The organism is Streptomyces longispororuber (assembly GCF_024448165.1).
Lineage (GTDB): Bacteria > Actinomycetota > Actinomycetes > Streptomycetales > Streptomycetaceae > Streptomyces > Streptomyces longispororuber_A.
Genome location: NZ_JAMOLN010000022.1, coordinates 1 through 56,505 on the forward strand (window position 1 = coordinate 1; position 56,505 = coordinate 56,505).

The 56,505-nt window shown below is 70.5% G+C and carries 52 protein-coding genes and 2 pseudogenes; 29 read left to right on the forward strand and 25 right to left on the reverse strand.

Features of this window, described 5'->3' with window-relative positions; translation table 11 throughout:
• The 3 genes from M4J07_RS08895 to M4J07_RS08905 form a co-directional block, all read right to left on the reverse strand.
• Window positions 1–542: HAD family hydrolase (locus M4J07_RS08895; protein WP_255969264.1), on the reverse strand; the 542-nt coding region annotated here is incomplete at its 3' end.
• Entirely contained in the window at window positions 539–2,962 is a 2,424-nt protein-coding gene (locus M4J07_RS08900) for a phosphoribosyltransferase (RefSeq protein WP_255969267.1), read from the reverse strand. The genes M4J07_RS08900 and M4J07_RS08895, both read right to left, overlap by 4 nt.
• A gap of 85 nt (window positions 2,963–3,047) precedes the next feature.
• The gene (locus M4J07_RS08905) at window positions 3,048–4,223 is read right to left on the reverse strand and encodes an HpcH/HpaI aldolase/citrate lyase family protein (RefSeq protein WP_255969270.1); all 1,176 of its coding nucleotides are present in this window, start codon (window positions 4,221–4,223) and stop codon (window positions 3,048–3,050) included.
• A 220-nt stretch (window positions 4,224–4,443) separates the two neighbouring features.
• Here M4J07_RS08905 and M4J07_RS08910 point away from each other — a divergent pair, with 220 nt between their 5' ends.
• Window positions 4,444–5,244: a TerD family protein gene (locus M4J07_RS08910; RefSeq protein ID WP_255969273.1), complete on the forward strand. Its 801-nt coding sequence runs from the start codon at window positions 4,444–4,446 to the stop codon at window positions 5,242–5,244.
• Here M4J07_RS08910 and M4J07_RS08915 read toward each other — a convergent pair.
• From M4J07_RS08915 to M4J07_RS08940, 6 genes are all read right to left on the reverse strand, one after another.
• Window positions 5,231–5,977: a TerD family protein gene (locus tag M4J07_RS08915; protein WP_255969275.1), complete on the reverse strand. Its 747-nt coding sequence runs from the start codon at window positions 5,975–5,977 to the stop codon at window positions 5,231–5,233. The two genes, M4J07_RS08910 and M4J07_RS08915, sit on opposite strands and share 14 nt — an antisense overlap.
• Window positions 5,978–6,105: 128 nt before the next feature.
• Window positions 6,106–7,251 carry a DUF475 domain-containing protein gene (locus M4J07_RS08920; RefSeq protein ID WP_255969277.1) on the reverse strand — a complete coding sequence of 382 codons (1,146 nt, stop codon included), beginning with the start codon at window positions 7,249–7,251 and terminating at the stop codon, window positions 6,106–6,108.
• Between the two features lie 81 nt (window positions 7,252–7,332).
• The gene (locus tag M4J07_RS08925) at window positions 7,333–7,908 is read right to left on the reverse strand and encodes a TerD family protein (RefSeq protein WP_255969279.1); all 576 of its coding nucleotides are present in this window, start codon (window positions 7,906–7,908) and stop codon (window positions 7,333–7,335) included.
• A gap of 106 nt (window positions 7,909–8,014) precedes the next feature.
• Window positions 8,015–8,590, reverse strand: a complete 576-nt coding sequence (locus M4J07_RS08930) for a TerD family protein (protein WP_255969281.1) — start codon at window positions 8,588–8,590, stop codon at window positions 8,015–8,017.
• Between the two features lie 117 nt (window positions 8,591–8,707).
• Window positions 8,708–9,166, reverse strand: a complete 459-nt coding sequence (locus M4J07_RS08935) for a peroxiredoxin (protein WP_255969283.1) — start codon at window positions 9,164–9,166, stop codon at window positions 8,708–8,710.
• A gap of 176 nt (window positions 9,167–9,342) precedes the next feature.
• Entirely contained in the window at window positions 9,343–9,774 is a 432-nt protein-coding gene (locus M4J07_RS08940; RefSeq protein WP_255969285.1) for a DUF3052 domain-containing protein, read from the reverse strand.
• Between the two features lie 434 nt (window positions 9,775–10,208).
• Between M4J07_RS08940 and aceE the strand changes: the two genes are divergently transcribed.
• Together aceE and M4J07_RS08950 are read left to right on the forward strand one after the other, a co-directional pair.
• Entirely contained in the window at window positions 10,209–12,941 is a 2,733-nt protein-coding gene (gene aceE / locus M4J07_RS08945) for a pyruvate dehydrogenase (acetyl-transferring), homodimeric type (RefSeq protein WP_255969287.1), read from the forward strand.
• Between the two features lie 69 nt (window positions 12,942–13,010).
• Window positions 13,011–13,731 (forward strand): annotated as a pseudogene (locus M4J07_RS08950) (potassium channel family protein); the annotation flags it as partial.
• Between the two features lie 314 nt (window positions 13,732–14,045).
• Here M4J07_RS08950 and M4J07_RS08955 read toward each other — a convergent pair.
• From M4J07_RS08955 to M4J07_RS08965, 3 genes are all read right to left on the reverse strand, one after another.
• Window positions 14,046–14,357: a small hydrophobic protein gene (locus M4J07_RS08955; RefSeq protein WP_255969289.1), complete on the reverse strand. Its 312-nt coding sequence runs from the start codon at window positions 14,355–14,357 to the stop codon at window positions 14,046–14,048.
• A gap of 97 nt (window positions 14,358–14,454) precedes the next feature.
• The gene (locus M4J07_RS08960; protein ID WP_255969291.1) at window positions 14,455–14,817 is read right to left on the reverse strand and encodes a peptidase inhibitor family I36 protein; all 363 of its coding nucleotides are present in this window, start codon (window positions 14,815–14,817) and stop codon (window positions 14,455–14,457) included.
• A gap of 254 nt (window positions 14,818–15,071) precedes the next feature.
• A complete protein-coding gene (locus tag M4J07_RS08965) occupies window positions 15,072–16,682 on the reverse strand; it encodes an MFS transporter (protein ID WP_255969293.1) in 1,611 nt (536 codons plus the stop codon).
• A 110-nt stretch (window positions 16,683–16,792) separates the two neighbouring features.
• On the opposite strand from M4J07_RS08965, the gene M4J07_RS08970 reads away from it, so the two are divergent.
• From M4J07_RS08970 to M4J07_RS09000, 7 genes are all read left to right on the forward strand, one after another.
• Window positions 16,793–17,440: a TetR/AcrR family transcriptional regulator gene (locus M4J07_RS08970; protein WP_255969295.1), complete on the forward strand. Its 648-nt coding sequence runs from the start codon at window positions 16,793–16,795 to the stop codon at window positions 17,438–17,440.
• 178 nt (window positions 17,441–17,618) lie between these two features.
• On the forward strand, window positions 17,619–18,830 hold the full coding sequence (locus tag M4J07_RS08975) for an alpha/beta hydrolase (protein ID WP_255969297.1): 1,212 nt from the start codon (window positions 17,619–17,621) through the stop codon (window positions 18,828–18,830).
• A gap of 76 nt (window positions 18,831–18,906) precedes the next feature.
• A complete protein-coding gene (locus tag M4J07_RS08980) occupies window positions 18,907–19,779 on the forward strand; it encodes a DUF4429 domain-containing protein (protein WP_255969299.1) in 873 nt (290 codons plus the stop codon).
• A 101-nt stretch (window positions 19,780–19,880) separates the two neighbouring features.
• Window positions 19,881–21,254 (forward strand): sensor histidine kinase, encoded by a 1,374-nt coding sequence (locus M4J07_RS08985; RefSeq protein WP_255969301.1) that lies wholly within the window; start codon window positions 19,881–19,883, stop codon window positions 21,252–21,254.
• Window positions 21,255–21,269: 15 nt separating this feature from the next.
• Window positions 21,270–21,944, forward strand: coding sequence for a response regulator (locus M4J07_RS08990; RefSeq protein WP_255969303.1), 675 nt, complete (start codon window positions 21,270–21,272; stop codon window positions 21,942–21,944).
• Window positions 21,945–22,190: 246 nt separating this feature from the next.
• The gene (locus M4J07_RS08995; protein WP_255969306.1) at window positions 22,191–23,321 is read left to right on the forward strand and encodes an alpha/beta hydrolase; all 1,131 of its coding nucleotides are present in this window, start codon (window positions 22,191–22,193) and stop codon (window positions 23,319–23,321) included.
• Window positions 23,318–24,547, forward strand: a complete 1,230-nt coding sequence (locus M4J07_RS09000) for an acyltransferase family protein (RefSeq protein WP_255969309.1) — start codon at window positions 23,318–23,320, stop codon at window positions 24,545–24,547. The genes M4J07_RS08995 and M4J07_RS09000 overlap by 4 nt, the downstream gene beginning before the upstream one ends.
• 135 nt (window positions 24,548–24,682) lie before the next feature.
• Here M4J07_RS09000 and M4J07_RS09005 read toward each other — a convergent pair whose 3' ends face one another.
• Window positions 24,683–25,720: an aldo/keto reductase gene (locus tag M4J07_RS09005; protein WP_374215016.1), complete on the reverse strand. Its 1,038-nt coding sequence runs from the start codon at window positions 25,718–25,720 to the stop codon at window positions 24,683–24,685.
• A 4-nt stretch (window positions 25,721–25,724) separates the two neighbouring features.
• On the reverse strand, window positions 25,725–26,192 hold the full coding sequence (locus M4J07_RS09010) for a MerR family transcriptional regulator (protein ID WP_255969312.1): 468 nt from the start codon (window positions 26,190–26,192) through the stop codon (window positions 25,725–25,727).
• Window positions 26,193–26,287: 95 nt separating this feature from the next.
• On the opposite strand from M4J07_RS09010, the gene M4J07_RS09015 reads away from it, so the two are divergent.
• Window positions 26,288–26,755 carry a GNAT family N-acetyltransferase gene (locus tag M4J07_RS09015; RefSeq protein ID WP_255969315.1) on the forward strand — a complete coding sequence of 156 codons (468 nt, stop codon included), beginning with the start codon at window positions 26,288–26,290 and terminating at the stop codon, window positions 26,753–26,755.
• 10 nt (window positions 26,756–26,765) lie between these two features.
• The gene (locus tag M4J07_RS09020) at window positions 26,766–27,575 is read left to right on the forward strand and encodes a serine hydrolase domain-containing protein (RefSeq protein ID WP_255969318.1); all 810 of its coding nucleotides are present in this window, start codon (window positions 26,766–26,768) and stop codon (window positions 27,573–27,575) included.
• A 35-nt stretch (window positions 27,576–27,610) separates the two neighbouring features.
• Here M4J07_RS09020 and M4J07_RS09025 read toward each other — a convergent pair whose 3' ends face one another.
• Entirely contained in the window at window positions 27,611–28,264 is a 654-nt protein-coding gene (locus M4J07_RS09025) for a pirin family protein (protein WP_255969418.1), read from the reverse strand.
• Between the two features lie 108 nt (window positions 28,265–28,372).
• Here M4J07_RS09025 and fasR point away from each other — a divergent pair, with 108 nt between their 5' ends.
• The 5 genes from fasR to M4J07_RS09050 all read left to right on the forward strand — a co-directional run bounded on the left by fasR (window position 28,373) and on the right by M4J07_RS09050 (window position 33,377).
• Window positions 28,373–29,605: a fatty acid biosynthesis transcriptional regulator FasR gene (fasR, locus tag M4J07_RS09030; RefSeq protein ID WP_372349003.1), complete on the forward strand. Its 1,233-nt coding sequence runs from the start codon at window positions 28,373–28,375 to the stop codon at window positions 29,603–29,605.
• 89 nt (window positions 29,606–29,694) lie between these two features.
• Window positions 29,695–30,618 (forward strand): ACP S-malonyltransferase, encoded by a 924-nt coding sequence (locus M4J07_RS09035; RefSeq protein WP_255969321.1) that lies wholly within the window; start codon window positions 29,695–29,697, stop codon window positions 30,616–30,618.
• An 18-nt stretch (window positions 30,619–30,636) separates the two neighbouring features.
• Window positions 30,637–31,668, forward strand: coding sequence for a ketoacyl-ACP synthase III (locus M4J07_RS09040; protein ID WP_255969324.1), 1,032 nt, complete (start codon window positions 30,637–30,639; stop codon window positions 31,666–31,668).
• 99 nt (window positions 31,669–31,767) lie between these two features.
• Complete coding sequence (locus M4J07_RS09045; protein WP_018530896.1) at window positions 31,768–32,016, forward strand: acyl carrier protein; 249 nt, start codon at window positions 31,768–31,770, stop codon at window positions 32,014–32,016.
• 89 nt (window positions 32,017–32,105) lie between these two features.
• Window positions 32,106–33,377: a beta-ketoacyl-[acyl-carrier-protein] synthase family protein gene (locus M4J07_RS09050; protein ID WP_255969331.1), complete on the forward strand. Its 1,272-nt coding sequence runs from the start codon at window positions 32,106–32,108 to the stop codon at window positions 33,375–33,377.
• A gap of 91 nt (window positions 33,378–33,468) precedes the next feature.
• Here the strand turns inward: M4J07_RS09050 and M4J07_RS09055 are convergent, their stop codons facing one another.
• The gene (locus M4J07_RS09055; protein WP_255969334.1) at window positions 33,469–33,963 is read right to left on the reverse strand and encodes a DUF3145 domain-containing protein; all 495 of its coding nucleotides are present in this window, start codon (window positions 33,961–33,963) and stop codon (window positions 33,469–33,471) included.
• A gap of 343 nt (window positions 33,964–34,306) precedes the next feature.
• On the opposite strand from M4J07_RS09055, the gene M4J07_RS09060 reads away from it, so the two are divergent.
• Window positions 34,307–35,227, forward strand: coding sequence for an SGNH/GDSL hydrolase family protein (locus tag M4J07_RS09060; RefSeq protein ID WP_255969336.1), 921 nt, complete (start codon window positions 34,307–34,309; stop codon window positions 35,225–35,227).
• 20 nt (window positions 35,228–35,247) lie between these two features.
• Window positions 35,248–36,243 (forward strand): aldose epimerase family protein, encoded by a 996-nt coding sequence (locus tag M4J07_RS09065; RefSeq protein ID WP_255969338.1) that lies wholly within the window; start codon window positions 35,248–35,250, stop codon window positions 36,241–36,243.
• 54 nt (window positions 36,244–36,297) lie between these two features.
• Here the strand turns inward: M4J07_RS09065 and M4J07_RS09070 are convergent.
• Window positions 36,298–38,764 (reverse strand): annotated as a pseudogene (locus M4J07_RS09070) (beta-glucosidase).
• Between the two features lie 120 nt (window positions 38,765–38,884).
• Between M4J07_RS09070 and M4J07_RS09075 the strand changes: the two are divergent.
• A complete protein-coding gene (locus tag M4J07_RS09075; protein ID WP_255969422.1) occupies window positions 38,885–39,502 on the forward strand; it encodes a TetR/AcrR family transcriptional regulator in 618 nt (205 codons plus the stop codon).
• Between the two features lie 22 nt (window positions 39,503–39,524).
• Here the strand turns inward: M4J07_RS09075 and M4J07_RS09080 are convergent, their stop codons facing one another.
• The 4 genes from M4J07_RS09080 to M4J07_RS09095 all read right to left on the reverse strand — a co-directional run bounded on the left by M4J07_RS09080 (window position 39,525) and on the right by M4J07_RS09095 (window position 42,252).
• Window positions 39,525–39,854: a YrdB family protein gene (locus tag M4J07_RS09080; RefSeq protein ID WP_255969340.1), complete on the reverse strand. Its 330-nt coding sequence runs from the start codon at window positions 39,852–39,854 to the stop codon at window positions 39,525–39,527.
• Window positions 39,851–40,663, reverse strand: a complete 813-nt coding sequence (locus M4J07_RS09085; protein WP_255969342.1) for an EI24 domain-containing protein — start codon at window positions 40,661–40,663, stop codon at window positions 39,851–39,853. Before M4J07_RS09085 ends, M4J07_RS09080 begins: the two co-directional genes overlap by 4 nt.
• A gap of 40 nt (window positions 40,664–40,703) precedes the next feature.
• Window positions 40,704–41,126: an organic hydroperoxide resistance protein gene (locus M4J07_RS09090; protein ID WP_255969344.1), complete on the reverse strand. Its 423-nt coding sequence runs from the start codon at window positions 41,124–41,126 to the stop codon at window positions 40,704–40,706.
• A 100-nt stretch (window positions 41,127–41,226) separates the two neighbouring features.
• Entirely contained in the window at window positions 41,227–42,252 is a 1,026-nt protein-coding gene (locus M4J07_RS09095) for an NADP-dependent oxidoreductase (RefSeq protein ID WP_255969346.1), read from the reverse strand.
• 100 nt (window positions 42,253–42,352) lie between these two features.
• Between M4J07_RS09095 and M4J07_RS09100 the strand changes: the two genes are divergently transcribed.
• Window positions 42,353–42,790, forward strand: a complete 438-nt coding sequence (locus M4J07_RS09100) for a MarR family winged helix-turn-helix transcriptional regulator (RefSeq protein ID WP_255969349.1) — start codon at window positions 42,353–42,355, stop codon at window positions 42,788–42,790.
• Window positions 42,791–42,813: 23 nt separating this feature from the next.
• On the opposite strand, the gene M4J07_RS09105 is transcribed toward M4J07_RS09100, so the two are convergent.
• Window positions 42,814–43,464, reverse strand: a complete 651-nt coding sequence (locus M4J07_RS09105) for an SCO2400 family protein (RefSeq protein ID WP_255969352.1) — start codon at window positions 43,462–43,464, stop codon at window positions 42,814–42,816.
• 190 nt (window positions 43,465–43,654) lie between these two features.
• On the opposite strand from M4J07_RS09105, the gene M4J07_RS09110 reads away from it, so the two are divergent.
• The 8 genes from M4J07_RS09110 to M4J07_RS09145 all read left to right on the forward strand — a co-directional run bounded on the left by M4J07_RS09110 (window position 43,655) and on the right by M4J07_RS09145 (window position 53,503).
• Window positions 43,655–44,812 carry a mandelate racemase/muconate lactonizing enzyme family protein gene (locus M4J07_RS09110; protein WP_255969355.1) on the forward strand — a complete coding sequence of 386 codons (1,158 nt, stop codon included), beginning with the start codon at window positions 43,655–43,657 and terminating at the stop codon, window positions 44,810–44,812.
• Entirely contained in the window at window positions 44,809–45,813 is a 1,005-nt protein-coding gene (locus M4J07_RS09115; protein WP_255969358.1) for a zinc-dependent alcohol dehydrogenase, read from the forward strand. Before M4J07_RS09110 ends, M4J07_RS09115 begins: the two co-directional genes overlap by 4 nt.
• Before the next feature lie 63 nt (window positions 45,814–45,876).
• Window positions 45,877–46,875, forward strand: a complete 999-nt coding sequence (locus tag M4J07_RS09120; protein ID WP_255969361.1) for a hypothetical protein — start codon at window positions 45,877–45,879, stop codon at window positions 46,873–46,875.
• Window positions 46,876–47,015: 140 nt separating this feature from the next.
• Window positions 47,016–48,131, forward strand: a complete 1,116-nt coding sequence (gene chvE, locus M4J07_RS09125) for a multiple monosaccharide ABC transporter substrate-binding protein (RefSeq protein WP_255969364.1) — start codon at window positions 47,016–47,018, stop codon at window positions 48,129–48,131.
• 36 nt (window positions 48,132–48,167) lie between these two features.
• Window positions 48,168–49,730 (forward strand): multiple monosaccharide ABC transporter ATP-binding protein, encoded by a 1,563-nt coding sequence (gene mmsA / locus M4J07_RS09130; RefSeq protein WP_255969367.1) that lies wholly within the window; start codon window positions 48,168–48,170, stop codon window positions 49,728–49,730.
• Complete coding sequence (gene mmsB, locus M4J07_RS09135) at window positions 49,727–50,974, forward strand: multiple monosaccharide ABC transporter permease (RefSeq protein ID WP_255969370.1); 1,248 nt, start codon at window positions 49,727–49,729, stop codon at window positions 50,972–50,974. Before mmsA ends, mmsB begins: the two co-directional genes overlap by 4 nt.
• Window positions 50,975–51,039: 65 nt before the next feature.
• Window positions 51,040–52,191, forward strand: coding sequence for an aldose epimerase family protein (locus M4J07_RS09140; protein WP_255969373.1), 1,152 nt, complete (start codon window positions 51,040–51,042; stop codon window positions 52,189–52,191).
• A 94-nt stretch (window positions 52,192–52,285) separates the two neighbouring features.
• A complete protein-coding gene (locus M4J07_RS09145; protein ID WP_374215017.1) occupies window positions 52,286–53,503 on the forward strand; it encodes a pyridoxal phosphate-dependent aminotransferase in 1,218 nt (405 codons plus the stop codon).
• 15 nt (window positions 53,504–53,518) lie between these two features.
• Here the strand turns inward: M4J07_RS09145 and M4J07_RS09150 are convergent, their stop codons facing one another.
• From M4J07_RS09150 to arfA, 3 genes are all read right to left on the reverse strand, one after another.
• Window positions 53,519–53,977, reverse strand: a complete 459-nt coding sequence (locus M4J07_RS09150; RefSeq protein WP_255969375.1) for an RrF2 family transcriptional regulator — start codon at window positions 53,975–53,977, stop codon at window positions 53,519–53,521.
• Complete coding sequence (locus tag M4J07_RS09155) at window positions 53,974–54,888, reverse strand: sulfite exporter TauE/SafE family protein (RefSeq protein ID WP_255969378.1); 915 nt, start codon at window positions 54,886–54,888, stop codon at window positions 53,974–53,976. Before M4J07_RS09155 ends, M4J07_RS09150 begins: the two co-directional genes overlap by 4 nt.
• Window positions 54,889–54,983: 95 nt before the next feature.
• A complete protein-coding gene (arfA, locus tag M4J07_RS09160; protein ID WP_255969380.1) occupies window positions 54,984–56,489 on the reverse strand; it encodes an arabinosylfuranosidase ArfA in 1,506 nt (501 codons plus the stop codon).
• Between the last annotated feature and the right edge of the window lie 16 nt (window positions 56,490–56,505).

Here is a 56,505-nt window from a genome sequence, read left to right on the forward strand (position 1 = left end):
CGCCCCTGCAGCGACACTCCCCAGCCGACCCCGTCGGCCCACGCCGCGAACTCCTTGACCCACCCCTCGGGCAGCAGCCCCCGGTCGACCACGAGATACGCGAACAGGTCCTCCGCGACCCGCTCCTTCAGCAGCCACGCCGGATCCGCGGCAGCGACCATCCGCTCCCGCACCTCCCCCAGCGGCGCACACTCCGCCGCCAGCCGGTCCGCCACCCCGGCCGCCCAGTCCGGGTCCGACACCCCGTCGACCAGCAGATGTCCCCCGTTGGCACAGATCGCGTAGGCCGGCGCGGGCCCGGGCAACCGCACCCGCCCGTACTGCTCCCGCGTCCGCGTCGTCGTGGGCACGAACACCGCACGCCGCCCCAGCTCCACCAGCATCCCGGCGGCGTCCTCGGTGACGTACGACAGGGGCTTGTGCTCGTACACCTCGACGCAGAGCAGTCGTGGTGCCTGCGCGTCGGGCATCGTCAGCCCGAGGGCGCCGGCGGAGTAGATGAGCGTACGGTCGAGATCGCTCGCGACAACGACAGGGGTCACTTCGCCGCCACCGCCCTGCCGTCCGCACCGGTCGCCCCGCGCGTGAACCGTGGATGGATCAACCCGACGCAGCTGTACGGCAGTTCACCCACCACCTCGACCGGAACCCCGCGCTGCTCCGCCAGCAGGCGCACATGGTCGAGATCGGCCCCGGCGTCCTCGCGGGCCAGGATCTTCCACGGCACCCGGCGCAGCAGCACCCGCGTCGTCTCGCCGACGCCCGGCTTGACGAGGTTCACGTCGTGGATGCCGTACTCCTCGCTGATCCGCTCCACGGCGGCCCAGCCCTCCCAGGTCGGCGTCCGGTCGGCCCCGAGCAGTTCCTTGACGTCGGCGTCGACCGTGTCACCGACCTCCGCGAACCGGTCCCGCACCGCGTCGAGGAACCGCCCCGACACATCCGCGTCCGCCAGCTCCCGGTAGAACTTGCCGCCGTGGAAGTCATCGGGACCGACCAGGTCGGCCCGGAGCACGGTGCGTGAAATCAGCCCGGACACCGTGGAGTTGAGGCAGGCCGAGGGTATGAGGAAGTCCTCGCGCGTCCCGTAGGTCCGTACGCACGATCCGGGGTCGGCGAGCACGGCGATCTCCGGGTCGAACCCGGCGGCGCCGCCGCCCTCCTCGAACTCCCGTATCGCGGCGGCGAGTTCCCGCGCGATGGCGCCCTTGCCCGTCCACCCGTCGACGAACACGACGTCCGCCGGGTCGTGGTGCGCGGCGAGCCAGCGCAGCGCGTTCGCGTCGATGCCGCGGCCGCGCACGATCGACACCGCGTAGTGCGGCAGGTCGAGGCCGTGCCGCCACTGCGCCCACCGGCGCATCAGCACGCCGACCGGAGTACCGGCCCGCGCGAGGGACACCAGCACGGGGCGCCGCGGCGACCGCTCCGCGAGCACCGTCTCGGTGACCACGCCGACGGCACGGGCGATCCGCGCGGCCGACGCGTCGAGCGCCGCGTGGAACAGCTCCTGGTACTGCTCGCTGGGCTGGTACTCGACCGGCAGCGACTCCGCGTAGTGCGCGCCCCCGCTCTGGATGGCCTCCTCGCGCTCCTCGGTGGGCGCCTCCAGCGTCACGTCCGAGAGGTCCTGGAGCAGCCAGCCGACCTCGTCGGGCGCGTACGAGGAGAAGTCGGGGCCGCGCAGCGGCTCGGGCAGGGACATGCGGGGCCTTTCACTGACGGGTACGTACGAGGGGATCACCGCGACCACGACGCGCTCGGCGTGCGCGGCCACCCGGTCCAACAGGCCGCCGGGCGCGCGGAGTTCGGCGCTGTCGCCGGCCGAGTCGAGGACGACGAGGACCGTGTCGAAGCCGCCCCCCGCCACGTTGTACGCGAAGCGGTCGCCCGGTCCGTCGGCGGGTGCGTCGTGCGCGGGGAAGACGAGGCGGGTGCGGATCGCGTAGCCGGGGTCGTCGACGGCGAGGACCGGGGAGCGGGTGGTGGTGGAGTACGCGACGTCGGCCCCGGCGGCTTCGAGCGCGGTGCCGAGGCGGAGCGGGGCGTACATCAGCTCCTCGTTGCCCAGGACGAGCACGCGGCCCCGGACGTACGGCGTGAGGCGCTCGGCCATCGCGGGCAGTGCCGCTTCGAGGCGCTCGCGGTGCGCGGGCGTGAAGCCGTGCCGGCCGCCGTCCGGGACCCCGGCAGGCCAGCCGAGCCCGTCGACGCGCACGATCTCGCCGCGCTCGCTCCGGGGTGCGGGCACGGGCGGGGCGCCCGCCTCGTGCTCGGCGACCAGCGCCTGCCCCTTCTCCAGCACCCCGTCCGGCAGCCGCACGGAGCCGCGCGCCGCCACCACGAGGTCCACCCGCGCGCCGATCTCCCGGGCGAACGCCTCCAGGCGCCCCTGGTCGTCCGGCGAGCGCATGTCGACGAGCGCGACGATGACGTAGTGGTCGCGCGCGTGCAGCGCGTGCAGGGCGCGGACGGTGTTCAGGACGGTGTTCCCCGTGGAGAACTCGTCGTCGACGAGGACCAGCGGTCCGTCGCCCGCCAGCAGCTTCGGGTCCTCGGGCAGCAGCAGGTGCGAGGTGGCGTGCGAGTGGGACTCCTCGAAGCCGCCCGCGCGCGCGACGCCCTCGACGGGGCGGCGCGTGGAGTGCAGATAGGGCGCCAGGCCGATGCCGTCGGCCACCGAGTGGCCGAGCCCCGTCGCGGTCTCCGCGTACCCGAGCACGACGGCCCGCCGTGCCGCGTCGTCGCCCAGCAACTCCCGTACCCGTACGCCCAGTTCGCACCCGGAGCGCCAGACCACCGACGGGCGCTGCGGCACGTGCTTGCCCAGCACGTTCGACACGAGCAGATGCGCGCGCTTGGGGTTGCGCCGCAGCGCGAGCCCCAGCAGCCCGGTCAGCTCCTGGTCACCGGCCAGCTCGACCCCTAGCCGCTCCGCGACCCATGTACCCGACCACACCACGTCCGCTGTATCCCTCTCGTCCCTGTCGCTGCCGTTACTGCTGTTACTGCTGTTACTGGTCCCGCTGCTGTCACGCCCGGCGCGGCTACGCACCGGGCAGTCCGGCGGTCAGCAGTTCCACGAAGCCGACGTCCTCACGGGCCACCCCGAACGCCTCCGCGCGCTGCAGGGTCCGCTCGGCCCAGGCGCGGTGCGGCTTCACTTCGTTCATCTTGTTCGTGTACGCGGACCGGAGGACTCCGCCGCCGCCCCGCTCGGGCCGCAGGATGTCCTGCGCGTCGCTGTACTCCTCGTGGCTGACGACGGACAGCGCGTGCACGGGCAGCACGTGCGAGGGGTGGATGCAGGTCTTGCCGAGCAGTCCGTTGGCCCGGTCCAGCTCGATCTCGCGCAGCAGTCCGTCCATGTCGTGCTCGATGAGCGCCTGCCGCAGTTCGTCGGCCCGCCCTTCCAGGAAGGGGCTGCGGCGCAGCTGCGGCTTGAACATCCGCTCCTGGTGGCGGAAGTACTCCCAGACCGGCCCGGTCACCGTGAAGCCGGTGCCGTCGGCCCGGCCCAGCCGGTTGACGACGTCGCCGATGACGGAGGCCACTATCTGCACGTCGTACGCCGTCATGTCGGGCGGCCTGCGCAGTCCGTACGCCGAGCAGAAGTCGGTGACGCCGAGGCGCAGCGCGAGGACGTGCTCGCGGTACTTGTCGACCGTGCGGGAGATGCCGGCCAGGGTCTCGGTGCGGGTCTCCAGGTGCAGCAGCTCCGGAGACTCCAGGACCGGCATGGCGAAGAGTCGACGTCCGGCAGGGGCTTCTGCGGCGGTGAGCGCCTCAAGGAACGGAACACCCCGCTCCTCGGTGAACTTCGGCAGTACGAATCCGGACAGCAGCGCCACGCCGGGGCCGATGCGGCGAACCAGGTCGGTGATCTGCGCCGGCTCCCGGACGCGGATGAACAGAAGCGGCGGTTCGGCGCCGGCCGCGACCCGCTCCGCGAGGTCCGCGAACTGGCGCACGAGGTTGTCCTCGGCGCCGGACACCTCGGCGTCGTCGATCGAGTCCTCCAGGCACAGCACCATGGAGACGACACCGCGTCCGGCCAGCTTGAGCACGTCGTCCGCGAGGCGCGGGCGGGTGGCCGGGCTGTAGAGCGTGGCTCCCAGCGCGGCCGCGAGCATGCGGGGCGAGGAGTCCGCGGTGAAGACCCGTGGCTCCCGGTGGAACAGGCGCTCCCGCACCTCAGGGGCGATGTGCCCGAAATGACGCATAAGACTCCCCCGGTGATGGCCCGTGGTGCGCGGCCGCTGCTCGGCCACCCGACGTGATGTGGCCGGTAATAGTACGTACAAAGGTGTGTCAAGGGTTCCCGTCTGCAATGAAATTCTGGTAACCCAGGCATGTCGTACGGCGTGTTCCGGCCGTACGCGCGCACGTCGATCCGGGCACCCCGCGTTGTCCCGACGGGCAGCGGGAAGGCAGGATGACCGCATGACGCACGCGATGCTCAAGGGGGCGAACCTCCCGCTCGACGCCACGGCGGTGCGCGCCGTGCTGCGCTGGCCCCAGGGGCCTGGCGTGCCCGACGTCGACGCCTCGGCGCTGCTGCTCGGGCCGGACGGACGCGTCCGGGACGACGAGGACTTCGTCTTCTACAACCAGCCCCGGCATCCGTCGGGCAAGGTCTGGCGGCTCGGCAAGAAGCGGGTCGCCGAGGGCCTGACCGACACCGTCCAGGCGGACCTCGCGGGCATCCCGCCGGAGATCTCCCGGATCCTGCTGGTGGCGTCGGCCGAGGACATCGAGTTCAAGTACGTGTCGTCGCTGCGCATGCTCGTGTACGACGCCGGCTCCGACGGCAGCGAGCCGCTCGCGCACTTCGACATCAAGCCGGAGACCGGCGCCGAGACGGCCCTGATCTGCGGCGAGCTGTACCGGCGCGGCGACGGCTGGCGGCTGCGCGCGGTCGGCGAGGGCTACTCGAACGGTCTGGAGGGCCTCGCCTCGGACTTCGGCATCTCGGTCGACGAGTCCACCGAGCCGGGCGCGGCGCACTCCCCGGCCCCCGCTCCGGCCTCCCCGACGCCGGTCACGGCGCCCGCGACGGCCCGGTCCGCCTTCCCGCTGCCGCCGCAGCAGCCGCCGTCCTACGGCTACCCGCCACAGCCCGCGACGCAGCCGGCCCCGCAGCAGCAGCCCGCGTACGGCTATCCGCAGCCGGTGGCGGCCGGGCCCGTGCCCGACCCGGCCTTCCGGCTGCCGCCGCAGGGCCCGCAGTTCATCGGCCGCTGACCTTGGACTTGTAGCCCCGGCCCCACTGCAGGCCCCAGCCGTACAGCCGGTCCAGCTCGGCCTGGAACCCGTACACGAACCGCACCTCGCGCCGTACCACCAGATCGCCCTTGACGTTCTCGATGGAGACGACGGCGCAGGAGCGGGCCTGCGGCTGTCGCTCGTCGAGGCTGATCTCGATGCGCGGGCCGTTGCTCGGGTACATCGTCACGACGGCGTGCGTACGGTCGAACGCCGGCGTCTGGTCGTAGATGTAGACGAAGACCAGCAGGCGCTTGATGGACTCGCGGTGATCGAGATTGACGTAGATGGTCTCGCCGGACGCCGATCCGAACCGGTCGTCCCCGCTGAGCTTCACATACGGCGGCGCGTTCAGCGCGCCGAAGAAGCTGCCCAGCGGCTGTACGACACCCTTCTCGCCGTCCACCAGCTCGTAGAGGCAGCCGAGGTCCAGGTCGACGTTGACCATGGACTGGGTGTGCGCCTGCACGACGTCCGGTTTGAACATCCGGAACGGATGCCGCACCAGACTGTTCCGCTTCGGCCCGCCGATGTCCGACGTCCGCATCCGCCAGTGCAGATTGATCCGCAGATTGCCGGTGGCCGCGCCCTGTTTGGAGAGCGACACGGCCGGGTGCCGCTTGGTGAGTTCGATGGTGTTGGTCGCCGCGCTGCCCGAATCGAACTCGAACTGCGCGGAGTTCCCGCGCCATAGCTTGTCCCAGAAGGACATCCCGCCCCCAAGTTCCGCCGCGTTCCCGTGTGTTCCCGCACCCGCCGAACATGCCGACGGGGCGGCCGGTGAGGACTCGTCCTCGTACGACCGCCCCGCTCAACAGCGTTCCAGGATTGCCCCGGGGGTCAAACCCCGGATGACACCTGGGCCTTGTCCGGACTTCCGCTTCCGCCCTCTTCGGCGGCGATCCGCCGGTTGCGCCGGACCGAGGAGAGGAACGACCAGGCGATCAGGACGACGCCGATGAGGCCGGTGATGACCTCGTTGATCTCGTACTGGATGGTGATCAGCAGCAGCACGGCGAGGGCGCCGATCGCGTAGTGCGCGCCGTGCTCCAGGTACACGTAGTCGTCCAGGGTGCCCTGGCGGACCAGGTAGACCGTGAGCGAACGGACGTACATGGCGCCGATGCCCAGACCCAGCGCCATCATCACGATGTCGTTGGTGACCGCGAAGGCGCCGATCACGCCGTCGAAGGAGAACGACGCGTCCAGGACCTCGAGGTAGAGGAACATGAAGAACGCGGCCTTGCCCGCGAGCAGCACCGCGGACGCGGGCTTGCCCTCGCGCTTGGCCTGCTCCTCGGCCTCGTGCTCGCGTTCCTCCTCTTCTTCGAGGCGGTTCTCGAAGAAGCTGGAGAGGCCGCCGACGATGAGGTAGGTGATCAGACCGCCGACGCCGGCGAGCAGGACCGTCGCCTGCTTGTCGACGTGCACGCCGCCGTGCTGGTGGGCGTGGACCGCGACCGTCATGGAGGCGACGAGCAGCACGATCAGGGCGATGCAGACCGACAGCATGTCGACCTTGCCGAGCTTGGCCAGCGGCCGCTCGATCCAGCGCAGCCACTGGATGTCCCGCTCCTCGAAGACGAAGTCGAGGAAGATCATCAGCAGGAACATGCCACCGAACGCGGCGATGGACGGGTGCGCGTCCGTGACCAGCTGCTGGTAGCGGTCCGGCTGGTTGAAGGCGAGGTCGACCGCTTCGACCGGGCCCATCTTGGCGCTGATCGCGACGATCACGACCGGGAAGACCAGCCGCATGCCGAACACGGCGATCAGCACGCCGACCGTCAGGAAGATCTTCTGCCAGAAGGCATTCATCTTCTTCAGGACCCCGGCGTTGACGACCGCGTTGTCGAACGACAGCGAGATCTCCAGGATGGCGAGGATCGCGACGACACCGAACGCGGCCCAACCGTCGTAGAACACCGCCGCGATCAACCCGAGCACGGTGACCGCGAACGACCAACCGAAGGTTTTCAGGACCACTGCCTACCCCATCGTGTGTACGGGTTTCCCCGTGCTGGTTGTACGGGGCTCCCCCGCTCCGTGCACGGCTTGAGAAACGCTTTAGGAAACGTTGACTCCGAAGTCTAGAGCGATGCCGCGGAGGCCGGACGCGTACCCCTGGCCGACCGCACGGAACTTCCACTCGCCGCCGTACCTGTACACCTCGCCGAAGATCATCGCCGTCTCGGTGGAGGCGTCCTCGGAGAGGTCGTAGCGGGCGAGCTCCTGGCCGTCCGCCTGGTTCACGACCCGGATGAACGCGTTGCTGACCTGACCGAAGGTCTGGCCGCGGTTGTCCGCGTCATGGATCGACACGGGAAAGATGATCTTGTCGCAGGTCGCCGGCACCTTGGAGAGGTCGATCAGGAGCGACTCGTCGTCGCCGTCGCCCTCACCCGTGAGGTTGTCCCCCGTGTGCTCGACCGAACCGTCGGGGCTCTTCAGCTGGTTGTAGAAGATGAACCACTCGTCGCCCATGACCCGGCCGCCGCTGCACAGCAGCGCACTGGCGTCCAGATCGAAGTCGGCTCCGGTGGTGGAGCGTGCGTCCCAGCCGAGCCCGACAAGGACCTGGGTGAGATTCGGTGCGGCCTTGGAGAGGGAGACATTGCCTCCCTTGGCGAGCGTGACGCCCATGATCGTGGTCCTCCCCGGGGTTGGGCACTGCTGTTCTTGAGCGCGTCCGGCGCCGCACTGCTTCGAGTGCGGCGCCGGACGGATGAGCGGGGTGCTGGGCTACGGCTCAGACGTTGACGCCGAAGTCCTGCGCGATGCCGCGCAGACCCGACGCGTAGCCCTGGCCGACGGCACGGAACTTCCACTCCGCGCCGTTGCGGTACAGCTCACCGAAGACCATGGCGGTCTCGGTGGAGGCGTCCTCGGAGAGGTCGTAGCGGGCGATCTCGGCGCCGCCCGTCTGGTTCACGACGCGGATGAACGCGTTGCGCACCTGGCCGAAGGACTGCTGGCGGTTCTCCGCGTCGTAGATCGAGACCGGAAAAACGATCTTGTCCACGTCGGCCGGGACCGTCGCGAGGTTGACCTTGACCTGCTCGTCGTCGCCCTCGCCCTCACCGGTGAGGTTGTCACCGGTGTGCTCGACCGAGCCGTCGGCGCTCTTCAGGTTGTTGAAGAACACGAAGTCCTGGTCGTTGCGGACCTTGCCCTCCGCGTTCGTCAGGATGGCGCTGGCGTCGAGGTCGAAGTCCGTACCGGTGGTGGTCCGGACGTCCCAACCCAGGCCCACGACGACCGCCGTGAGGCCAGGGGCCTCCTTGCTCAGCGATACGTTGCCGCCCTTGCTGAGGCTGACTCCCACGAGTCCTCCCTATGGTCTGTAGGGGCGGGGAGCCCCGTAGTGCGTTGGCATCGGATCAACGTCTGGATCCTAGTGACGGGTTCCCGCCCCCGGCGAGGCTTCTCACCGGGTGTCGAGTCACAGGGCGTCGATCGCCTTGACGTACTCGTTCAGGTCGCGGGCGTCCGGCAGGCCGTTCACGACGGTCCAGCGGACCACGCCCTCCTTGTCGATGATGAAGGTGCCGCGCACCGCGCAGCCCTTCTCCTCGTCGAAGACACCGTAGGCACGCGAGGTCTCGCCGTGCGGCCAGAAGTCGCTGAGCAGCGGGTACTCGAGGCCCTCCTGCTCGGCGAAGACACGCAGCGTGAACGGGGAGTCGTTCGAGACGGCGAGCAGCTGCACGTCGTCGTTGACGAATTGGGGCAGCTCGTCGCGGAGCGCGCACAGCTCACCGGTGCACACCCCGGTGAAAGCGAACGGGTAGAAGAGCAGCACCACGTTCTTCTCGCCGCGGAAGTCCGAGAGCCGCACGGTCTCACCGTGCTGGTTCTTGAGCTCGAACTCCGGAGCCTTGGTGCCGACCTCGATCGCCATGGTGGAAGCTTCCCTTCGGTGGGGCTGTTCGGGTGGCTTCAGCCTAGTTGGCGCCGGGGCGCCGGCGTTCTCCAGGTGGCCGCTCACCGCGCCGTGAACGCACACGAGGCCTCCGCGTGGCGCGCAAGAGCGCACCCGCGAAGGCCTCGCATGGGGATACCGGTTCCGCCGGAGAGCTACCGCTTCTTGGCGGCCCCCTTCGGCGTGATGAGCCGACTGCCGTTCCAGTCCTTGCCCGCGTTGATGCTCTTGGTCTGCGAGAGTCCGGCGGTGGTGGCGGCCTCGCCGAGCTCGCTGGGCTCGACGTAGCCGTCACGCCCGGTCTTCGGCGTCAGGAGAAGGATGGAACCGCCCTCCTCCATGTACGCGATGGCATCCACCAGAGCATCGGTCAGGTCCCCGTCGTCCTCGCGGAACCAGAGCACCACGGCATCAGCCACGTCGTCATAGTCCTCGTCGACGAGCTCGGTACCTGTGGCCTGCTCAATGGCCTCACGGAGCTCCTGATCGGCGTCGTCGTCGTAGCCGATCTCCTGGACCACCATGTCGGGCTGGAAACCGAGCCTTACGGCAAGGTTCGTCTCCGCGTGGTCCGCGGTCGCGCTCACGGATTGCCTCCTGATCATGTTTACGAAGTTGTCTGCAGCCCCGCGTACGCGCGGAGCGTTGGCCGTAGTCCACACGTGCGCGACGGATCGCGCAAGTACCCGGCCCCCGAGACCGCCGAAACGGTGACGTTCCAGGCGGTGTCACCGCAACTCCAGTCAAGGATCCCCGCAGGCCAGTGATGTATGCCACAGCGATCTGCCGGGTTTGCCCGTACTGACCCGGACACCCAGCGTAACGAGGGTCGGGCGACCCCGCAGAACACCTGAGCGACATGGGCGTATCGTTGCGATTTGTTCGTAACCCTCTCATGGGTCACCCGCCGGCCGTCCCGTTTACCTCTCGGTAGAGATGACGATTCCGATTTCGAGGTACACGATGGACAACGGCGTACCCGACAGTGGAACAGTGGCATCACCGACAGTGAAGGAACAGCGTGGCTTCCGGATCCGATCGCAACCCGATCATCATTGGCGGTCTTCCCAGTCAGGTCCCTGACTTCGATCCAGAAGAGACTCAGGAATGGCTCGACTCCCTTGACGCCGCGGTCGACGAACGCGGCCGCGAGCGGGCCCGCTACCTGATGCTCCGACTGATCGAGCGGGCCCGTGAGAAGCGCGTGGCCGTGCCCGAGATGCGCAGCACGGACTACATCAACACGATCGCCACCAAGGACGAGCCCTTCTTCCCCGGCAACGAGGAGATCGAGCGCAAGGTCCTCAACGCGACGCGGTGGAACGCCGCGGTGATGGTCTCCCGCGCCCAGCGCCCCGGCATCGGCGTCGGCGGCCACATCGCCACCTTCGCCTCGTCGGCGTCGCTCTACGACGTGGGCTTCAACCACTTCTTCCGCGGCAAGGACGAGGGAGACGGCGGCGACCAGATCTTCTTCCAGGGCCACGCCTCGCCCGGCATCTACGCCCGCGCGTACCTCCTGGACCGGCTCACCGAGGACCAGCTCGACGCCTTCCGCCAGGAGAAGTCGAAGGCGCCCAACGGCCTTTCGTCGTACCCGCACCCGCGTCTGATGCCGGACTTCTGGGAGTTCCCGACCGTCTCGATGGGCCTCGGCCCGCTCGGCGCGATCTTCCAGGCCCGGATGAACCGCTACATGGAGGCGCGCGGCATCGCCGACACCTCCAAGTCGCAGGTGTGGGCCTTCCTCGGCGACGGCGAGATGGACGAGCCCGAGTCCCTCGGCCAGCTCTCCATCGCCGCCCGCGAGGGCCTCGACAACCTCACCTTCGTCGTGAACTGCAATCTGCAGCGCCTCGACGGCCCGGTGCGCGGCAACGGCAAGATCATCCAGGAGCTGGAGTCCCAGTTCCGCGGCGCCGGCTGGAACGTCATCAAGCTGGTGTGGGACCGCAGTTGGGACCCGCTGCTCGCCCAGGACCGCGACGGCGTCCTGGTCAACAGGCTGAACACGACGCCCGACGGCCAGTTCCAGACGTACGCCACCGAGCCCGGCTCGTACATCCGCCAGCACTTCTTCGGCGACGACCACCGGCTGCGCGCCATGGTCGAGGGCATGACCGACGACCAGATCCTCCACCTGGGCCGCGGCGGCCACGACCACAAGAAGATCTTCGCGGCGTTCACCGCGGCCAAGGAGCACAAGGGCCAGCCGACGGTCATCCTGGCGCAGACGGTCAAGGGCTGGACGCTGGGCCCGAACTTCGAGGGCCGCAACGCCACGCACCAGATGAAGAAGCTCACGGTCGCCGACCTGAAGGGCTTCCGCGACCGGCTGCACATCCCGATCACGGATGCCCAGCTCGAGGGCGGCGCCCCGCCGTACTACCACCCGGGCCGCGACTCCGAAGAGATCCAGTACATGCACGACCGCCGCAAGGCGCTGGGCGGGTACGTCCCGACCCGGGTCGTGCGCTCCAAGGCGCTGCAGCTCCCGGACGACAAGACGTACGCGGGTGTGAAGAAGGGTTCGGGCCAGCAGTCGATCGCCACGACGATGGCGTTCGTCCGGCTCCTCAAGGACCTGATGCGGGACAAGGAGATCGGCAAGCGCTTCGTGCTGATCGCCCCCGACGAGTACCGCACCTTCGGTATGGACTCCTTCTTCCCGAGCGCGAAGATCTACAACCCGCTCGGCCAGCAGTACGAGTCCGTGGACCGTGAACTCCTGCTCGCCTACAAGGAGTCGCCGACCGGCCAGATGCTGCACGACGGCATCTCGGAGGCGGGCTGCACGGCATCGCTGATCGCCGCGGGCTCGGCCTACGCGACGCACGGCGAGCCGCTGATCCCGGTCTACGTCTTCTACTCGATGTTCGGCTTCCAGCGCACCGGCGACCAGTTCTGGCAGATGGCCGACCAGCTGGCGCGCGGCTTCGTCCTCGGCGCCACCGCGGGCCGTACGACGCTGACCGGCGAGGGCCTCCAGCACGCCGACGGCCACTCCCAGCTGCTGGCGTCGACGAACCCGGCCTGCGTCGCCTACGACCCGGCGTACGCCTACGAGATCGCGCACATCGTCAAGGACGGTCTGCGCCGGATGTACGGCCCGGACAGCGAGGACGTCTTCTACTACCTGACCGTCTACAACGAGCCGATCCAGCATCCGGCGGAGCCGGCCGACGTCGACGTCGAGGGCATCCTCAAGGGCATCCACCGCATCAGTACCGGGACTTCGGGCACGATCCCCGCCCAGATCATGGCGTCGGGCGTCGGTGTCCCGTGGGCCCTGGAGGCCCAGCAGATCCTGGCGCAGGAGTGGAACGTGCGGGCCGACGTGTGGTCCGCGACCTCGTGGAACGAACTGCGCCGCGAGGCAGTGGAAGTAGAGCGCCACAACCTGCTGCACCCCGAGGAGGAGCAGCGCACGCCCTACGTCACGCAGAAGCTGTCCGGCGCGCAGGGCCCGTTCGTCGCGGTCTCCGACTGGATGCGGTCCGTGCCGGACCAGATCTCCCGCTGGGTGCCGGGCACGTACCAGTCGCTGGGCGCCGACGGCTTCGGCTTCGCGGACACCCGGGGCGCCGCGCGCCGCTTCTTCCACATCGACGCGCAGTCGGTCGTGGTCGCGGTCCTCACGGAGCTCGCGCGTGAGGGCAAGGTCGACCGCTCGGTCCTGAAGCAGGCCATCGACCGGTACCAGCTGCTCGACGTCACGGCCGCCGATCCCGGCGCGGCCGGCGGCGACGCCTGACGCGTCCTTCCCCGGAGGGCGGCGGGACCTGTGGTCCCGCCGCCCTCCGGCTTTTCCTACGATGCGCCCATGAAGGAGCAACCGGCACGGATCCGATGGGAGCGGCGCTCGCAGCGACCGCTGCTCGCGCTCGCCCTGGTCTTCGGCGTCGCCTACGCGGTCCCCATCGTCCGGCCGGACGCCTCGCACGCCGTCAACCAGGCGTGCGCCGTCGTGGAGTGGGTGGTGTGGGGCGCTTTCGCCCTCGACTACGTCGTCCGGCTCTTCCTCGCCCAGGACCGTAGGCACTTCGTGCGCTCGCACCCGCTCGACCTCCTTGCCGTGGTGCTCCCTCTGGCGCAGCCCCTGCGGCTGCTGCGTGTGGTGTCGACGCTGCTCCTGGTGGGCCGGCGGGCCCGCATGGCGGAGCAGATAAGGCTGACGACGTACGTCGCCGGTGCTGTGGTGGGCCTGTTGATGTTCGGCTCACTGGCGGTGCTCTCGGTGGAGCGGGACTCGCCGAACGGCAACATCAAGACGCTGGGCGACGCCGTCTGGTGGTCGTTCACCACGATGACGACGGTCGGCTACGGCGATCACGCGCCCACGACGGGCATGGGCCGGGCGCTCGCGGTGGGTCTGATGCTGTCCGGCATCGCACTGCTCGGTGTGGTCACCGCCAACATCGCGGCATGGTTCATCTCCCGGTTCGAGAAGGACGACGCGGAGGAGCGTCGCCAGACTGAGGCGATCGAGGCGCTCGCACAGGAAGTACGGGCGCTGCGGGCCCAGGTGGCGGTGCTGTCGGGGCAGCCAGTGCTGTCGGGGCAGTCGGGGCAGCTAGGGCCGCCGGGATCATCTGAGGTGTCTGAGGCAGCCGAGGAGGTGTCTGGGGTGCCTGGCCTGGCAGGTCAGCCGGGAACGGTGGACCTGCCAGGAACGGTGGACCGGCCGGGAACGGTGGACCGGTCAGGGACGGTGGACCGGCCGGGGACGGCTTCCTCGCTCGCGGCCTCGGGCGAGCCGGGCGTGCCGCACCCCAATCCGGGTGCGACCGTGGACAGCCCCGGGAACTGACCCGGGGCTGCCTCGAGTTGACCGCTCGGAACGGTCAGCGGCTCGCGCTCAGAACAGTCCTCCCGCGGCGGAGCCGGCCGCCGAGGCCAGCCAGACGATCGCGAGCAGGGTCTCGATCGCGCCGAGCACGACCGCGACGAGGGCCGGCACCGACTTCGTACCGGTCCAACGACGGCCCATGGCCAGCCAGCCGCAGACGACGGCGACCGGTCCCAGCACGATCCCCAGGACGAAGAGCCCTGCGATCGCGCAGACGAGGCCGATGATTCCGAGCGACGCGCGGTCCGGCCCGGTCCGTGACCCGGTACGGCCACGTGAGCGGGGGTGCTTGCGCGTGGTATGTCCGAAGCCCGCCATCATCACTCCCTGAGTTCGTCCGGACTCGGGCGATGCTTCGGGTACCCCCGCTTTCCGCGGTCTACCGCGTGGGCCGCCGCTTATTGCGCGACGCCCTCCGTCATCTCTCCCAGACCTTGAACGCCCGCGCCCGGTACGGCGATTCGGGCTCCCAGGTACCGCTGCCGGGATAGGTCTGGAACTCCCCGGTCTCCGCGCACTCCGCGGACTGGTACGTGGTCACGGGACGGCCGGTTCGATTGGCGAGGGACGCCGCGCTGCTCCCCTCCGGCAGCGCGACGCAACTCTCGATGTCGATCCCGGACAGCTCATAGCTGTGCCGTTGCCCCTTGAACCCGGTCTTGCTCCAGAGACACAACTCCCCCGCCGCGCAGTTGCCGAGCGTCGGTGGCGCCGCCGCGGTGGCGAGGCCGGGAGTGAGGGCCACCGCGGCGAGTGCGGCAGCGGCGACGGTGATGGGCATGGATGTACGCATGTGCTTCAACCCCCGTGTCGTATCGACCAGTTGCGTTCGCGACTGATCACTTGCCTGACACTCTGGCCCGGAAGATCTGGTTCCGGGAAGGGTCGCCGAGCGACGTCACCCGGATAAGCGAAAGCCCCCGGATAGTTCCCCGGGGGCTTCCCTCACAAGGGCGGTTTCAGCGCCCTGTCCACGACTTAAAGACGTGCGTCCGGCGCCGCGATCCGGCGGCCCCGACGGGCGTCCGTCCGCCGTCAGATGTGCGCGGCGCCCGCGCCCGCCTCGGCGTTCTCACCGCGCTTGGTGAGCAGCGCGACGAGGACGGCGACGACCGCGACACCGGCAGCGACCAGGCAGGCCAGGCTCATGCCGGAGATGAAGGTGTCGTGCGCGACGTCCGTGATCTTCCCGGCGATGGCCGCCGGAGTGTTCGGCGGGACGGGCGGGACGCCGACCTGGACGGCCTCGGACGCCTGGTCCAACTGGGCCTCCGTGAGCGGCGGGAGCTTGGCGTCCGCCCAGTTCCCGGCGAGGTCGTTGTCGACCTTCGACGCCATCACGGCACCGAGCACGGCGGTGCCGAGGCTGCCGCCGATCTGCATCGCGGCCTGCTGGAGCCCGCCGGCCACGCCGGACAGCTCCATCGGCGCGTTGCCCACGATGACCTCGGTGGCACCGACCATCACGGGCGCGAGGCCGAGGCCCAGCAGGGCGAACCAGACGGACATGATGGCGCTGCCGGTGCCCGCCTCGAGCGTGGACATGCCGTACATCGCGACGGCCGTGCACGCCATGCCGCCCGCGAGCGGAATGCGCGGGCCGACCTTCGTGATCATCGCGCCCGCGAGCGGCGAGGCGACGATCATCATGCCGGTCAGCGGGAGCAGGTGCAGACCGCTGTCGATCGGGCTCATGCCGTGCACGTTCTGCAGGTAGAAGGTGACGAAGAACAGGCCGCCCATGAACGCGATGGCCATCAGCACCATGAGGACCACACCGGCCGACAGCGGCACGGAGCGGAACAGGCCCAGCGGGATGAGCGGCTCGGCGACCCGTGTCTCCCACACCGCGAACAGGGCGAAGCACAGCACCGACGCGGCGATGAACGTCCACGTCATGCCGTCGCCCCAGCCCCACGCCGGCGCCTTGATGAGGGCCCACACGAGACAGAACATCGCACCGGACAGCAGCGCGATGCCGGGTATGTCGAACGACCTCGGCGCGTTCTCCGCCCGGTGGTCGAGGAGGATGGCGAGCCCGAGTCCGAGGGCGAGGACGCCGACGGGCACGTTGATGAAGAAGACGGACTGCCAGCTGACGTGCTCGACGAGCACACCGCCGAGGATCGGACCACCGGCGGTCGAGGCGCCGATCACCATGCCCCAGATGCCGATCGCCATGTTCAGCTTCTCGGCGGGGAACGTGGCCCGCAGCAGGCCGAGCGCGGCGGGCATGAGCAGCGCGCCGAACAGGCCCTGGAACACGCGGAACGTGATCACGAACGCGATGCTGTCGGACAGGCCGATGGCCCCCGACGCGGCGGCGAAGCCGACCACACCGATGAGGAAGGTCTGCCGGTGGCCGAACCGGTCGCCGAGCTTGCCCGCGGTGATCAGCGTGACCGCGAGGGCGAGGAAGTAGCCGTTGGTGATCCACTGGACGTCGGCGAAGCTCGCGCCGAGGTCCTTCTGAATGGCCGGGTTGGCGATGGCGACGATGGTGCCGTCGAGGGCGACCATCATGACGCCGATCGCGACGGAGAAGAGAGTCAACCAGGGGTGGCCGCGCAGCCCCTTGGCCGGTGCCGGGACAGGCTCGGGCTCCGGAACCCGGTCCGCCTTGTCGACAGTGGTCTGACTAGTCATGTGTTCGAGGCTAGTGACAGCTACTGACAGTTGACAAAGCATTTCACAAGTCGGTAACTGTCACGTCGCTCACACTAAGGTGAGCTGCACAAACAGTGAGAAAGAGGACCATGGCGGCGCGACTCAACCTGCGTGAACTCAAGAAGCAGCGGACGCGAAACGCCTTGCTGCGCTCGGCACTTGAGCTCTTCACGTCCCAGGGCTTCGACCGGACGACGGTCGACGAGATCGCCGAGGCCTGCGAGGTCTCGCAGCGCACGTTCTTCCGGTACTTCGCGAACAAGGAAGAGGCCGCGTTCGCCGTACAGGAGATGGTCGAGTCCCGTTTCGTCGCCGCGCTGCGCGAACGCCCCCTGGAGGAAAGCCCGTTCGAGGCCATGCGGCAGACCGTCCTCGGCACGTGGGACGCACTGAGCCGCTCCGTGGAGGAGGTCATTCCGGTCGAACTCCACATGCGCACCTACCAGATGATCGAATCGACCCCCTCCCTCCTTGCCGCGCACTTGCGCCGCTCCATCGAGCTGGAGGAGGAGATCGCGCAGGTGATCGCCGAGCGCGAGGGCCTCGACGTGGACAGCGACCCACGCCCGCGGGTGGCCGTGGCCGCGTTCAGTGGTGTGATGCGGACGACCGGACGCCTGTGGGGTGCGGGAGAGGACGCGAGCGTCGAGGCGATCCGCGCGCTCACCGAGTCGTACCTCGATCACCTGAAGCCGTCGCTCGGCGAACACTGGCGTCCCGGCCGGAGCGATTCCTGACCGGACGCACGGGAGTGAGCCAGGTCGCACTCCCGCGCGCGTGGGGCGCCCGAGCCCCTCACTCAACGTGAGGGCTTGACCGCAACTACGTCCGCTTTTACCCAAATACACCACTGAAAACGTGATGTGCCTCACCCACTGCACGGAGTCCCACGCGCTTCTCCTAGGGTGTCCCGCAGTGACTTCCTTCGACTCGTCCCCCCAACTCAACGTCTGGCGCGCACTGCTCGCGCTGGCCGTCGTGTTCGTCATGCTGGCGACCACCGGCTGGACCGCGGTGCGTCACCACCGGGGCGTCGCATCGCCCCTGCGGACCGCTCTCACCGCTTGGGAGCACGGCCGCATCAACGGACACGCCCTGCCCGCGCCCGACGGCTCCCCCACCCGCCTCGCGCACTTCTTCGCCTCGCTCACGCCCCACCAGCGCAATGCCCTCGCCAACCGCTATCCCCTCGCGGTCGGCAACATGAACGGTGCGCCCGTGGAGCTGCGGTACAGCGCCAACCGCACCGCGCTCAGCCAGGCCCGCAAGGTCGAGTACAAGCGCATGCACGACGACAGGCTGTCGTCCGTCGGTCACGCCGACGCGAGGCAGCGCATGAAACGCTTCGCGCTGCTGGCGCACCCCGACCGCAAGATCCTCGCCTTCGACCCCCTGGGGAACGGGCGGGTGGCCGAGGTCTTCGGCGACCTCGACAAGGCGCAGCGCGTCTCGGTCGTGGTGCCGGGGGTCGACACGAACGTCCTGACCTTCCAGCGCACGTTCCGCAAGTACTCGGCCCCCGTGGGCATGGCTCGCTCGCTGTACGCCGCCGAGCGCACCGCGAGCCCCGGCACGCGCACCGCGGTCATCGCCTGGGCCGACTACACGGCCCCCGTCGGCCTGGGTGTGGACGCCGCGACCTCGATGCGCGCCGACGACGGCGCGGTCCGGCTCAACGCCATGCTGCGCGGCCTGCCCGGCAGCTCCCCCGTGGCCCTGTACTGCCACAGCTACGGGTCCGTGGTGTGCGGTGTCGCGGCGCACGGCCTGCCCGCGCGGGTCAGCGACATCGCGGTGGCCGGCAGCCCCGGGATGCGGGCCGACAACGCCTCGGGCCTGGGCACCCACGCGCGCGTGTGGGCGACCCGCGACAAGGACGACTGGATCCAGGACGTGCCCAACATGGAGGTGGGCGGTCTCGGTCACGGCGCCGATCCCGTCTCCGCCGCCTTCGGGGCCCGCGTCGTCTCGGCGGCGAACGCCAAGGGACACACCGGTTACTTCGTGCCGGGCACCGAGAGCCTGAGCAACTTCGCCGAGATCGGAACTGGCTCGTACCGGTCGGTGCGGTGTGCGGGCGCGAAACAGGACTGCCGGGAGGGTTTTTCCGGCGGTGCCTCGACCTGACGCGCGTAGAGAACGGCGGAACAGTGGTCCGACGCAACAGGCGACGGAGGCGCGCGTGCCGCATACGATGAGCCGCATGGGTGACGTACTGGCCGGATTTCATGCCGCCTGGGAGTTCGAGTCCGACTCCGTGCTCATCCGCTTCGAACGGGGGATCCGCACGCCGAAGCTCCTTCAGGCGTTGGGCGAGCGCCGCATCCCTCTGGAAGCGATAGCGGCGGTGACCCTGACTCCGGGGAAGCGCGGGACCGTGGTGCTGCACGCCGAGCCGAGACCGGGCGCCGATCCGTTGATGGACGCGGCGGCGGGACAGCTCAAGGAGGGCTGCGACCCGTACCGCCTCGTGCTGCCCGCCGAGCGGGAGACGCTCGCCGAGTACTACGCCGACGAACTGCGCGAGAAGCTCGTCGCCGACGAGGACATCCGGTCCGACGGCTATCTGGTGGCGCCGCCCGAGGCGCCTCTCCAGTTCAAGGCGTACGACGGCAAGGCGTCCTTCGACGGCAGGTCGGTGTCCTTCCGCTGGTTCTGGACGGGGGCGTCGTCGGCGAAGTGGAAGGCCGGGGACAAGACGTTCCCGGTCGGTGATCTGAGTGGTGTCGAGTGGCGCTCGCCCGAGCTGTTCGAGGGGCATCTGCGGCTGCTGCGCCGGGACGCGGCCGCTGAGCAGGCGGGGCAGGCCGACCAGGATCCGGCGGCGGTGGTCTTCGGGCTCGGTTACGGCCCGGTCCACGAGTCCCTGCCGTTCGCGGCATCGGTGCTGGCGGCCGTGCGCACGGCCGGTCCGGCCACCGGCGGGCAGCTGCGTGCGGAGGCGGCGTCGGCCGGCCGTCGTGATCCGGCGGACATCGCCGAGCGCATCCGGCACCTCGGTGAGCTGCACCAGGCGGGGCTGGTCACCGACGCGGAGTTCACGACGAAGAAGGCGGAGCTGCTCGCGGAGCTGTGACGACCGGGGCCCGCGCCGCTCTGTGATACCTGGGTAGGGGGTGCGGTGAGCACCTCGGTATGACGGCACGCACCCTGCTCATTGCCTACGCTGAACTGGCCATGAGCACTGCACCGATCTCTCCCGACCCGGCGCCGCGCCCTCCGGACGAAGACTCCGGACGAGCGGGCCGTCGGCGGCTGCCCGGCTCCCTGCGGCGCGTCGGCGACCGGCTGGCCGCCGCCGGTGCGGCGCTGACGGTCGCCGTCGACGGTGACCGCTCCGAGCCCCTGCTGGCACAGGCGCCGAAGCGCTGGATGCGGCTGCTGCCCTATCTCGTCGCGGTGAGCTTCACCGTGACCCTGATCCCGGTCACGACGCAGGTCCTGTCGAACGACTACGGGGTGGGCGGCGGTCTCGCCGGAGCGATCGCCGTCGCCCAGTCCGCCCCGCTGATCCTGGCGGTCAGTCGCCCGCTGACCGCCTGGTACCTCATGATCGCCGCCAATGTCCTGGGCACGATCCCGCTGTTCCAGGGGGACGCGGGCCGCCCCTCGCCCTGGACGCCGATGGTCGTCGTGGCGTATCTGGTGCTGTGCATCGCCCTGGCGCTGCGCGAGAGCCGACGCACGCTGATCGGCATCTGGGTGGTCACCGTCGTCGCGAGCATCGCCGTCGGCCTCTTCCGGGACGACACCAGTCACGACACGGGCGTGCTCCTCATCGTCCTGAGCGGCGTCGTGCTGCTGCTGGGCGCGCTGGTGCGGGAGCGCGGCGAGACCCGCCGCAAGCTCGTCGAGCAGGAGACGATCAGCGAGGCCGAGCGCACCCGCCGCACGCTCCTGGAGGAGCGGGCCAGGATCGCCCGTGAGTTGCACGACGTCGTCGCCCATCACATGTCGGTGATCACCGTGCAGGCGGACTCCGCGCCGTACCGGTTGCAGGGCCTGACCGACGAGACCCGCGAGGAGTTCGAGTCCATCGCCGCGGGCGCGCGTGAGTCGCTGACGGAGATGCGGCGCCTGCTCGCGGTGCTGCGCAGCGAGGACGCCCAGGGCGACCTGGTGCCGCAGCCCGGCCTCGCACATCTGCCGCAGCTGGTCGACGCGACGATACGGGGCGGTGTTCCCGCCGACCTGTCGTTCCCGGAGCTCACGCTGGTCCGTGAACTGAGGGACGTGCCACCGGCGGTTGATCTGTCGGCGTACCGCATCGTGCAGGAGGCGCTGGCGAACGTGGTGCGGCACGCGCCCGGTGCGCGGGCGGACATCTCGATCGGGCTCGACGACGACGCCCTGCTGGTGATCGTGGTCAACGGGCCGGCGACGGAGCCACTGTCCCCGATCGAGTCAGGTGGTACGGGACACGGGCTGGTCGGGATGAGTGAGCGCGTACGGTTGGTCGGCGGCACGCTGGACGTGGGACCGCTGCCCGACGGAGGGTTCCGTGTGGCGGCCCGTCTCCCGCTGACCGTGCCCGACTCCCCCTCGGCGTAAAGGAATGCGGCACGCATGACCATCCGGGTGATCATCGTCGACGACCAGACCATGGTGCGGGCGGGATTCGCCGCGCTGTTGAACGCGCAGAGCGACATCGACGTCGTGGGTGAGGCCCCGGACGGGAAGAAGGGTGTCGAGGTCAGCCGCTCCACCCATCCCGATGTCGTTCTCATGGACGTCCGGATGCCGGAGATGGACGGACTCGCCGCGGCGCAGGAGCTGTTGGAGCCGCCGCCGGGCGTGGTGCACCGCCCCAAGGTACTGATGCTCACCACGTTCGACATCGACGACTACGTGTACGCGGCGCTGCGCGCGGGTGCGTCCGGCTTCCTGCTGAAGGACGCACCGCCCGCCGACCTGATCTCCGCGGTGCGGGTGGTGGCCGCGGGCGAGGCGCTGCTCGCGCCGACGGTCACCAAGCGACTCATCGCGGACTTCGCCAGGACCCGGCCGAAGCGCAAGGACCTCTCCCCCGAGCTCAAGAGCCTGACGCCGCGGGAGCTGGAGGTTCTGGAGGAGATCGCGCGCGGTCTGTCGAACCAGGAGATCGCCGAGAAACTGGTGCTCGCCGAGCAGACCGTGAAGACGCATGTCGGGCGGGTGCTGGCGAAGTTGGGGCTGCGTGACCGGGCCCAGGCCGTGATCTTCGCGTACGAGTCGGGGCTCGTCACGCCCGGCGGACAGTAGCCCCTACCCGGGTAGCACTTCGTGCGCCGCGGGCCGATTTACCGTCCGGCCCGTGCCTCCGGTGACGTCCGCGGTATCAGTTCGTCCTGCGAGGTGAGCGCCGTGTGGTCGCGCCACCCCCTACTGCGGTATCAGACACGGATACCCAGGTATCACCTGCACGTTGGCTCCGTGGTGTGACGTCCCGCCCCAGGCCGTCTTTCTACCTTCCCCTCGTCACACCAACAGACGGAGGGGAGACGGGCGATGGGCCTGGGCTCTTGGAAACGACGCGGTCGCCGCACGCTGGTCGCCGCGGCGCTCACGACGACCATCGTCGCCGGTACGGCGGGCTGGACGTCGGGGCACGAGCAGCGCCCGTTGACCGGTCCGCCGCCGGGCAGCGCGTCCTGGCGCGCGGACGGGTCCCTCGGGCGCGGCCTGCCCGACCCGGCGACGGCGAGCCCCGCTCAAGTCGCGGCGTTCTTCGCCGGGTTGAGCACGGTGGAGCGGCACGAGCTCGCGGCCCGGCACCCGTCGGTCGTCGGCAATCTGGACGGCGCCCCGACAGCCCTGCGCTACGAGGCGAACGGGATGGCGCTGCGGGCCGAGCGCACCCGGGCCCTGGCCGACGCGGCTGACTCGTCACGCACCCCGCAGGAGCGGGCGACCGCGCGCGCCCTCGCCGAGCGGTGCGCCGAGCTGCTCGCTCCCGGCCGCCGGATCCTTGCCTTCGATCCCCGCGGCCGCGGTCAAGTCGCGGAGGTGTACGGGGACTTGGTGAGGGCCCGGCACGTCTCCGTGATCGTGCCCGGTTCGGACATCGACCTGGGTTCGTTCGACCGGGCCAGGGACGTGTACGGGACGCCTGCCGGCATGGCGCGGTCCCTTCAGGCGGCCGCGGGCGACGGCACGGCCGTGGTGGCGTGGGTCGGATACACCACGCCGCTGGGCCTCGGCCCCGATGCCGCCACGGGCCGGCTCGCCGACGCCGGAGCACCCCGGCTGGCGCGCTTCGTACAGGGGCTCACCGCGGTCGGCCTGCCGAAGCCGGCCGTCTTCTGTCACAGCTACGGGTCGGTGGTGTGCGGGCTCGCGGCGGCCCGGCTCCCGGCGTCGGACCTGGTCGTGCTCGGTTCACCCGGGCTGCGCGCCGACAGCGTGGCCGATCTGCACACCCGGGCCCGGGTGTGGGCGGCCCGGGACGACACCGACTGGATCGGCAAGGTGCCGAACGTCGAGCTGTTCGGCCTCGGCCACGGCGCCGATCCCACCGATTCCTCGTTCGGCGCCCGCTCCGTGCCCACCGAGCGCGCCGAGGGTCACACCGGCTACTTCGCGCCCGGCACGGACTCGCTGCGCGCCTTCGCCGACATCGCCACCGGAGCATCATCATGAGCCTGACCACCCTGCGGGCGTCCGCTTCTTCCGCGGTCGCCGCGATCGACGCGAAGACCCCGGCCCATCGGGACCGGGCGGTGGACGGGCTGCGCGCTCTGGCGCTGCTCGCCGTTCCGACCGGCCACTGGCTCCTCGGCGGCTTCTCCCTCGACGCCCAGGGCGCCTTGCACAATGCGAGTCCGCTGGCCGCCTTCGGCTTCTTCGCCCCGCTGAGCTGGGTGCTGCAGATGCTGGGCGTGTTCTTCCTGGTCGGCGGATACGCGTCGGTCCTCTCGTACCGCCGGGCCAGGGAGCGCGGCGCCTCGACGGCCGGCTGGCTGCGGGGCAGGCTCGCCCGCCTGGGCCGACCGGTGCTGGGGGTGACCGCGGTCTGGGCCGCGATGATCCCTGTCCTGTACGCCGCCGGGGTGCCGGAGACGACCTTGCGGACGGGTTCCACGCTGGTGATACAGCCCCTGTGGTTCGTCGGGGTCTACACCGTGATCACGGCGCTCACTCCGTGGTGCGTCCGGGCCGCGAGAAGGCTCGGCGTCTGGGCGGCGGTGCCGCTGATCGGCTCGGTCGCCGTCGTGGACTTCCTCCGGTACGGTCCGCTCGCCTCGGCCATGCCCTCGTGGCTGAGCCTGCTGAACCTGCTGCCGGGCTGGATGTTCGCCTATCAACTGGGCGTCTGCTGGGGCGAGAAGAAGCTCGGCCGGCGGGGCGCCTGGGTGCTGCTCATCGGAGGTACGGCACTGTTCGCGGCACTCCTCCTCGCCTTCCACTACCCGGCCTCGATGGTGGGTGTGCCGGGCGAGGCCCGGACGAACTCGCATCCGCCGTCGCTGCTCGTCCTCGCTCTGGCCGCCGCGCAGAGCGGCGCCGCGATACTGCTGCGGGACCGCATCGGCCGGCTGCTGCGCCGGCCTGCGCTCTGGGCACCCGTGGTGGTCATCAATCTGTCGGCGATGACGATCCTGTGCTGGCACCAGACGGCGATGCTCGCGGCGGCGGTCCCCGCCTCCTTCGCCGGGGCGATACCGGGCCTCACGACGGCCCCGGACACACTGGTGTGGATAGCGGCCCGTCTCGCCTGGCTGCCGTTGTTCGCGGCGCTCCTCGCGCTGATAGGCCGCTACGCCCGGGGCTTCGAGTCTCCGTGGAAGCGCGTGAGCCGGGGGCGGCGGGCGCTGGCCGGAGTGCTCGCGGCCGGGTTCGCGGTGTTCGCCCTGGGGCTGGCGTGAGGGGCTCGTGCGCCGCTCGCCGCCACGGGCGTGCTGCCGTGGCGGCGAGGGCTGGTCAGCGGCCTCGGCCTCGGTGCCCGACGGCCGTTCGCCGAGCCAACCGAGGAGCCGCTGGTCGAGACTCCCGGGGGCCGGCTACTCGCGGCCCGCCGACGTGAAGGTCATGTCGGCGTAGCGGTCGCCCGCGACCTGGGAGGCGATCGGTTCGAGCAGTGCCAACTCCTCGTCGGTGAGCACCACACGGGTCGCCGCGGTGTTCTCCTCGACCCGGCCGGGCTTGCGGGTGCCGGGGATCGGGACGACGGAGAGTCCGAAGGTCTCGGCCTGGCGGTGCACCCAGGCCAGGGCTGTCTGACCGAGGGTGGCGCCGTGCGCGTCGGCGACCTGGCGGACCGGTTCCAGGAGGGCCGCGTTGGCGGCGGCGTTGTCGCCGGTGAAGCGGGGCTGCTGGCGGCGGAAGTCGTCGTCGGACAGCTCCTTGTCGGCACTGACGAAGGCGCCGGTGAGGAAGCCACGGCCGAGCGGGGAGTACGGGACGAGCCCGACGCCCAGGTCGGCGGCGGCGGGCACCACCGACCGTTCGATGTCGCGGCTGAACAGCGACCACTCCGACTGGACGGCGGCGATGGGGTGGACGGCCTGCGCGGCCCGTAGTTCGTCGGCGGTGACCTCGCTGAGGCCGAGGTGCTTGACCTTGCCTGCGGCGACGAGCTCGGCCATCACGCCGACCGTCTCCTCGATCGGCACCTTCGGGTCCCGGCGGTGCATGTAGTACAGGTCGACCGAGTCGATGCCCAGACGCTCCAGGCTGGAGTCGATGCAGGTCCGGATGTAGGAGGGATCGTTGCTGATGACGCGCTTGTACGGGTCGCTCGGGTCGAGTCCGATGGCGAACTTGGTCGCCAGGACGATCTCGTCGCGGTGCGCCTTGACGAAAGGAGCCAGGAACTTCTCGTTCTCACCGGCACCGTAGGCGTCGGCGGTGTCGTACAGGGTGACGCCGAGTTCCAGGGCCCGCTCCAGGGTGGCCCGGGCTCCGTCGGCGTCGGTCGGTCCGTAGGCCCAGCTCATCCCCATGCAGCCGAGGCCCTGAGTGCCCACCACGGGCCCGTTGCTTCCCAACTCGACAGTGGATATGCGCTCGCCTGCCCGCGGCGTTCGTTCCGTGCTCATGCGGTCAATCCCTTTCCGGCGCCGGACGGGTACCGGCATAGAAATTGATCTTGTGGTCGAGTACGGCGAGGGTGTCCTGGAGTTCGGCCATGCGGTTCAGGACGTCGCGGCGGGTCGACTCGAGCAGCTCCTGGCGTTCGGCGAAGGTCTCCTCGCCCAGGCGCACCAGCTCGGCGTAGCGGACCATGTGGGCCACGGGCATCCCGGTGAGCCGGAGCTTGTTGACGAAGGCGAGCCAGTCCAGGTCGTGGTTGCTGTAGCGACGCTGGCCGGTGTGCGAGCGGTCGACGTCGGGCATCAGGCCGATCCGCTCGTACCAGCGGAGGGTGTGCGCGGTCAGCCCGGTGAAGGCGACGACCTCACTGATGGTGTAGCGGTCCTGGCCGTTCGGGCGCGGATGTGACTCGGGCGCCGCGGCACAGACGTCGACCTTGGCCGGGGCGGGTGCGGGGGTGGTCTCCATCACCGTCATGGGCCCCACGCTAGAACCTTGGAGTGCACTCCAAGCAAGCACATCGTGGGGAAATCCGGACGACATCCCGGAGACGTCCCGTTACGGTGCGGATCATGCCCTTGGTCCGCCGTGCCGTCCCCGAGGACGCCGAAGAACTGACCCGCCTGCGCAAGATCATGCTCGATGCGATGCGGCCCAGCGACGACGTGCGGTGGCAGCCGGCCACCGTCGCCGCGCTGCGGTCCCATCTCGCTGCCGCCGACGGCGAGTTGACGGCGTTCGTCGTCGACGCCCCGGACGGCGCCGGGACGCTCGCGGCCTGCGCCACCGGAGCGATCGACCACAGCCTGGGCAGCCCCGGCAATCCGGCCGGCACCGCCGGGCACGTCTTCAATGTGTGCACCGACCCGGACCACCGGCGCCGGGGCTACTCGCGGGCCTGCATGGAGGCGCTCCTCGACTGGTTCCGGGAGCGCGATGTGCACCGGGTCGATCTGCACGCGACGGCGGAGGGCGAGCCGCTGTACGCCTCGCTCGGGTTCGCCCGCACCCCCGCGCCCGCGATGAGGCTGACGCTCTAGGCTCGTACTCATGCAGAGCCTCGCGTTGATCGACAACTGGCCGGTCCCGACCGCCGCCGCAGCCGTCGTCCGTGCGGACGGCACGGTGACGGGGACACACGGCCCCACGGCCCACCGCTTCCCGCTGGCCTCGGTCACCAAGCCGCTCGCGGCCTACGCGGCACTCGTCGCGTACGAGGAGGGCGCGATCGAGCTCGACGAGCCGGCCGGTCCGGCGGGCTCGACGGTCCGGCACCTGCTGGCCCACACCAGCGGACTCGCCTTCGACGAGCACCGGACGACGTCGGAGCCGGGCACCCGGCGGCTGTACTCGAACGCGGGCTTCGAGGTCCTCGGGGACCACATCGCGAAGGCGACGGACATCCCGTTCGCCGAGTACCTGCGCCAGGCGGTGCTCGAACCGCTGGGCATGACGGCGACCTCGCTGGACGGCTCGCCCGCCAAGGACGGCGTGTCGACGGTGGACGACCTGGTGCGGTTCGCCGCTGAGGTGCAGGCGCCCCGGCTCCTCGACCCGCGGACCGTGGCCGAGGCGATGACCGTGCAGTACCCGGGTACGAAGGGTGTGCTCCCGGGGTACGGGCACCAGAACCCGAACGACTGGGGGCTCGGCTTCGAGATCCGGGACCACAAGTCGCCGCACTGGACGGGGAGTTCTTCGTCGCCGCGGACGTTCGGGCACTTCGGGCAGTCCGGCACGTTCCTGTGGGTGGACCCGGCTGCCGGGGCGGCATGTGTGGCGCTGACGGACCGGGCGTTCGGGCCGTGGGCGGCCGAGGTATGGCCGCCGTTCACCGACGCGGTGCTCGCGGAGATCTGAGCGAAGGGCCCCTGGGAAGCGGCCCCTGGGAGGCCTCAGCCGCTCATTTCCCAGATCAGCAGCTGCGCGTCCGTCGTCGCCCGCAGTTCAAGGCCGGGCTCCGCCGTGATACGGGCGGCGTCGCTGGGGGCCAACTCCTCCTTGCCGAGGCGCACTTCGCCGTGCACCACGTGGAGGTAGACGTAGGGGGCGGCGGGCAGTTCGGCCCGTTCGCCCGGGGTCAGGCGTCGGACGTGGAGCATGGCGCCGGCCGCCGGGACGTCGTAGGGGGTCGAGTCGGCGATGCCGTGGACCACCTCGTAGGCGGGGTCGCCGCCGGGGTCGGTGGGGGCCAGCCACATCTGGATGAAGGCGAGCGGTTCGATGCCGTCGTTGCGCTCCACGTGCCGGACGCCGGCGCCCGCGCTGAGGCGCTGGACGTCGCCGGGCCGGACGACGGACTCGTGGCCGGTGGAGTCGCGGTGGGTGAGTTCGCCGGTGACGACCCAGGTGACGATCTCGGTGTGGCTGTGCGGGTGTTCCGCGAAACCGGCGCCGGGGGCGAGGTGCTCCTCGTTGCAGGCCAGGATCGCGCCGAAGCGCAGGTTGTCCGGGTCGTAGTGCGGGCCGAAGGAGAACGCGTGGCGGGAGTCGATCCCGGCATCGGGTTCGCCGCCGGGGTAGCGGTCGCCGGAGCGGCGTACGTCGATCACGGAGTACACGGTAGTCCCCGCTTCCGGCCTCGCGTCGGAGTCACGTCGGAGTCACGTCGGACCCTCCACTCCGCTGGGCCGTCCTGATAAGGCAGTCTTGTCCCCGTGCCCCAATCGGAATCAGCGCAGCCTTCAGAGAACGAATCAGCCGGCCGTCGTCCGGACGCCCTCGCGGATGCCCACCCGCACTCGGCGACCCTGAAGCGCCTGGAGAAGTCCTCCGGGGCGCTCGCCGCGCAGGCGATCACGCGCATGGACGAGACGCTGCCCTGGTACCGGGCCATGCCGCCGGAGAACCGGTCGTGGATCGGCCTGGTCGCGCAGGCGGGTATCGCGGCGTTCACCGAGTGGTTCCGGCACCCGGACGCGCCACAGGCGATCTCGACGGACGTCTTCGGCACCGCGCCGCGGGAGCTGACGCGGGCGATCACGCTGCGCCAGACCGTGGAGATGGTGCGCACCACGATCGAGGTCATGGAGTCGGCCATCGACGAGGTGGCCGCGCCCGGTGACGAGAGCGTGCTGCGGGAGGCGCTGCTCGTGTACGCGCGGGAGATCGCGTTCGCGACCGCCCAGGTGTACGCGCAGGCGGCGGAGGCGCGGGGCGCCTGGGACGCGCGGCTCGAGTCCCTCGTGGTGAACGCGGTGCTGTCCGGGGAGGCCGACGAGGGCGCGGTCAGCCGGGCCGCGGCACTGGGGTGGAACTCGCCGGAGCACGTGTGCGTGGTGCTCGGCACCGCGCCGGACGGCGACAGCGAGCTGACCGTGGAAGCCATCCGGCGGGCCTCGCGCCACGCCAAGCTGCAGGTCCTGACCGGTGTGCTCGGTGACCGGCTCGTGGTGATCGCGGGCGGCAGCGACAATCCGCTGGCCGTGGCGAAGTCGCTGATCGGGCCGTTCGCCGCGGGGGCGGTGGTCGCCGGGCCCGTGGTGCCCGACCTGCTCGCGGCCACCCGTTCCGCGCAGGCCGCGGCAGCCGGGCTCAAGGCGTGCGGCGCGTGGCAGGACGCTCCGCGTCCCGTTCTGGCGGACGATCTGCTTCCGGAGCGCGCGATCGCGGGAGACCCGGCTGCGCGGGACCAGTTGGTGGAGGAGATCTACAGACCGCTGGAGGAAGCGGGCTCGGCTCTGCTGGAGACGCTCAGCGTCTACCTGGAGCAGGCGAGCAGCCTCGAAGGTGCGGCCCGGATGCTCTTCGTACACCCGAACACCGTCCGCTACCGGCTCCGACGTGTGACCGACGTCACCGGGTGGTCGCCATCGGATGTGCGCTCGGCGTTCACCCTGCGCATCGCGCTGATCCTGGGGCGTCTGGCCGACGCAGATCCTCAGTCGTAGGCTTTTGTCGGGGGTCTACAATTCCCCCTTCGGTTCTTCGTCCCTGTCCCCACGGGCGGCCCGCACCGTCCACAAGAGAGAGTGTGAGAGTGCTCGTACTCGTCGCTCCCGGCCAAGGCGCTCAGACGCCCGGCTTCCTGACCCCCTGGCTCGACCTCCCCGGTGCCGCCGACCGCGTCGCCGCGTGGTCCGACGCCATCGGACTCGACCTCGCCCACTACGGCACGCAGGCCGACGCGGACGCGATCCGTGACACGGCCGTGGCCCAGCCGCTGCTCGTGGCGGCCGGGATCCTCTCCGCCTCGGCGCTCGGCGACGTCACGCCGGGTGCGGTCGCGGGGCACAGCGTCGGCGAGTTCACCGCGGCGTCCTTCGCGGGCGTGCTGGACGACACCGCCGCTCTGCAGCTGGTGCGCAAGCGCGGTCTGGCCATGGCCGAGGCCGCGGCGATCACGCAGACCGGGATGGCGGCGCTGCTCGGCGGCGACCCCGAGGTCACCGTGCCGCACCTGGAGAAGCTGGGCCTGACCCCGGCGAACGTGAACGGCGCGGGCCAGATCGTGGCCGCCGGCACGCTCGAGGAGCTGGCCGCGCTGGAGGCCGACAAGCCCGAGGGCGTGCGGCGCGTGGTGCCCCTGAAGGTGGCCGGCGCGTTCCACACCCGGCACATGGCTCCCGCCGTGGCGACGCTGGAGGAGGCCGCCGCCGGGCTGGCCCCGGCCGACCCCACAATCACGTACGTGTCGAACAAGGACGGCAAGACCGTCGCGACCGGCGCCGAGATCGTCTCCCGCCTGGTGGGCCAGGTCGCGAACCCGGTCCGCTGGGACCTGTGCATGGAGACGTTCCAGGAGCTCGGTGTGACCGCGTTGATCGAGGTGTGCCCGGGCGGCACCCTCACCGGTATCGCCAAGCGTGCGCTGCCCGGCGTCAAGACCCTCGCCCTGAAGACCCCCGACGACCTCGACGCGGCCCGCGCCCTGATCGCCGAAGCCACAGAAGCAACGGCCTGAGAAGGAGATCCGAGCAGCATGTCGAAGATCAAGCCCAGCAAGGGTGCCCCGTACGCGCGCATCCTCGGTGTCGGCGGGTACCGGCCGACTCGGGTCGTGCCGAACGAGGTGATCCTCGAGAAGATCGACTCGTCCGACGAGTGGATCCGTTCGCGCTCCGGCATCTCCACCCGCCACTGGGCCAATGACGAAGAGACCGTGGCCATGATGTCCGTCGAGGCGTCCGGCAAGGCCATCGCCGACGCGGGGATCCGGTCCGAGCAGATCGGCGCCGTGGTCGTGTCGACCGTCTCGCACTTCGCGCAGACGCCGGCCATCGCGACGGAGATCGCGGACCGGCTGGGGACGCAGAAGGCCGCGGCCTTCGACATCTCCGCGGGCTGCGCCGGCTTCGGCTACGGGCTGACCCTCGCCAAGGGCATGATCGTCGAGGGCAGCGCGGAGTACGTCCTCGTCATCGGCGTGGAGCGGCTGTCGGACCTGACCGACCTGGAGGACCGTGCGACGGCCTTCCTGTTCGGTGACGGCGCCGGTGCCGTGGTCGTCGGTCCTGCCCAGGAGCCCGCGATCGGCCCCACGGTGTGGGGTTCCGAGGGTGACAAGGCCGGGACGATCAAGCAGACCGTGCCGTGGGACACGTTCCGCAACGGCGACGTGTCGCAGCTGCCCGTGGACTCCGAGGGCAACGTCAAGTTCCCTGCGATCACGCAGGAGGGCCAGGCGGTGTTCCGCTGGGCCGTGTTCGAGATGGCGAAGGTCGCCCAGCAGGCGCTGGACGCGGCCGGAATCAGCGCGGACGACCTGGATGTCTTCATTCCGCACCAGGCCAACGAGCGGATCATCGACTCGATGGTGAAGACTCTGAAACTGCCGGAGCACGTCACGGTCGCCCGCGACGTGCGCACCACCGGTAACACCTCGGCCGCCTCGATTCCGCTCGCGATGGAGCGGCTCCTGGCGACCGGCGAGGCCAAGAGCGGCGACACCGCGCTCGTCATCGGCTTCGGGGCGGGTCTCGTGTACGCCGCCACGGTCGTTACCCTCCCCTAGGCATCCCCGTCCGGATCACCTGGTCCGGACGGTGTCACCACCCTGCCGCTGCCGCGGTGGGCGCCACACCCTCTGGATACACACCGAAGGAGCGCCAAGATGGCCGCCACTCAGGAAGAGATCGTCGCCGGTCTCGCCGAGATCGTGAACGAGATCGCCGGGATCCCCACCGAGGACGTCCAGCTGGACAAGTCCTTCACCGATGACCTGGACGTCGACTCGCTGTCCATGGTCGAGGTCGTCGTCGCCGCCGAAGAGCGCTTCGACGTCAAGATCCCGGACGACGACGTCAAGAACCTCAAGACCGTCGGCGACGCCACGAAGTACATCCTCGACCACCAGGCCTGAGCCACCAGCTCTCGACCTTGAGGTCAGTCGCTCCGCCACCCGGCGGTGGCGCCGCTGAATCCCTCGCATCCGTTGGAGAAAGAATTCCTGTGAGCTCGACCAATCGCACCGTGGTCGTCACCGGTATCGGCGCAACCACACCGCTGGGTGGCGACGTGACATCCACCTGGGAGGGCCTGGTCGCCGGACGTTCCGGCGTCAAGCCCCTCGAGCAGGAGTGGGCCGCCGAGCAGGCGGTCCGCATCGCGGCGCCGGTCGCCGTGGATCCGAGCGAGGTCATTCCTCGCCCGCAGGCCCGCAAGCTGGACCGCTCCGCGCAGTTCGCGCTGATCGCCGCCAAGGAGGCGTGGGCGGACGCCGGTTTCACCGACAAGGCCGGTGAGGACCCGTCCGTCGACCCCGACCGGCTGGGCGCCGTCATCGCGTCCGGCATCGGTGGCGTGACCACGCTTCTCGACCAGTACGACGTGCTGAAGGAGAAGGGCGTTCGCCGCGTCTCCCCGCACACCGTGCCGATGCTGATGCCCAACGGCCCATCGGCCAACGTGGGCCTGGCCGTGAACGCCCGCGCGGGTGTGCACACGCCGGTCTCCGCCTGCGCGTCGGGTGCCGAGGCCATCGGCTACGGCATCGAGATGATCCGCACCGGCCGCGCGGACGTCGTCGTCTGCGGTGGCACCGAGGCGGCCATCCACCCGCTGCCCATCGCCGCGTTCGGCAACATGATGGCGATGTCCAAGAACAACGACGACCCGCAGGGTGCCTCGCGCCCCTACGACGTCGCCCGCGACGGTTTCGTCCTCGGTGAGGGCGCCGGCGTGATCGTCCTGGAGTCCGCCGAGCACGCCGCCGCGCGTGGTGCCCGTGTCTACGCGGAGGCGGTCGGCCAGGGCATCTCCGCCGACAGCCATGACATCGTGCAGCCGGAGCCGGAGGGCCGCGGGATCGCGCAGGCCCTGCAGCACCTGCTGGACAACACCGACCTGGACCCGGCCGAGATCGTCCACGTGAACGCGCACGCGACGTCGACGCCGGCCGGAGACGTGGCCGAGCTCAAGGCGCTGCGCAAGGTGTTCGGCGACGACGTCGACCACTTCGCCGTGTCCGCGACGAAGTCGATGACCGGTCACCTGCTGGGTGGCGCCGGTGGCATCGAGACGGTGGCGTCGGTGCTCGCGCTGTACCACCGGCTGGCTCCACCGACCATCAACGTGGAGAACCTGGACCCGGAGGCCGCGGCCGCCGCGGACATCGTTCGCGGTGAGGCCCGGAAGCTGCCGGTCGAGGGACGCATCGCCGCGCTCAACGACTCGTTCGGGTTCGGTGGGCACAACGTCGTCCTGGCGTTCCGGACGATCTGACGCGTTCCGGCGCGTCCTGGCGCTCCGCCGAGCATGCGAGTGGGCCCGCCCCGGGTGACCGGGGCGGGCCCACTTCGTACGGCCGGGGGAGCTACACCACCTGGTGGAGCCAGCGGACCGGGGCGCCCTCGCCCGCATAGCGGAAGGGCTCCAGTTCGTCGTCCCAGGGCTTGCCGAGGAGCTTGGCGACCTCGGACTCCAGGTGGCTCTCGCCGCCCTTGGAGCGGGCCAGGGCGGCGCGCAGGCGGTCCTCCGGGATGAGGATGTCGCCGTGGATACCGGTGACGGCGTGGAAGATGCCGAGTTCGGGGGTGGCGCTGTAGCGCTCGCCCTCGGCGGCCGCGCAGGGTTCCGCCGTCACCTCGAAGCGCAGCAGCTGCCAGCCGCGCAGGGCGGAGGCGAGCTTCGCGGCCGTGCCGACCTCGCCCTGCCAGGAGAATTCCGATCTCCAGGTGCCCGGCGCGGCGGGCTGCCTGATCCAGTCGAGGCTGACGCGTGCGCCGAGTACGCCCGCGACCGCCCATTCGACGTGCGGGCACAGCGCGCGCGGTGCGGAGTGCACGTACAGAACTCCACGTGTCGTCACCGGACCTCCAGTGTGGGTCGAGGGTCGCCTTCCCCAGCGGCCTCGCGCCCGTGCCGAACCTTCTGTCCTTCTGTCCGAACCGAAAAGGTCCAGACAAAAAGGGACACATCTGACGTGTTGTAATTTAGCGGAACCGGTACAGCGGGGTCTCACAGGGTCGACCGGGGACCCCGGGGCGAGGCTATCGCGCAGCGGTGCAAGGAGTGTGACGTACTGTCGGTCCCGGGGCGCACAAACACCGACCTTTCACCCGGCGGGGCGCAACCCCGGCCCCCCGTACGGCGTCAGCCTGGTCGGTGCACCCGACACGGAGGCAGCAGTGAGAGACGGAGGGGACGACGGGATGCGGAAGCGAAGCCACCGGTCAACTGCCGTGCGGGCCGCCGTCGCCACCGTGACGGCCGGCGTGCTCGGTGTCACGGCCCTCACCGCCTGTGACGCCACCGGTGGCAACTCCCCCGGCCCGAAGGGCTCCACGGCCGCCGCGAAGCCGTCGCCGAAACCCACCCCGACGTGGGACACGAGTCCGCGGTCGGTTGCCGCGGTGGGCGATTCGATCACCCGGGGCTTCGACGCGTGCGGTGTGCTCGCCGACTGCCCCGAGGTGTCGTGGGCGACGGGGTCGGACTCCGGGGTGAACAGCCTCGCCGTCCGGCTCCTCGGCAAGAGCCGGGCCAGGACGCACAGTTGGAACCACGCGCGGACCGGCGCGCGGATGGCCGATCTGCCGTTGCAGATGGAGCAGGCCGGGGCGCAGCGGCCGGGTCTGGTGACGGTGATGGTCGGGGCGAACGACGCGTGCCGCTCGTCCGCCGGTTCGATGACGCCCGTGGCCGCGTTCCGGGCCGACTTCGAGCGTGCCCTGCGCGGGTTGCGGAGCGAGGCGCCGAAGGCACAGGTTTATGTGGCGAGCGTGCCCGATCTGAAGCGGCTCTGGTCCGAGGGCCGGGAGAACCCGCTGGGCAAGCAGGTGTGGAAGCTGGGCATCTGCTCGTCGATGCTGGCCGATCCGGACGACGTCGACACGGCGGCCACGGCCCGCCGCGACGCGGTGCAGGAGCGCGTCGTGGCGTACAACGAGGTCCTGAAGGACGTGTGCGCGAAGGACAAGCGGTGCCGGTACGACGGGGGTGCGGTCTTCGGGTACCGGTTCGGGGAGGAGCAGTTGAGTCACTGGGACTGGTTCCACCCGAGCAAGGACGGTCAGGCCAGGCTCGCGGCGCTGGCGTATCACGGAGTGACCGCCAAGGAGCCGCCGGCCTGAGCGGGCGTAGGGTCTCGATCATGACTGGCGAACTCTTCGGCACCCTTCCCACCGGCACCGCTGTCCACCGCTGGACCCTGGAGCGGGACGGGGTGCGGGTACGCGTTCTGACGTACGGGGGCATCCTGCAGTCGGTCGAGGCGCCCGACCGGGACGGGGCCATGGGCCCGATCGCGCTCGGGTTCCCCGACCTGGCCGGCTATCTGACGCACCCCGCGCCCTACTTGGGCGCACTGGTCGGCCGGTACGCGAACCGGATCGCCGGCGGCCGGTTCCCGCTGGACGAGCGGATCTACCACCTCGCGCAGAACAACGGGCCGAACGCGCTGCACGGCGGCGAGCGCGGTTTCGACAAGCGGGTGTGGGACGCGGCGCCGGCCGGGGACCACGCGGTGCGGTTGAGCCGGGTCTCGCCGCACGGCGAGGAGGGCTTCCCGGGGCGGCTCGAGGTCTCGGCGACGTACGCGCTGGAGGAGGGCGGGGCGCTGCGGATCTCGTACGAGGCGGTGACCGACGCCCCGACGATCGTGAACCTGACGAACCACACGTACTGGAACCTGGGCGGCGCCGGTGCCGGGAACGCAGCGGGCGGTCACGAGGTGCGGATCGACGCCGGGCGGGTGACCGTCGTGGACGACGACTTGATTCCGACCGGTGAGCTGCGGGACGTGTCCGGGACGCGGTTCGACTTCCGGGAGAGCCGGAAGGTCGGGGCCGGTTACGACCACAACTACGTGCTCGACAAGGGGGTCACCGACGCGGCCGTGGCGGTCGCGGAGCTGCACGATCCGGCGTCCGGGCGGACGGTGTCCGTGGCGACGACGGAGCCCGGCCTGCAGCTCTACACCGGGGACCACTTCGACGCGGCGGTGCCGTTCGCGCCCGGGGACGGGATCGCCCTGGAGACGCAGCACTTCCCGGACTCGCCGAACCGGCCCGAGTTCCCGAGCACCGTGCTGCGGCCGGGCGAGGTGTTCCGTTCGCAGACGCTGTACGGGTTCGGCGTCCGCGGCTGAGTCCGTGGGGCGGCGGGGGTCAGGGCCCGCCGCCCCGGTCCGAAGGGGCCGCCGTCAGGCGACGATCGTCTCGGTGACCCGGCCGTCGGTGAGCGAGCGGCCTGCCGTCAGCTCGTACGAACCCTCCTGGTACGCCCAGGAATCAGTGCTCTCGTCCCAGATCTCGAAGGCGCGGCGCGGGAGTTCGACGACCGCCTCGACGGTCTCGCCGGGAGCCGCGCTCACGCCCGCGAAGCCGGCCAGCCAGCGGGCGGGGCGGGCCGGGTCGGGCCGGGTCGGGCCGGGTCGGCGCCAGGTAGAGCTGGACGACCTCGCGGCCGGGGCGTTCGCCGGTGTTGCGGACGCGGACGGTGGCGGTGGTGCCGGTCACGTCGATCGACTCGTAGGTCCAGTCGGTGTAGCCGAGGCCGTGGCCGAACGGGTAGGCGGGGGTGGCGCCGGACCGGTCCCAGGCGCGGTAGCCGATGAACACGTCCTCGGTGTACGCGAGCCGGCCGTCGGCCGGGGTCGTCCCGGTGACCGGGGCGTCCGCGAGGGAGCCCCAGGTGGTGGGGAGGCGGCCGCCCGGCTCCTCGGCGCCCAGGAGCACGTCGGCGAGGGCGTCGCCGCCCTCCTGGCCGGGGAACCAGCTGAGCAGCACGGCGGCCACGTCGTCGCGCCACGGGAGCTCCACCGGGGAGCCGGAGTTGACGACCACCACGGTGTTCGGGTTGGCGGCGGCCACGGCGCGCACCAGGTCGTCCTGGCGGCCGGGAAGGCGCAGGTCGGTGCGGTCGAAGCCCTCGGACTCGACGCGCTCGGTCGTGGCGACCACGACGACGGCGGCCTCCGCGTCCCGGGCGGCGGCGACGGCCTCCGCGATCAGGGTGTCCTCGTCGCGGCGCGGGCCGAGGTGGGTGAGGCTGAAGATCACGGCGGGCAGCGGCATCGCGAGGGACTTGTCGAGGGGGTGCTGGAGCGACACCTCGACCGTCCGGCCCTCGGTGAGGTGCGCCGTGCCGCGCTCCAGCGGGGCGCCGAAGAACGCCTCGAAGGGGTCGGTCTCGCTGCCCATGGCCTGGACGCCGTCGTAGAGGACGGTGCCGTCGACGGTGAGGGTGAACGCGCCGAGGCCGCGCGTGCCGAAGGCGTGGTCGCCGCTCTCGCGCGGGGTGAAGGTGCCCTTGATCTCGATGCTGTGCAGCGTCTCGTGGGTGACGCCGGCGGGCAGGTCGGCGCCCATCCACTGGAGCTGGCCGCTGGGCAGCGAGCCCTCGCCGATGACGTTCCCGTCGGCGTCCCGGCAGACGGCGCGCAGGGTGAACCCCTTGTCGGCGGGGGCGAGTTCGTCGCTGGGGTCGGCGCCGACGGCGTAGCTGAGCGCATCCACGGCGGCGGTCAGTCCGTCGAGCGGGGAGACGACGCGGGCGGGGAAGACGGTGGCGGAGCCGCCGCCGAGGACGCGGGCGTCGCGGGCGGCGGCGCCGATGAGGGCGATCCGGGTGGTCGGCCGCAGCGGCAGGACACCGGAGTTGCGGACGAGGACGAAGGCGCGGCGGGCGATCTCGCGGGCCAGGGCCTCGCCGTCGGTCTCGGCCGGGCGCCGCGCGGGAGGCACGACCGGTTCGGCGCCTTCGAGGATGCCGACGCGGGCGGCGAGCCGCAGCACGTTCCGTACGGCCTCGTCGACCTCCGGTTCGTCGGCCTCGCCCGCGCGGACGGCCGCGGCGAGGGCCGGGCCGTAGACGGTCTGCGGGCCGGGCATCGCGACGTCCAGGCCGCCCTTGACGGCGCCGGTGGTGGAGCGGGCGGCGAGCCAGTCGGAGACGTTGAAGCCGTCGAAGCCCCATTCGCCGCGCAGGACCTCGTTCACGAGGTAGCGGTGCTCGGTCATCGTCGTGCCGTTGACCTGGTTGTAGGCGGTCATGATGCCCCACGGGTGGGCGTTCGCGACGATGGCCTCGAAGGGGGCGAGGTAGAGCTCGCGCAGGGCGCGGCCGGAGACGACGTTGTCGACGGTGAAGCGGTCGGTCTCCGCGTCGTTCGCCACGAAGTGCTTGACGGTGGTGCCGACGCCGCCGGACTGCACGCCCTGGACGTAGCCGGTGCCGATGACGCCGGTCAGGTACGGGTCCTCGCTGTACGCCTCGAAGTGGCGGCCGCCGAGCGGGGAGCGGTGCAGGTTCACGGTCGGCGCGAGCAGCACGTGGACGCCCTTGCGGCGGGCCTCCTGGGCGAGCAGGGCGCCGGCCCGGCGGGCCAGGGCCTGGTCCCAGGTGGCGGCGAGCGCGGTCGGGGACGGCAGGGCGATGGAGGGGTCGTCGGCGGTCCAGCGCACGCCGCGCACGCCGATCGGGCCGTCGGACATGACCAGGGACTTCAGGCCGATCTCGGGGATCGCGGGCAGCGACCACATGTCCTGCCCGGCGAGGAGCCGGGCCTTGGTGTCGAGGTCGAGCTTGCCGAGCGCAGCCTCGATCGCCGCCTCGCGGGCCCGGTCGTCCGCGCTGCCGTCCGCGCTGCCGTCCACCTGGTTCGTCATGCCGGCGCCTCCTCGTCGAGGTCTTCGGGGTCTGGGCACCTCCATCGTGCACTCATCACCTGTAGGTTGGTAGGTTTCGTTACTTCCACGTTATAAAGAGTGCCGGGCGCCTCCCCCGCGATGTCGTACGGTGACCGCATGAGCAGCACCAGAACCGCGCGGAGCGAGGAGCGGCGGGCCGAGATCCTGCGGGCCGCGCTCGAAGTGATCGCGGAGCGCGGGTACCGGGGCGCGAGCCTGTCGGCCGTCGCCGAACGGGTGGGGCTCACCCAGCAGGGGCTGCTGCACCACTTCCCGACGAAGGAGGCGCTGCTCGTCGCCGTCCTGGAGGAGCGGGACCAGTGGGACGCGGTGCCGAGCAGCCGGTGGCGGCTCGATCTCCTCGGGTCGCTCGTCGAGTACAACGCGATGCGGCCCGGCATCGTGCAGACCTTCTCCGCATTGCTCGGCGAGTCGGTGACCGAGGGGCATCCGGCGCGCGCGTTCTTCACCCGGCGCTACGACGGCGTACGGGCGTCCATGGCCGAGGTGCTGCGCACCGAGTACGGCGACCGGCTGCCGGGCGGGCTCACGCCGGAGCGGGCCGCGCCGCTGCTGGTCGCCGTGATGGACGGGTTGCAGTACCAGTGGCTGCTGGACCCGGAGGGCGTGGACATGCCGCAGGCGTTCCGCGACTTCCTGGGCCTGCTCGCGGACGGCGCCGCCGGGTCGTCCTCCCCGGAGGGGGACAGGCCCTAGACCCACCCACCCACGGCGGTGGTCACTGGTTCCAGCGCACCGCGAGGGCCTTGCTCACCGCGCAGACCAGGGCGAAGACGATCGCCCAGACGTAGGCGCCGGCGAGCGCCAGGGCGGCGGCTCCCGCCCCGAACCAGACCAGTTCGAACGCGACGCGGCCGGCGCCGCGCGTCTTGTACCGGGCCTTCGGGGAGCCGAAGAGGGCCCAGGTCGTGATCATCACCGCGAGACCGGCGAGGCCCAGGAGCCAGGCGACGGGGGCCGACACGTCCCGGGTGAAGCCGTAGGCGCCCACCGCGCCGAGCGCCACGAGTTCCACGACGAAGAGGACGGCCAGGTTCGCCGCCTTCATGACGTCACTCCGGGCCGGGGCGCGCCCGCCGCGTCGCCCTCGCCTGCCGTGTGCGGGTGCGGCGGCGCCGGTCGGCCGCCTTCCAGTTCACGCACCATCAAGGTCGCGCCGGCCACCGCCCCCGGCATCAGGAACACCGCCACGAACGGGACCAGGAAGGCCACCGCGAGGGGTGCGCCGAAGCCCCAGGCCAGGCCCTTGCGGGACCTCAACAGGGCGAGGCGGTCGCGGAGTTCGACGCCGCGGCGCTGGAGGGCCACCGACGTCAGTTCCTCCGTGAGGAAGAAGCCCGTCACGAAGAAGCCGAGCACCGGGATCACGGTCTGGCCGACGAACGGGATGAAGCCGAGAGCGAAGAGGAGGATCCCCCACAGGGCCGCGCGCAGCAGGATGCGCAGGCTGTCGCGGGCCGAGATCCACAGGTCGCGCCAGAGCGGCAGGCCGGACTCCGGGACGTCGCCGCCCTCGGCCCGGTCGACCTCTTCGGAGAGCGACTCGTAGAAGGGCTGCCCGATGAGCAGGGTCACCGCCGTGAAGGTGAGGACCGCGAGGAGCAGGGCGAGGGCGAAGAGGACGACGGCCAGGAAGCCGCGGAACAGGCCGAGCCAGGGCGACGACCAGTCGTCGGCGAACGGGGTGACCCAGGTGATGAAGTCGCTGCCCCACACGGCCAGACAGACCAGGGCCGCCGCGTACAGGACGAGGGTGATGAGGCCGGGCAGCAGGCTCCAGCCGTACTGCTTGCCGTGCTGGGCAACCCAGCGCTGCCCCTTCATCAAATAGCCGAAGCCCGCCCCGAGATCACGCATGGCGCAAACCTTACGGGACGGGCCCGGCACCGAAAAAAGGTCAGACGGAAAGCGTGACCGTGATGTTGCCGCGGGTCGCCTTGGAGTACGGGCAGACCTGGTGGGCCTTCTCGACCAGGGACTTGGCGGTGGCCGCGTCCACGTTCGGGATCGACGCCGCGATCTCGACGATCAGACCGAAGCCCTCGTCGTTCTTGCCGATGCCGACCTTCGCGGTGACGGTCGAACCGGTGATGTCGGCGCTCTCCTGGCGGGCGACGACGGCGAGGGCGCCCTGGAAGCAGGCGCTGTAGCCGGCCGCGAAGAGCTGCTCGGGGTTGGTGCCCGCACCCGAACCGCCCTGCTCCTTGGGCGGGTTGACGACGACATCGAGCTTGCCGTCGTCGGTGGCGACGCGGCCGTCGCGGCCGTTCTCGGCGGTGGCTACGGCGGTGTAGACGACGTCGGACTGCGTGATGGCCATGACCGGCTCCCTCGTTCGGTTATTTCGTTAAGTGGAAGGAGGTTACCGAATCATGGAACATCACGGTGTGGCCTGGGTCACTCGATGAAGATCGGTGAGGTCAGAGCTTCACGACCATCTTTCCGGTGTTGTCGCCGCGCAGGACGCCGAGGAACGCCTCCAGGTTGTTCTCGATGCCCTCGACGACGGTCTCGCGGTACTTGAGCTCGCCGGACCTGACCCAGCCGCCGACCTCCTGCACGAACTGCGGCTGCAGGTCGTAGTGGTCGCCGACGAGGAAGCCCTCGATGCGGCCGCGGGTCTGGATGAGGCGGGAGAGGTTGCGCGGGCCGGGGGCCGGCTCCGTGTTGTTGTAGACGGAGATCGCGCCGCAGACGGCGATGCGGCCGTCGCGGTTCAGGCGCGCGATGGCGGCCTCCAGGTGGTCACCGCCGACGTTGTCGAAGTAGGCGTCGACACCGTCGGGGGCGGCCTCCTTCAGGAGCGTGTGGACGTCGCCCGTCTTGTAGTTGAAGGCCGCGTCGAAGCCGTACTCCTCGATGAGGAGCTTGACCTTCTCGTCCGAGCCGGCCGAGCCGATGACCCGCGAGGCGCCCTTCAGCTTGGCGATCTGGCCGACCTGGCCGCCGACCGCGCCCGCCGCACCGGACACGAAGACGCTGTCGCCCTCCTTGAAGGCGAGGGTGCGCAGCAGGCCCGCGTAAGCGGTGAGGCCCGTCATGCCGAGGACACCGAGGTACGTGGACAGCGGCGCGGCCTCCGGGTCCACCTTCACGGCCTGCTTGGCGTCGAACGTGGCGTACTCGCGCCAGCCGAAGAAGTGCAGGACGTGGTCGCCGACCGCGACGCCCTCGTCGTTCGAGGCGATGACGACGCCCACCGCGCCGCCCTGCATGGCCTTGCCCAGCTCGTACGGCGCGACGTACGACTTCGCCGCCGACATCCGGCCGCGCATGTAGGGGTCGACCGACACGTACAGGTTCTTGACCAGGACCTGGCCCGCGGCCGGCGCGGCGACCGGGGCCTCGCGCAGCTCGAAGTCCTCGGGCTTCGGCCAGCCGACGGGGCGGCTGATCAGCACCCACTCGCGGCCGGTGGCAGGGATCTGGGGGGTGTCGGCGGACATGCGCGATCCTCGTCAGCAGTAGGGAAAAGTATTTCAGTACCTGAAACAACCATGCTCCTGAATATTTCAGGATGTCAAGTAACTGGGTACCCTGGAGCCCATGACCGCCACACGTTCCCCCCGGATGGATCCGCTCACGCTGGAAGTCGTCGAGCTGATCGGCGAGGTCGTCGCGCGCTATCACCAGGAGTTCGACGAGGCCGCGGCGGAGCACGGGCTCACGGGGGCGCAGGCGCGGGTGCTGGGGCTGCTGTCGCTCGAACCGCTGCCGATGCGGCAGGTCGCGCAGCGCCTCAAGTGCGAGCCGTCGAACGTGACGGGGATCGTGGACCGCCTGGAGGCCAGGGGGCTCGTGGAGCGGCAGCCCTCACCGGGCGACCGGCGGGTCAAGGTGGCCGTGCCCACGGCGGAGGGGCGCCGGCTCGCCCGCGTCCTGCGGGAGTCGCTGGACTTCGCGCGGGAGCCGCTGGCCGGGCTCTCCCGGGAGGAGCGGGTGGCGTTCCGGGGGATGCTGCGCCGGATGCTCGGGATCGACTGACCCCCGCACCGTCCGGGCACCCCTCAGGTGCACCACCACAGGAACCGCTCGCACGTCTCCGAGGGGGACGGCTGGGCGGTGGGCTTCGTGGCCGTCGGACGCGGCGCGGCGGTGGTCGGGCGCGCCGTGGTCGGCGAGTCGGGCGGTGAACTGGCCGCGGCCGAGGTGGAGTTGACCGGAGTGTCCCGCTGCTCGGTGCCGGGCGACGTCGACGGCGCCTCGCGGGTCGGGCTCGGGGACGCCGACGGCGACGCGGACACGGCGGAGGACGAGGGCGGTGCGGTGGGCGCGGCGGGGTCCGGGTCGGCGGACGCCGGGGACGCCTCCGCGGCGTCCGTGCCGACGTCGGACATGTCGGGGGCAGCCTGGCCCTCGGTGCCCCCGGAGGACTCCGTGGCGAGCTCGGCGAGGCCGAGGCCGCCCGCCGCGAGGACCAGACCCGCGGAGGCGAACAGGATGCGGCCGCGGCGCCGCCGGTGCGCGGCGCGGACGCGGCGCCGGCTGCGGCCGCGCGGCCGGAGCGGCTCCTCCCGCTCGGCCGTCTCGGTCTCTTCGGCCGACTCCTGCGCGGCGAGCGCCTCGGCGTAGGCGCGCACGGCGTCGGCGGGGGTGCCGCAGCCCGGGCAGGCGAGAGCGCCGTTGAGGTGTCTGCGGCACGGGTGGCAGTAGTCCATGACGTAGGGAGGCTAGGCGCCGGGTCGGTAACGGAAAAAGCCGGTGCTGTGAATCTTCTGTGCGGAAGAGCCCGTTCCGACCAGCGCTGTTCGGTGCAGACCCATTGACACTCCCCCAGGCCCGTCCTTACTGTCACGCCAGCATTTCGAACGTGTGACGAAATATCGAACAGCTCAGGGGGCAACTGCCTTGCGCATCACGGGAATCAGCACGCATGTGGTCGGGACTCCGTGGCGGAATCTGACCTACGTCCAGGTGCACACCGACGAGGGCATCACGGGCGTCGGCGAGACCCGGATGCTGGGCCACACCGACGCGCTCATCGGCTACTTGAACGAGGCCAAGGCCAACCACATTCTCGGCTCCGATCCGTTCGCCGTCGAGGACCTGGTCAAGCGAATGAAGTACGGCGACTACGGCCGGGCCGGCGAGATCGTCATGTCCGGCATCGCCGTGATCGAGATGGCCTGCTGGGACATCAAGGGCAAGGCGCTGGGCGTCCCGGTCTGGCAGCTGCTCGGCGGCAAGGTCACCGACAAGGTCAAGGCGTACGCCAACGGCTGGTACACCACGGAGCGGACGCCCGAGGCCTACCACAAGGCCGCGCGCGCGGTGATGGAGCGCGGGTACAAGGCGCTGAAGATCGACCCGTTCGGCACCGGGCACTTCGAGCTGGACCACGAGCAGTCGCTGTACGCGGTGTCGCTGATCGAGGCCGTGCGCGACGCCATCGGCCCCGACGCGGAGCTGATGCTGGAGATGCACGGGCGGTTCTCCCCCGCCACGGCGATCCGGCTGGCCCGTGACCTCGCGCCGTTCAAGCCCGCGTGGCTGGAGGAGCCGGTGCCGCCGGAGAACCTCAAGGCGCTGGAGAAGGTCGCCGCGAAGGTCGACATGCCGGTCGCGACCGGTGAGCGGATCCACGACCGGATCGAGTTCCGGGAGCTCTTCGAGAGCCAGGCCGTGGACATCATCCAGCCCGACGTCGGCCACATCGGCGGCATCTGGGAGACCCGGAAGCTGGCGGCGACGGCCGAGACGCACTACATGCTGGTCGCCCCGCACAACGTGGGCGGGCCCGTGCTCACCGCCGCCTCGCTCCAGGTCGGCTTCACCTCGCCGAACTTCAAGATCCTGGAGCACTTCAACGACTTCGCCGACGCCGACATCAAGAAGGTCGTCAAGGGCGCGCCGCAGGTCGTGGACGGCTACTTCGAGCTGTCGCACGAGCCCGGCCTCGGCGTCGAGCTCGACGTCGACGCCGCCGCCGAGTTCCCGCAGCAGCAGGCCCGCTTCGACCTGTGGGCCGAGGGCTGGGAGAAGCGCGACCCCAAGGCGGGCAAGTGAGCTCCGCGGTCGTCGTCGACGCCCCCGGGCAGCACCGGCTCGTCGCGCACGAGCCGGCCGCGCCGGGGCCCGGCGAGGCCCGGGTGCGGGTGCACGCCGTGGGCATCTGCGGCAGCGACCGCGAGGTGTACCAGGGCAACCGCCCCGAGGGCTACGTGCGCTACCCGCTGACCCCCGGGCACGAGTGGTCCGGTGTGGTGGACGCGGTGGGCGACGGGGTCCCGGCGTCGCTGGCCGGCCGGAAGGTCGTCGGCGAGGGGTTTCGCAACTGCCAGGTGTGCGACCGCTGCCACGCCGGTGAGACGACGCTGTGCACCGCCGGGTACGAGGAGACGGGCTTCACGCAGCCGGGGGCGATGGCGACGACGCTGGTGCTGCCCGCGCGCCTGCTGCACGTCCTGCCGGACGACGCAGACCTGTCGGCCGCGGCGCTGCTCGAACCCGCCGCGTGCATCGCCGCCGCCGCGCTCAAGGCGGAGGCGCGGCCCGGGGACCGGGTGGCCGTCGTCGGGACCGGGACGCTCGGCATGTTCGCCGTGCAGTTCCTCGCGGCGGGCTCACCCGCCGAGCTGCTCGTCGTCGGCTCGCGGGACGAACGGGCCGCGCTGTCGCGGCAGTTCGGGGCGACCGACTTCAAGCTGCGCGGGGACGAGCTGCCGGACGACTTCGACGTGGTCATCGAGACCGCCGGGTCCGCCTCCGCCGCGCGCACCGCGGCGTCGCTGCTGCGGCGGGGCGGGCGCCTGGTGCTCACCGGGATCCCGGCGGCCGGGGCGGACGGGCTCGACCCGACCGATCTCGTGGTGCGGCAGCTGGAGGTGCGGACCGTCTTCGGGGCCGCGCCGGACGCGTGGGCGCACGCGGTGCGGGTGTTCGGGGCGGGGCTGCTCGATCCGGCGCCGCTGGTGACGCACGAGGTGCCGCTGGAGCGGTTCGCCGAGGCCATCGAGCTGGTGGGGGCCGGGGATCCGAAGGTGGGGAAGGTGTTGTTGCGCCCTTAGTCCTCGCGGGGATTGTGCCCGCTCACGGGGTTCGCGACCGGCAGGATCCGAACCCCGTTCGACATGTCGAACATAGTGGAACGTCACTTGAACGTAAGGACCAGCGTGACCGACTCACCCCGCCAGCCCGGCGAACCCGCCCTCTCCGCCCTCGGCCTGAGCGCCCCGGCGCCGGACCCGGCGGACGCCTCCCCGCACACCTTCCCCGACGGCGGCACGTGGCGCGTCGAGATCCCGTCCGTGGAAGGCCCCGAGGCCGTCGGCGTCGTCCTCAAGGAGGCCTCGCGCCTCGACGTCCCGATCCACCGCATCAGCCAGGGCAGTGGCGTCTGGATGCTGCGGGACACCGAGATCGTCGAGATGGTCGAGGCGACCGCCGAGCGCGACATCGAACTGTGCCTGTTCACCGGCCCGCGCGGCACCTGGGACACCGGCGCCTCCGTGCGCACGGACTCGCGCGGCGCCGGCCTGCGGGCCCGTGGGCACGACGCCGTCGCCGGCTGCGTCGAGGACGCCGTCCGGGCCGTGGAGCTGGGCGTGAAGTGCCTGCTCGTGGCCGACGAGGGCGTGCTGTGGGCGCTGCACCGGGCGCGCACCCAGGGGATCATCCCCGCCGACACCACCCTCAAGGTGTCCGCGCTCATCGGGCCCGTGAACCCGGCCTCGTACGCCGTGTACGAGCAACTGGGCGCGGACTCGCTGAACGTGCCCAGCGACCTGACGCTCGCCCATCTCACCGAGATCCGCCGGGTGTCGGCCGCCCCGATGGACATGTACGTCGAGGCTCCGGACGACCTGGGTGGTTATGTCCGGATGTACGAGATCGCCGAACTGGTGCGGCGCGGCGCCCCGTTGTACCTGAAGTTCGGGCTGGCGAAGGCGCCCGCCATCTATCCGTACGGCGCCCATCTGCGGGACGTCACCCTCGACACCGCGCGCGAGCGGGTGCGCAGGGGGCGGCTCGCGCTGGATCTGCTGGCACGGCACGGAGCCGGTGACGGAATGTCGCCGCTCGGCTCCCGGCTGCCCGGCGATCTCAAGCGCTTCAACACGGCCCAATAACGTTCCGGAAACACAACTTCCCAGATTCAGACAAGGCCGCGCAGAATCCGACGCACCTCCTCTCGGTCAACCACCGCTCCTCGTCAGCGACTTCGCACTTCCCGACCGAGCTCTGCACTCTCACATCAAGGATGATGACCATGCGAAACCGCCGAGCCGCTCTCGGAGCGATAGCCGCCACCGCCTCCCTCGCGCTGACCCTGACCGCCTGCGGCCAGGACAGCGAGGGCGGCAAGGACGAGGGCAAGAAGAGCGCCGAGGGCTCCACCGTCGGCATCGCGATGCCGACGAAGTCCTCCGAGCGCTGGATCGCGGACGGCAACAACGTTGTCAAGTCCCTGAAGGCGAAGGGCTACAAGACCAAGCTGGTGTTCGGTGAGGACGACCCCGACCAGCAGGTCTCCCAGATCGAGAACATGATCACGCAGGGCGTCTCCGCGCTGATCGTCGCCGCGATCGACAACAAGTCGCTCAGCTCCGTGCTCCAGCAGGCCGCCGACGCCGACATCCCGGTCATCGCGTACGACCGGCTCATCCTCGACTCGAAGAACGTCAGCTACTACGCGACGTTCGACAACGAGAAGGTCGGCGAGCTCCAGGCCGGTTCGCTGGTCACCAAGCTCGGCCTCGACCAGGGCAAGAAGGGCCCGTTCAACGTCGAGCTGTTCGCCGGCTCCAACGACGACAACAACACCAAGTACTTCTTCAACGGCGCGATGAAGACGCTGCAGCCGTACATCGACAAGAAGCAGGTCGTCGTCAAGTCCGGCCAGACCAAGCTCAACCAGGTCACCACGCTGCGCTGGGACGGTGCCACCGCCCAGAAGCGCATGGACGACATCCTGACCTCGACGTACAAGGGCAGCAACCGCGTGGACGCGGTGCTCTCCCCGTACGACGGCATCTCGATCGGCATCCTCTCCGCCCTGAAGTCGGACGGCTACGGCTCCAAGTCCAAGCCGCTGCCGGCCGTCTCCGGCCAGGACGCCGAGGTCGCCTCGGTGAAGTCGATCATCGCGGACGAGCAGTACTCGACCGTCTACAAGGACACCCGCGAGCTGGCCAAGGTCGCGGTGACCATGGTCGACGACGTGCTGCACGACAAGAAGCCCGAGGTCAACGACACCAAGACGTACGACAACGGCGCCAAGGTCATCCCCTCGTACCTGCTCAAGCCCGTCCTGGTCACCAAGGACAACTACGAGAAGGAGCTCATCGACGGCGGCTACTACACCAAGGCCGACCTGGGCCAGTAAGTAACCCCGTCCGACCACTAGTTGAAGGGCACGACCATGGCGGGACCCGTCCTGGAAATGCGCTCGATCGTCAAGACCTTTCCCGGTGTCAAAGCGCTCTCGGACGTCACGCTGACAGTACGTCAGGGCGAGGTCCACGCCATCTGCGGTGAGAACGGCGCCGGGAAGTCCACCTTGATGAAGGTGCTCTCCGGCGTCCATCCGCACGGCACGTACGAGGGGGACATCCTCTTCGAGGGGAACCCCTGCGAGTTCAAGGACATCAACGCGTCCGAGAAGCGCGGCATCGTGATCATCCACCAGGAGCTGGCCCTCGTGCCGTTCCTGTCGATCGCCGAGAACATGTTCCTCGGCAACGAGCACGCCACGCGCGGGATGATCGACTGGCGCGAGACCCTGCGGCACGCCACCCGGCAGCTCCGCCGGGTCGGCCTGTCCGAGAACCCCAACACCCGGATCGCCGACATCGGCGTCGGCAAGCAGCAGCTCGTGGAGATCGCCAAGGCGCTCGCCAAGGACGTGAAGCTGCTGATCCTGGACGAGCCGACCGCGTCGCTGAACGACGAGGACTCCGGCAAACTCCTGGACCTGATCCTGGAGTTGAAGGAACAGGGCATCACCTCGATCATCATCTCGCACAAGCTGAACGAGATCCGTCGCGTCGCCGACTCGGTGACGATCCTGCGCGACGGCCGCACCATCGAGACCCTCGACGTGCACGCCGAGGAGACCAGCGAGGACCGGATCATCTCCGGGATGGTCGGCCGCGACCTGGAGCACCGCTTCCCCGAGCGGACCCCGCACCACGCCGAGGAGGGCGCGGCGCCGGCCCTGGAGATCCGCAACTGGACCGTGCACCACCCCATCGACCGGGAGCGCAAGGTCGTCGATGACGTGTCGGTCCAGGTCCGCCGCGGCGAGATCGTCGGCATCGCCGGCCTGATGGGCGCCGGCCGCACCGAGCTCGCGATGAGCGTCTTCGGGCGGACCTACGGCCGGTACGCGGGCGGCACCGTCCTCAAGGACGGCACGGAGATCCGCACCAAGTCGGTCGCGGAGGCCGTCGCGCACGGCATCGCCTACGCGACGGAGGACCGCAAGCACTACGGCCTCAACCTCATCGACACCATCAACCGCAACATCTCCCTGGCGGCGCTCGGCAAGGTCTCCAAGCGGGGCGTGGTCGACGAGCACGGCGAGCGGCAGGTCGCCGAGGAGTACCGCAAGTCGATGAACATCAAGGCCCCGACGGTCTTCGAACCGGCGGGCAAGCTGTCGGGCGGCAACCAGCAGAAGGTCGTCCTCAGCAAGTGGATCTTCGCGGGCCCGGACGTGCTCATCCTCGACGAGCCGACCCGCGGGATCGACGTCGGCGCCAAGTACGAGATCTACACGGTCATCGACAAGCTCGCGGCCGAGGGCAAGGCGGTGGTGTTCATCTCCTCCGAGCTGCCCGAACTGCTCGGCATGTGCGACCGCATCTACACGATGAGCGCGGGACGGCTGACCGGTGAGGTCGCCCGCGCGGAGGCGACGCAGGAGTCCCTGATGCGCCTGATGACCAAGGACAAGAACGGGACAGAAGAGGTAACGCGATGAGCACGGACGTGATGGACAAGTCCCCGGCGCCCGCGCCGCCGGGCAAGGGCGGCGGCGCCGGCGCCGGGGGCGGGCTGCTGCACCTCGTGCTCGACGGAATGCGCCGCAACATGCGCCAGTACGGCATGCTGCTCGCGCTCGGCCTGCTCGTGATCGTCTTCGCCATCTGGACGAACGGCGACCTGATCCTGCCGCGCAACGTCTCCAACCTGGTGCTGCAGAACAGCTACATCCTGATCCTCGCGATCGGCATGATGCTGGTCATCATCGCCGGCCACATCGACCTGTCGGTCGGCTCGCTGACCGCCTTCGTCGGCTCGACGGCCGCCGTCCTCATGGTCAGTCACGACGTGGCCTGGCCCGTCGCGGCCGTCATCTGCCTCGCGATGGGCGCCGCCGCCGGTTCCATCCAGGGCTGGCTGATCGCATACGGAGGCATACCCTCCTTCATCGTGACGCTGGCCGGCATGCTGGTGTGGCGCGGTCTCACCGAGATCCTGCTGAAGGGGCAGACCCTCGGCCCGTTCCCGGAGGGCCTCGGCAAGCTCGGCAACGGCTTCCTGCCCGAGGTCGGCCCGAACACCAACTACCACAACCTGACGCTGCTGCTCGGTGTCGTGCTCGCCGCCGCCGTGGTGATCCAGGAGCTGCGCGACCGCCGTCGCCAGCAGGAGTTCGCGCTCGAACTGCCGCCGTTCAACCTGTTCGTGCTGAAGCTGATCGCGATCGTCGCCGCCATCGCCGTGGTGACGATGCTGCTCGCCAGCTACAAGGGCGCCCCGATCGTCCTGCTCATCCTCGGTGTGCTGGTCGTCGGCTACGGCTATCTGATGCGCAACTCGATCTTCGGCCGGCACATCTACGCCATCGGCGGCAACCTCCCGGCGGCGAAGCTCTCCGGCGTGAAGGACAAGAAGGTCTCCTTCTACGTCTTCCTGAACATGGGCGTGCTCGCGGCCCTGGCCGGTCTGGTCGTCGCGGCCCGGCTCAACGCGGCCTCGCCGAAGGCGGGCCTCAACTTCGAACTGGAGGCCATCGCCGCGTCGTTCATCGGCGGCGCGTCCATGAGCGGCGGTGTGGGCACCGTCCTCGGCGCGATCATCGGCGGTCTCGTCCTCGGCGTGCTGAACAACGGCATGAACCTGCTGGGCGTCGGCTCCGACTGGCAGTCGGTGATCAAGGGGCTCGCGCTGCTCGCCGCGGTCGGCTTCGACGTGTGGAACAAGCGTCGCGTCGGTTCGTAACGGTTTCTCCGGAAAGTTCGCACGTCGCACGTCATCAGGCTCAACTCCCTCTCTAGGAGCGTCAGATGGACACGTCCAGACGTACGGTGCTCGCGGCGGCAGCCGCGGGTGTCGCCGCCACCACCGTGATCAGCGGCACGGCACACGCCGCGTCGGGAAAGCAGCCCGTGAAGGAGCTCTTCGGCAAGCTCGCCGACGGCACGAAGATCTACCGCTGGTCCCTGCAGAACGGCGGGACCCGGCTGAAGGTCCTCTCGTACGGCGGCATCGTGCAGTCCCTGGAGCTCCCCGACCGCCACGGCCGGTACGCGAACGTCTCCCTCGGCTACGACAACATCGAGGCGTACGTCGCGGGCACCACGTTCTTCGGCGCCACCATCGGCCGGTACGGGAACCGCATCGCCAAGGGGCAGTTCACGCTCGACGGCACGAAGTACCAGCTCTCCGTGAACGACGGGGTGAACTCCCTGCACGGCGGCGCCAAGGGCTTCAACACCCGGGTGTGGGACGTGGAGGGCTTCACGTCCGGGTCCGACGTCGGCCTGCACCTGTACTACACGTCGGTCGACGGCGAGATGGGCTACCCGGGCACGCTCAGGGTGAAGGTCACCTTCACCCTGACCGCGCGCGGCGACTGGCGGATCGACTACGAGGCGACGACGGACAAGGCGACCGTCGTGAACCTCACCAACCACACCTACTACAACCTCGCGGGCGAGGGCAGCGGCTCCATCGAGGGCCACGAGCTGACGCTGGCCGCCTCCCGGTACACGCCCACCGACTCGGGGCTCATCCCGACCGGTGAGCTGGCGAAGGTCGCGGGCACGCCGTTCGACTTCCGGCGCGGCAAGGAGATCGGCGACGACATCCGGGCCGCGCACCCGCAGCTGATCACCGCGAAGGGCTTCGACCACAACTGGGTGCTCGACAAGGGCAGCACGTCGTCGCCGGTGCACTTCGCGACCCTGCGCGACCCGGGTTCGGGCCGCACCCTGAAGATCGCCACCGATCAGCCAGGCGTGCAGTTCTACTCGGGCAACTTCCTCGACGGCACGCTCACCGGTCCTTCCGGGCGCACCTACCGGCAGGGCGACGGCCTGTGCCTGGAGACGCAGCACTTCCCGGACTCGCCGAACCAGCCGTCGTTCCCGTCCACCGTGCTGCGGCCCGGTCAGACGTACCGCACGACGACGGTGCACTCGTTCAGCGCCTCCTGAGCGCCCCGTGAGCGCATCGTGAGCACCTGCCGTTGAACACCGCCCCGCCCGTATCCGTATGACACGCCACCACGGATACGGGCGGAGGCAGTTGATGAGCGCGGGTGTCGTCTCACTGTTCCAGGGCAGTACGGCCCACTCCCCCTCCTACGGCCAGCTGCGGCGGGCCGGGGCGGGCGGCGGCGGGCACGTCACCGACTTCTGCATCCCCTGCAACCCGTACTTCCCCACGCCCGCGATGCTGGACGCGCTGCGCGGGCGGCTGCACGAGATCCTGACGTACTACCCGAGCGGCGCCGACACCATCACCGCGGAGCTCTGCCAGGTCCTCGGCCTCAACCCGCAGACCGTCGCGATGGGCAACGGCTCGACCGAACTCATCACCTGGATCGACCACTTGCTGGTGCGCGACTCGCTCGCCGTGCCGGTGCCGACGTTCGGGCGGTGGACGGACCAGCCGATGGAGACGGGCAAGCGGGTCGACATGTTCCCGCTGCCGGAGCGCGACGGGTTCGCGCTCGACCCGGCGGCGTACGCGGAGTTCATCCACGCGCGCGGCTCCCGGGTCGCCGTGATCTGCAATCCGAACAACCCCGACGGCGGCCTCGTGCCGCGCCGGTCGCTGCTGGCCCTCCTCGACGAGCTGCGCCATCTGGACCTGATCGTGATCGACGAGTCCTTCCTCGACTTCGCCGACGCCGCCGAGGGCGGCCAGGACCCGAGCCTGGTGCGGGAGGCGGTCCTGCGGCCCAACGTCATCGTGCTGCGCAGCCTCGGCAAGAACTTCGGGCTGCACGGCATCCGCTTCGGCTACCTCGTCGCGAACCCGGGGCTGGCCGGGCGGGTGCGGGCGGCGCTGCCGAAGTGGAACCTCAACTCCTTCGCGGAGACCGTGGTGTTCATGCTGCGCGACCACCGCCAGGAGTACGCGGACAGCATTCGCCAGGTCTGCCGCGACCGCCAGGACATGCGCTGGCACCTGGCACGCCTGCCCGGCCTCACCGTGTACCCGTCGCAGGGCAACTTCCTGTACGTGCGCCTCCCGGACGGCCTCGACGGGGTCGCGGTGCGCGATCAACTCCTGGACCGGCACGGCGTGCTGGTGCGGGAGTGCGGCAACAAGATCGGATCTTCCAGCAACTTCCTGCGCCTCGTGGTGCGGCCTCAGCCGGACGTCCTGCGCCTGGTGTCCGGACTCGAGGCAGTCATGGGGAGCGGGAGGGGAGCCGCCGTGCCCGAGCTGAACGGAGGGACCACCTACAGCTCGGGCACGGCGGCGGTGGACCGGGTGGTGTGGGGCGCCGTGTCCTGAACTCCTCCACGGGACTCAGGGGTTGTGCCAGGCCGCCGGGTCGTCGGTCAGCTCCCGCACCTGGTCGGGCAGCCGCCCGCCCGCGATGTCGGCGAGGCTGACGCCCTCCAGGATCTTGCGCACGTTGGCGCGCAGCGCCACCCACACGGGCAGCAGCGGCTCGGCGGGGCCCTGGTAGCTGAGGGCGCTGGGCCGCTCGCCGCGCACCGACACGATGGGGCCCTCGACGGCGCGGACGACGTCGGCGACGGTGATCGCGCCGGCGGGGCGGGCCAGGAGGTAGCCGCCGTTGCCGCCGCGCCGGCTGACGACGATGCCGCCGCGCCGCAGGTCGCCGAGGATGCCTTCAAGGAACTTGTGCGGGATCTCCTGCGCCGCGGAGATGGTCTCCGCCTTGACGGGTCCGCCGTCGGTGCGGACGGCCAGTTCCAGGCCGGCCCGGACCGCGTAGTCGGCTCTGGCTGAAATCCTCATGGGGTCATTGTCGGGGACGGTTCGGGCTCCTGGGCCGGGGGTGCGGCGACCGTCCTGCGGGTGCGCAGGGTCACCGCGAGGCCCACGGCCGCGACCGCTCCGCAGACCACCACGAGAGGGGCGCCGGACACGCCCCACATGGCGAGCCCCGACCCGGTGAGCAGGACCACCAGCGCCCAGCGCAGGGCGGGCCCCGACACCCGGGTGGAGAGCACGGCGCCGGCCAGCACACCGGGGATCGCGCCGACCAGCAGCGTGCCGGTCAGGCCCAGCGACACGTCGCCGACGAGGAAGTGCCCGAGGGCGGCGGCGCCGACCAGCGGGACGGCCTGCACCAGGTCGGTGCCCACCAGGTGGTTCGCCCGGAGCCGGGGGTGGGCGAGCATCAGCATCACGATGATCAGGGAGCCGGAGCCGACCGAGGTCATCCCGACGACGAGCCCGCCGACCAGCCCGATCAGCAGCGTCGCCACCGGCCTGACCCGCACCTCGGCGTCCTCGGCGGCAGCGGCGCCCAGGCCGCGGCGCCGGTCGAGCCACATCCGGGCGAGCATCCCGGCCACGGCGAGCAGCAGGGCGCCGCCGATGACGTACTTGACCCGGGTCTGGAGCGCCGCACCGTCACCGAGCGCCTGGAGGAGCAGCGCCCCGGCGAACGCGGCGGGCAGGGCGGTGGGCAGCAGCCACCGGACGATGTCCCAGCGGATCGTGCCCGCTCTGTGGTGCACGGCGGCGCCGAAGGGCTTCATGAACAGGGAGGTCGCCAGGTCGCTGCCGATGGCGGCGGTGGGGTTGACCCCGAAGAACATGACCATGATCGGGGTCATCAGGGCGCCACCGCCCATACCGGTGAGCCCCACCGCGAGCCCGACCAGGGCACCGGCGACGACGATCGTCCACGAGAAGTCCATGAGGGCCACTGTGCCCACGTTCCCTATGGGGAAGGTATGAATGGCGCTCGAATTTCACATGGTGGACCGCCCTCACCGGCGCACCCGCGCGGGTCTCACGCCAGCCGGATCACGTTCCACGACAGGGGTTCCAGGGTCGCCTTGAGGGTGGCGTCGGACAGGGTCGTGCCGGTCGCCGTGTGGGGGGCCACCCGGTTCGGGTCGGTGAGGGTGTTCTTGGCGTCCGGGTCCTGATCCGACAGCACCGAGTGTTCGGTCACCGTCGTCAACTCAAGGCCGTTCAGGGCGACTTCCAGAGGGAGGGCCTGGGTCTGGCTGCGGTTCACCGCGAAGACGGTCACCGTGCCGTCGTCGGCGCGGACCGCGGTCGCGTGCAGCAGATCGGCGGTGCCGTGGCGCTGCGTGTCGTACGTCGGGGAGTCGACGCGGACGTCGAGGACCTCGCCGCGGCCGTACCGGGAGGCCTGCGCGAACGGGAAGAACGTCGTCTGGCGCCAGGCCGGGCCGCCCGGCTCCGTCATGATCGGCGCGATGACGTTGACCAGCTGCGCGAGGCAGGCGACCGTGACGCGGTCCGCGTGCCGGAGCAGGGCGATCAGGAGCGAGCCGAAGACGACCGCGTCCGTGACCGAGTAGACGTCCTCCAGCAGGCGGGGCGCCTCCGGCCAGTCCAGGGCCGAGACCTGGGCGTCGGTGCGCGACATGTACCAGACGTTCCACTCGTCGAAGGAGAGGTTGATCTTCTTCTTCGACTTGAGGCGGGCGCCCACGTGGTCACAGGTCGCGACGACGTTCTCGATGAACGACTCCATGTCCACCGCCGAGGCGAGGAACGAGTCGCGGTCGCCGTCGTGCTCCTCGTAGTAGGCGTGCAGCGAGACGTAGTCGACCAGGTCGTAGGTCTCCTGGAGGACCGTCGCCTCCCATTCGGCGAACGTGTCCATGGCCTGGCCGGAGCTGCCGCACGCGACCAGTTCCACGTCCTTGTCGATCTGGCGCATGGCGCGCGCCGTCTCGGCGGCGATCCGCCCGTACTCCTCGGCCGTCTTGTGGCCGGTCTGCCAGGGGCCGTCCATCTCGTTGCCCAGGCACCACAGCCGGATGCCGAAGGGGTCCTTGTCGCCGTGCGCGATCCGGCGGTCGGACAGCTCGGTGCCCGCCGGGTGGTTCGCGTACTCCTGGAGCTCGATGGCCTCCGCGACGCCGCGCGTGCCGAGGTTCACCGCCATCATCGGTTCGGCCTGCGGGCCGACCTTCTTCAGGAACGCGATGTACTCGGAGAGGCCGAAGCGGTTCGACTCCGTGGTGCGCCAGGCGAGGTCGAGGCGGCGGGGGCGGTCCTCGACGGGGCCGACCGAGTCCTCCCACTTGTAGCCGGAGACGAAGTTGCCGCCGGGGTAGCGGATGGCGGTCGCGCCCAGCTCCCGTACCAGGTCCAGGACATCGGTGCGCAGGCCGGCCTCGTCCGCGGTGGGGTGGTCCGGTTCGAAGATGCCGGTGTAGACGCAGCGGCCGAGGTGCTCGACGAAGGAGCCGAAGAGACGGGGGTCGACCGTGCCGACCGTGAAGGCGGGGTCCAGGGTGAAGCGGGCGGTGCTCAATGCTTTCCTTCCGTTC

Excerpts from the sequence above, each read along its gene's own strand:
- M4J07_RS09095 (WP_255969346.1), bottom strand. The coding sequence starts at position 42,252 with ATGTCCGCCGACACCCCCCAGATCCCTGCCACCGGCCGCGAGTGGGTG.
- M4J07_RS09090 (WP_255969344.1), bottom strand. The coding sequence starts at position 41,126 with ATGGCCATCACGCAGTCCGACGTCGTCTACACCGCCGTAGCCACCGCC.
- M4J07_RS09085 (WP_255969342.1), bottom strand. The coding sequence starts at position 40,663 with ATGCGTGATCTCGGGGCGGGCTTCGGCTATTTGATGAAGGGGCAGCGC.
- M4J07_RS09100 (WP_255969349.1), top strand. The coding sequence starts at position 42,353 with ATGACCGCCACACGTTCCCCCCGGATGGATCCGCTCACGCTGGAAGTC.
- M4J07_RS09150 (WP_255969375.1), bottom strand. The coding sequence starts at position 53,977 with ATGAGGATTTCAGCCAGAGCCGACTACGCGGTCCGGGCCGGCCTGGAA.
- M4J07_RS09105 (WP_255969352.1), bottom strand. The coding sequence starts at position 43,464 with ATGGACTACTGCCACCCGTGCCGCAGACACCTCAACGGCGCTCTCGCC.
- M4J07_RS08995 (WP_255969306.1), top strand. The coding sequence starts at position 22,191 with ATGGGCCTGGGCTCTTGGAAACGACGCGGTCGCCGCACGCTGGTCGCC.
- M4J07_RS09060 (WP_255969336.1), top strand. The coding sequence starts at position 34,307 with ATGCGGAAGCGAAGCCACCGGTCAACTGCCGTGCGGGCCGCCGTCGCC.
- M4J07_RS08985 (WP_255969301.1), top strand. The coding sequence starts at position 19,881 with ATGAGCACTGCACCGATCTCTCCCGACCCGGCGCCGCGCCCTCCGGAC.
- M4J07_RS09080 (WP_255969340.1), bottom strand. The coding sequence starts at position 39,854 with ATGAAGGCGGCGAACCTGGCCGTCCTCTTCGTCGTGGAACTCGTGGCG.
- chvE (WP_255969364.1), top strand. The coding sequence starts at position 47,016 with ATGCGAAACCGCCGAGCCGCTCTCGGAGCGATAGCCGCCACCGCCTCC.
- M4J07_RS09075 (WP_255969422.1), top strand. The coding sequence starts at position 38,885 with ATGTCGTACGGTGACCGCATGAGCAGCACCAGAACCGCGCGGAGCGAG.
- M4J07_RS08965 (WP_255969293.1), bottom strand. The coding sequence starts at position 16,682 with ATGACTAGTCAGACCACTGTCGACAAGGCGGACCGGGTTCCGGAGCCC.
- M4J07_RS09015 (WP_255969315.1), top strand. The coding sequence starts at position 26,288 with ATGCCCTTGGTCCGCCGTGCCGTCCCCGAGGACGCCGAAGAACTGACC.
- M4J07_RS08905 (WP_255969270.1), bottom strand. The coding sequence starts at position 4,223 with ATGCGTCATTTCGGGCACATCGCCCCTGAGGTGCGGGAGCGCCTGTTC.
- mmsA (WP_255969367.1), top strand. The coding sequence starts at position 48,168 with ATGGCGGGACCCGTCCTGGAAATGCGCTCGATCGTCAAGACCTTTCCC.
- M4J07_RS08915 (WP_255969275.1), bottom strand. The coding sequence starts at position 5,977 with ATGTCCTTCTGGGACAAGCTATGGCGCGGGAACTCCGCGCAGTTCGAG.
- M4J07_RS09155 (WP_255969378.1), bottom strand. The coding sequence starts at position 54,888 with ATGGACTTCTCGTGGACGATCGTCGTCGCCGGTGCCCTGGTCGGGCTC.
- M4J07_RS09120 (WP_255969361.1), top strand. The coding sequence starts at position 45,877 with ATGTCGAACATAGTGGAACGTCACTTGAACGTAAGGACCAGCGTGACC.
- M4J07_RS08935 (WP_255969283.1), bottom strand. The coding sequence starts at position 9,166 with ATGGCGATCGAGGTCGGCACCAAGGCTCCGGAGTTCGAGCTCAAGAAC.
- M4J07_RS09010 (WP_255969312.1), bottom strand. The coding sequence starts at position 26,192 with ATGACGGTGATGGAGACCACCCCCGCACCCGCCCCGGCCAAGGTCGAC.
- M4J07_RS08910 (WP_255969273.1), top strand. The coding sequence starts at position 4,444 with ATGACGCACGCGATGCTCAAGGGGGCGAACCTCCCGCTCGACGCCACG.
- M4J07_RS09005 (WP_374215016.1), bottom strand. The coding sequence starts at position 25,720 with ATGAGCACGGAACGAACGCCGCGGGCAGGCGAGCGCATATCCACTGTC.
- M4J07_RS09140 (WP_255969373.1), top strand. The coding sequence starts at position 51,040 with ATGGACACGTCCAGACGTACGGTGCTCGCGGCGGCAGCCGCGGGTGTC.
- M4J07_RS08980 (WP_255969299.1), top strand. The coding sequence starts at position 18,907 with ATGGGTGACGTACTGGCCGGATTTCATGCCGCCTGGGAGTTCGAGTCC.
- M4J07_RS08970 (WP_255969295.1), top strand. The coding sequence starts at position 16,793 with ATGGCGGCGCGACTCAACCTGCGTGAACTCAAGAAGCAGCGGACGCGA.
- M4J07_RS08990 (WP_255969303.1), top strand. The coding sequence starts at position 21,270 with ATGACCATCCGGGTGATCATCGTCGACGACCAGACCATGGTGCGGGCG.
- M4J07_RS09020 (WP_255969318.1), top strand. The coding sequence starts at position 26,766 with ATGCAGAGCCTCGCGTTGATCGACAACTGGCCGGTCCCGACCGCCGCC.
- M4J07_RS09065 (WP_255969338.1), top strand. The coding sequence starts at position 35,248 with ATGACTGGCGAACTCTTCGGCACCCTTCCCACCGGCACCGCTGTCCAC.
- mmsB (WP_255969370.1), top strand. The coding sequence starts at position 49,727 with ATGAGCACGGACGTGATGGACAAGTCCCCGGCGCCCGCGCCGCCGGGC.
- M4J07_RS09000 (WP_255969309.1), top strand. The coding sequence starts at position 23,318 with ATGAGCCTGACCACCCTGCGGGCGTCCGCTTCTTCCGCGGTCGCCGCG.
- M4J07_RS08960 (WP_255969291.1), bottom strand. The coding sequence starts at position 14,817 with ATGCCCATCACCGTCGCCGCTGCCGCACTCGCCGCGGTGGCCCTCACT.
- M4J07_RS09045 (WP_018530896.1), top strand. The coding sequence starts at position 31,768 with ATGGCCGCCACTCAGGAAGAGATCGTCGCCGGTCTCGCCGAGATCGTG.
- M4J07_RS08955 (WP_255969289.1), bottom strand. The coding sequence starts at position 14,357 with ATGATGGCGGGCTTCGGACATACCACGCGCAAGCACCCCCGCTCACGT.
- M4J07_RS08925 (WP_255969279.1), bottom strand. The coding sequence starts at position 7,908 with ATGGGCGTCACGCTCGCCAAGGGAGGCAATGTCTCCCTCTCCAAGGCC.
- M4J07_RS09040 (WP_255969324.1), top strand. The coding sequence starts at position 30,637 with ATGTCGAAGATCAAGCCCAGCAAGGGTGCCCCGTACGCGCGCATCCTC.
- M4J07_RS09145 (WP_374215017.1), top strand. The coding sequence starts at position 52,286 with ATGAGCGCGGGTGTCGTCTCACTGTTCCAGGGCAGTACGGCCCACTCC.